Origin of the sequence: Streptomyces sp. NPDC001868 (genome assembly GCF_040297125.1) — a bacterium.
In the GTDB taxonomy this organism is placed as follows: Bacteria; Actinomycetota; Actinomycetes; order Streptomycetales; family Streptomycetaceae; genus Streptomyces.
The window spans coordinates 1-53,068 of record NZ_JBEOYO010000061.1; the positions used below are offsets into that span (position 1 = coordinate 1).

Annotated in this window: 39 protein-coding genes and 6 pseudogenes; 20 read left to right on the forward strand and 25 right to left on the reverse strand. The window is 69.9% G+C overall.

Going from position 1 to position 53,068, the window contains the following annotated elements; all coding sequences use genetic code 11:
* Positions 1–180: 180 nt before the first annotated feature.
* Positions 181–1,005, reverse strand: a pseudogene (locus tag ABT147_RS40060) (IS5 family transposase).
* A 1,007-nt stretch (positions 1,006–2,012) separates the two neighbouring features.
* Here ABT147_RS40060 and ABT147_RS40065 point away from each other — a divergent pair.
* From ABT147_RS40065 to ABT147_RS40075, 3 genes are read left to right on the forward strand one after another with little or no spacing between them, the layout of a single operon-like run.
* Positions 2,013–3,125 carry a bifunctional DNA primase/polymerase gene (locus ABT147_RS40065; RefSeq protein ID WP_351415894.1) on the forward strand — a complete coding sequence of 371 codons (1,113 nt, stop codon included), beginning with the start codon at positions 2,013–2,015 and terminating at the stop codon, positions 3,123–3,125.
* Positions 3,122–4,663 carry a DNA primase family protein gene (locus ABT147_RS40070; protein ID WP_351415896.1) on the forward strand — a complete coding sequence of 514 codons (1,542 nt, stop codon included), beginning with the start codon at positions 3,122–3,124 and terminating at the stop codon, positions 4,661–4,663. Before ABT147_RS40065 ends, ABT147_RS40070 begins: the two co-directional genes overlap by 4 nt.
* The gene (locus tag ABT147_RS40075; protein WP_327349085.1) at positions 4,660–5,061 is read left to right on the forward strand and encodes a DUF6009 family protein; all 402 of its coding nucleotides are present in this window, start codon (positions 4,660–4,662) and stop codon (positions 5,059–5,061) included. The genes ABT147_RS40070 and ABT147_RS40075 overlap by 4 nt, the downstream gene beginning before the upstream one ends.
* A 153-nt stretch (positions 5,062–5,214) precedes the next feature.
* Here ABT147_RS40075 and ABT147_RS40080 read toward each other — a convergent pair.
* From ABT147_RS40080 to ABT147_RS40090, 3 genes and pseudogenes are all read right to left on the reverse strand, one after another.
* A pseudogene (locus ABT147_RS40080) lies at positions 5,215–5,337 on the reverse strand (ISAzo13-like element transposase-related protein); the annotation flags it as partial.
* A 124-nt stretch (positions 5,338–5,461) separates the two neighbouring features.
* Positions 5,462–6,892, reverse strand: coding sequence for a group II intron reverse transcriptase/maturase (gene ltrA, locus ABT147_RS40085; RefSeq protein ID WP_351415899.1), 1,431 nt, complete (start codon positions 6,890–6,892; stop codon positions 5,462–5,464).
* Positions 6,893–7,448: 556 nt separating this feature from the next.
* Positions 7,449–7,571, reverse strand: a pseudogene (locus ABT147_RS40090) (ISAzo13-like element transposase-related protein); the annotation flags it as partial.
* Positions 7,572–7,601: 30 nt separating this feature from the next.
* Between ABT147_RS40090 and ABT147_RS40095 the strand changes: the two are divergent.
* The 5 genes and pseudogenes from ABT147_RS40095 to ABT147_RS40115 all read left to right on the forward strand — a co-directional run.
* Positions 7,602–7,721 (forward strand): annotated as a pseudogene (locus ABT147_RS40095) (IS6 family transposase); the annotation flags it as partial.
* A 482-nt stretch (positions 7,722–8,203) separates the two neighbouring features.
* A complete protein-coding gene (locus ABT147_RS40100; protein WP_327349086.1) occupies positions 8,204–8,557 on the forward strand; it encodes a hypothetical protein in 354 nt (117 codons plus the stop codon).
* A 12-nt stretch (positions 8,558–8,569) separates the two neighbouring features.
* Positions 8,570–9,286 carry a TSUP family transporter gene (locus tag ABT147_RS40105; protein WP_327349087.1) on the forward strand — a complete coding sequence of 239 codons (717 nt, stop codon included), beginning with the start codon at positions 8,570–8,572 and terminating at the stop codon, positions 9,284–9,286.
* Positions 9,287–9,492: 206 nt separating this feature from the next.
* Positions 9,493–9,735: a hypothetical protein gene (locus ABT147_RS40110; RefSeq protein ID WP_351415902.1), complete on the forward strand. Its 243-nt coding sequence runs from the start codon at positions 9,493–9,495 to the stop codon at positions 9,733–9,735.
* A gap of 59 nt (positions 9,736–9,794) precedes the next feature.
* Positions 9,795–11,012, forward strand: coding sequence for a hypothetical protein (locus tag ABT147_RS40115; RefSeq protein WP_351415904.1), 1,218 nt, complete (start codon positions 9,795–9,797; stop codon positions 11,010–11,012).
* Positions 11,013–11,101: 89 nt separating this feature from the next.
* On the opposite strand, the gene ABT147_RS40120 is transcribed toward ABT147_RS40115, so the two are convergent.
* Positions 11,102–12,334 carry an MFS transporter gene (locus tag ABT147_RS40120; RefSeq protein ID WP_351415907.1) on the reverse strand — a complete coding sequence of 411 codons (1,233 nt, stop codon included), beginning with the start codon at positions 12,332–12,334 and terminating at the stop codon, positions 11,102–11,104.
* A gap of 206 nt (positions 12,335–12,540) precedes the next feature.
* Positions 12,541–12,894: an ATP-dependent DNA ligase gene (locus tag ABT147_RS40125; RefSeq protein ID WP_351415962.1), complete on the reverse strand. Its 354-nt coding sequence runs from the start codon at positions 12,892–12,894 to the stop codon at positions 12,541–12,543.
* Positions 12,895–13,007: 113 nt separating this feature from the next.
* Here ABT147_RS40125 and ABT147_RS40130 point away from each other — a divergent pair, with 113 nt between their 5' ends.
* Positions 13,008–13,265: an ATP-dependent DNA ligase gene (locus ABT147_RS40130; RefSeq protein WP_351415908.1), complete on the forward strand. Its 258-nt coding sequence runs from the start codon at positions 13,008–13,010 to the stop codon at positions 13,263–13,265.
* On the opposite strand, the gene ABT147_RS40135 is transcribed toward ABT147_RS40130, so the two are convergent.
* Entirely contained in the window at positions 13,252–14,895 is a 1,644-nt protein-coding gene (locus ABT147_RS40135) for an eCIS core domain-containing protein (RefSeq protein WP_351415910.1), read from the reverse strand. The genes ABT147_RS40130 and ABT147_RS40135 overlap by 14 nt on opposite strands.
* Positions 14,896–15,515: 620 nt before the next feature.
* On the opposite strand from ABT147_RS40135, the gene ABT147_RS40140 reads away from it, so the two are divergent.
* From ABT147_RS40140 to ABT147_RS40165, 6 genes are all read left to right on the forward strand, one after another.
* Positions 15,516–17,066 carry a phage tail sheath family protein gene (locus tag ABT147_RS40140; RefSeq protein ID WP_327349094.1) on the forward strand — a complete coding sequence of 517 codons (1,551 nt, stop codon included), beginning with the start codon at positions 15,516–15,518 and terminating at the stop codon, positions 17,064–17,066.
* Between the two features lie 23 nt (positions 17,067–17,089).
* Positions 17,090–17,611, forward strand: a complete 522-nt coding sequence (locus tag ABT147_RS40145) for a phage tail protein (protein ID WP_327349095.1) — start codon at positions 17,090–17,092, stop codon at positions 17,609–17,611.
* Between the two features lie 13 nt (positions 17,612–17,624).
* Positions 17,625–18,371, forward strand: a complete 747-nt coding sequence (locus ABT147_RS40150) for a hypothetical protein (RefSeq protein ID WP_351415913.1) — start codon at positions 17,625–17,627, stop codon at positions 18,369–18,371.
* Positions 18,372–19,462: 1,091 nt separating this feature from the next.
* Positions 19,463–19,807, forward strand: coding sequence for a hypothetical protein (locus ABT147_RS40155; RefSeq protein ID WP_351415915.1), 345 nt, complete (start codon positions 19,463–19,465; stop codon positions 19,805–19,807).
* The gene (locus tag ABT147_RS40160) at positions 19,804–21,063 is read left to right on the forward strand and encodes a Pvc16 family protein (RefSeq protein WP_351415918.1); all 1,260 of its coding nucleotides are present in this window, start codon (positions 19,804–19,806) and stop codon (positions 21,061–21,063) included. Before ABT147_RS40155 ends, ABT147_RS40160 begins: the two co-directional genes overlap by 4 nt.
* A complete protein-coding gene (locus tag ABT147_RS40165; protein ID WP_351415920.1) occupies positions 21,060–22,970 on the forward strand; it encodes an ATP-binding protein in 1,911 nt (636 codons plus the stop codon). The genes ABT147_RS40160 and ABT147_RS40165 overlap by 4 nt, the downstream gene beginning before the upstream one ends.
* 11 nt (positions 22,971–22,981) lie before the next feature.
* Here the strand turns inward: ABT147_RS40165 and ABT147_RS40170 are convergent, their stop codons facing one another.
* Genes ABT147_RS40170 through ABT147_RS40215 form a run of 10 tightly spaced genes read right to left on the reverse strand, consistent with a single transcriptional unit; the run spans position 22,982 to position 36,637 of the window.
* Positions 22,982–26,089 (reverse strand): DUF6519 domain-containing protein, encoded by a 3,108-nt coding sequence (locus tag ABT147_RS40170; protein ID WP_351415922.1) that lies wholly within the window; start codon positions 26,087–26,089, stop codon positions 22,982–22,984.
* Positions 26,090–26,094: 5 nt separating this feature from the next.
* Positions 26,095–28,314, reverse strand: a complete 2,220-nt coding sequence (locus ABT147_RS40175) for a hypothetical protein (protein ID WP_351415924.1) — start codon at positions 28,312–28,314, stop codon at positions 26,095–26,097.
* Complete coding sequence (locus tag ABT147_RS40180) at positions 28,311–30,761, reverse strand: putative baseplate assembly protein (RefSeq protein ID WP_351415927.1); 2,451 nt, start codon at positions 30,759–30,761, stop codon at positions 28,311–28,313. Before ABT147_RS40180 ends, ABT147_RS40175 begins: the two co-directional genes overlap by 4 nt.
* Positions 30,758–33,325 carry a baseplate J/gp47 family protein gene (locus ABT147_RS40185; RefSeq protein ID WP_351415929.1) on the reverse strand — a complete coding sequence of 856 codons (2,568 nt, stop codon included), beginning with the start codon at positions 33,323–33,325 and terminating at the stop codon, positions 30,758–30,760. Before ABT147_RS40185 ends, ABT147_RS40180 begins: the two co-directional genes overlap by 4 nt.
* A complete protein-coding gene (locus tag ABT147_RS40190; protein WP_327349104.1) occupies positions 33,322–33,699 on the reverse strand; it encodes a GPW/gp25 family protein in 378 nt (125 codons plus the stop codon). The genes ABT147_RS40185 and ABT147_RS40190 overlap by 4 nt, the downstream gene beginning before the upstream one ends.
* On the reverse strand, positions 33,699–34,013 hold the full coding sequence (locus ABT147_RS40195; RefSeq protein ID WP_327349105.1) for a hypothetical protein: 315 nt from the start codon (positions 34,011–34,013) through the stop codon (positions 33,699–33,701). Before ABT147_RS40195 ends, ABT147_RS40190 begins: the two co-directional genes overlap by 1 nt.
* Positions 34,013–34,507, reverse strand: coding sequence for a phage baseplate assembly protein V (locus ABT147_RS40200; RefSeq protein WP_351415932.1), 495 nt, complete (start codon positions 34,505–34,507; stop codon positions 34,013–34,015). Before ABT147_RS40200 ends, ABT147_RS40195 begins: the two co-directional genes overlap by 1 nt.
* Before the next feature lie 37 nt (positions 34,508–34,544).
* Positions 34,545–35,687: a hypothetical protein gene (locus ABT147_RS40205; RefSeq protein ID WP_351415934.1), complete on the reverse strand. Its 1,143-nt coding sequence runs from the start codon at positions 35,685–35,687 to the stop codon at positions 34,545–34,547.
* Positions 35,688–35,691: 4 nt separating this feature from the next.
* Positions 35,692–35,991, reverse strand: coding sequence for a tail protein X (locus tag ABT147_RS40210; protein ID WP_327349108.1), 300 nt, complete (start codon positions 35,989–35,991; stop codon positions 35,692–35,694).
* Position 35,992: 1 nt separating this feature from the next.
* Positions 35,993–36,637, reverse strand: coding sequence for a hypothetical protein (locus ABT147_RS40215; protein ID WP_351415937.1), 645 nt, complete (start codon positions 36,635–36,637; stop codon positions 35,993–35,995).
* Positions 36,638–36,817: 180 nt separating this feature from the next.
* Between ABT147_RS40215 and ABT147_RS40220 the strand changes: the two genes are divergently transcribed.
* Together ABT147_RS40220 and ABT147_RS40225 are read left to right on the forward strand one after the other, a co-directional pair.
* Complete coding sequence (locus tag ABT147_RS40220) at positions 36,818–37,636, forward strand: AfsR/SARP family transcriptional regulator (RefSeq protein ID WP_351415939.1); 819 nt, start codon at positions 36,818–36,820, stop codon at positions 37,634–37,636.
* An 8-nt stretch (positions 37,637–37,644) separates the two neighbouring features.
* Positions 37,645–38,550 carry a hypothetical protein gene (locus ABT147_RS40225; RefSeq protein WP_351415941.1) on the forward strand — a complete coding sequence of 302 codons (906 nt, stop codon included), beginning with the start codon at positions 37,645–37,647 and terminating at the stop codon, positions 38,548–38,550.
* A 94-nt stretch (positions 38,551–38,644) separates the two neighbouring features.
* On the opposite strand, the gene ABT147_RS40230 is transcribed toward ABT147_RS40225, so the two are convergent.
* From ABT147_RS40230 to ABT147_RS40250, 5 genes are all read right to left on the reverse strand, one after another.
* Positions 38,645–38,998, reverse strand: a complete 354-nt coding sequence (locus ABT147_RS40230; RefSeq protein ID WP_351415944.1) for an integrase core domain-containing protein — start codon at positions 38,996–38,998, stop codon at positions 38,645–38,647.
* Between the two features lie 746 nt (positions 38,999–39,744).
* A complete protein-coding gene (locus ABT147_RS40235) occupies positions 39,745–40,110 on the reverse strand; it encodes a hypothetical protein (RefSeq protein WP_327349114.1) in 366 nt (121 codons plus the stop codon).
* A gap of 19 nt (positions 40,111–40,129) precedes the next feature.
* On the reverse strand, positions 40,130–41,623 hold the full coding sequence (locus ABT147_RS40240) for a squalene/phytoene synthase family protein (protein WP_351415947.1): 1,494 nt from the start codon (positions 41,621–41,623) through the stop codon (positions 40,130–40,132).
* Between the two features lie 98 nt (positions 41,624–41,721).
* Positions 41,722–43,923 (reverse strand): endonuclease, encoded by a 2,202-nt coding sequence (locus ABT147_RS40245; RefSeq protein WP_351415949.1) that lies wholly within the window; start codon positions 43,921–43,923, stop codon positions 41,722–41,724.
* Positions 43,924–44,022: 99 nt separating this feature from the next.
* The gene (locus ABT147_RS40250; protein WP_351415952.1) at positions 44,023–44,472 is read right to left on the reverse strand and encodes a carboxypeptidase regulatory-like domain-containing protein; all 450 of its coding nucleotides are present in this window, start codon (positions 44,470–44,472) and stop codon (positions 44,023–44,025) included.
* A gap of 1,453 nt (positions 44,473–45,925) precedes the next feature.
* On the opposite strand from ABT147_RS40250, the gene ABT147_RS40255 reads away from it, so the two are divergent.
* Together ABT147_RS40255 and ABT147_RS40260 are read left to right on the forward strand one after the other, a co-directional pair.
* Complete coding sequence (locus tag ABT147_RS40255; RefSeq protein WP_327349119.1) at positions 45,926–46,126, forward strand: hypothetical protein; 201 nt, start codon at positions 45,926–45,928, stop codon at positions 46,124–46,126.
* Positions 46,127–46,160: 34 nt separating this feature from the next.
* The gene (locus ABT147_RS40260; protein ID WP_351415955.1) at positions 46,161–47,531 is read left to right on the forward strand and encodes an eCIS core domain-containing protein; all 1,371 of its coding nucleotides are present in this window, start codon (positions 46,161–46,163) and stop codon (positions 47,529–47,531) included.
* A gap of 83 nt (positions 47,532–47,614) precedes the next feature.
* Here the strand turns inward: ABT147_RS40260 and ABT147_RS40265 are convergent.
* Both ABT147_RS40265 and ABT147_RS40270 read right to left on the reverse strand, forming a co-directional pair.
* Positions 47,615–47,794, reverse strand: a pseudogene (locus ABT147_RS40265) (IS6 family transposase); the annotation flags it as partial.
* 121 nt (positions 47,795–47,915) lie between these two features.
* Positions 47,916–48,212, reverse strand: coding sequence for a hypothetical protein (locus ABT147_RS40270; protein ID WP_351415957.1), 297 nt, complete (start codon positions 48,210–48,212; stop codon positions 47,916–47,918).
* A 144-nt stretch (positions 48,213–48,356) separates the two neighbouring features.
* Here ABT147_RS40270 and ABT147_RS40275 point away from each other — a divergent pair, with 144 nt between their 5' ends.
* The gene (locus ABT147_RS40275) at positions 48,357–51,395 is read left to right on the forward strand and encodes a HEAT repeat domain-containing protein (RefSeq protein ID WP_351415960.1); all 3,039 of its coding nucleotides are present in this window, start codon (positions 48,357–48,359) and stop codon (positions 51,393–51,395) included.
* A gap of 224 nt (positions 51,396–51,619) precedes the next feature.
* On the opposite strand, the pseudogene ABT147_RS40280 reads toward ABT147_RS40275, so the two are convergent.
* A pseudogene (locus ABT147_RS40280) lies at positions 51,620–52,896 on the reverse strand (IS701 family transposase).
* Positions 52,897–53,068: the final 172 nt, after the last annotated feature.

Here is a 53,068-nt window from a genome sequence, read left to right on the forward strand (position 1 = left end):
TCCGCACCGCTTCCCGACGCCGCCGTGCTCCAGGCGTCAGCCCGCCCCCATCCGCGTATCTCACACGCCACGGACTACCGACAACACCACACCCACATCAGCAAGTTCAGCAAACATCACCCCTAACGAGCCGAGATCAGTAAGTGAGGGTTTGATTCCCGGTTGTCCGTTTCATTTGGCTTAACTGTCGCGCCAGTTCGGGGTGGACTCGTGGGTGAGGCGGCGGGTCATGAGGTTGATGCCGGCCAGTTGGATCATGGCGGCTGAGCGGTGGGGGTGGGTTTCGTAGTCGCGGGCCAGGCGGCGGCGGTGCATGAGCCGGCCGAGGGTCCGTTCGATGACCCAGCGGCGGGGCTGGACGTGGAAGCCGCGGGTTGTGGGGTCGCGCTGGACTATCTCGAGGTCGATGCCGAGCTGGGCGGCGTGTTCCACCGCTTTGGTCTTGTAGCCGTTGTCGGCCCAGGCTTTGGTGATGGTGGGGTGGTGTTCGGCGATCTCGGTGAGGAGTTGGGTGCCGGCGGCGGAGTCGTGGACGCTTGCGGCGGTGACAGCGACGGCAAGGACGAGACCGAGTGTGTCGGTGACGATGTGGCGTTTGCGGCCGATGATCTTCTTGGCCGGGTCGATGCCTTGGCTGGTCAGGGGGACGGTGGCGGAGGTTTTGATGCTCTGGCTGTCGATCAGGCAGGCGCTGGGCTCGCTGGTGCGGCCTTCGGCCTGGCGGACTTTGCCGCGTAACAGTCAGGTCAGTTGGCCGAGGATGCCGTCGGCTTGCCAGTGGGCGAAGTAGCCGTAGACGGTCTGGTGGGGCGGGAAGTCGTGGGGCAGGTAGCGCCAGGGAATGCCGGTGCGGTCGACGTAGAGGATGGCGTTCATCAGCGTGCGCAGGTCGTGGGTGGGTTTGCGGATGCCGTCGCGGGCCTGTCGCCAGGCTTCGAGGGTGGGGCGGATGAGTTCCCAGCGGGCGTCGGACAGGTCGCTGGGGTAGGGCCGGGAAAGCTGCATGGTGCCTGGGTATCGGGGGCTGGCCGGACTGTGCAGGGCGTGTGCGGGAGCGTTGGGTGTACCGGGGCGTGCGTCCTCCCTCTCGGGTGAACCGGTAGGTTTCTGAATGAGACAGGAGCTTTGGTAAGGAACCCGGCGCATAACTGGTCTGCTGATTGCTGCAGAAGCCGCATTTCCGGCGGATCGCTTGGTTCGGCGCTTGCGCCTGGTCGCTGAAAATTGCGATGAACCGCCCAGGCGTATCAAACCCTCACTAAAGCCTGCCTTCGGCAAGCGGCGCCGTAGGTGGCCAATGTGATCCTCCGGACCGGGCTCGTCACGACCCTGCGCGTGCGACGTTGACCGAGTCGCTACTGGCCGGACCCAAGGCACGGTTTCGTCAGCGCTGAGCATGACAAGCTTGACGGCTTGCGACCAGGAGTATCTGGCGCTGGGTCCGAATCGGGCGATCCAGCCAGAGCTGACGGTCTCTGGAGCGACTGAAGCGACCAACAGCTCGAGTCCCCTAACAGCAGCTCCATACCGAAGGGTGTTGTCGGATGCAGAGTCGCTTCAGTCGCTTCAGTCGCTCGGGTCGCTCCTGGCCGCGATGGCACAGCGACTGAAAGAGCAGCTACTCAGCCAGCACACAGTCGCTGAGTAGCTGAAGGACGTTAGCGCAGGTCAACGGGTTGCAACGATGCGTACAGCGACCGAAGCGACTCAAAGTCGGAGTATATGAAGCCGTTGGGGTGTGTGCGTGTGCGTCATATATAGGAAGCTTCAGTCGCTTCAGTCGCTGTTCGGGAGTCCGGATGGCATCTGAACTGGGATCTTCTCAAAGCGGTTGCGCAGCTACCGAACCATCCTCAGTCGCTGCCGGGCGTGTTCGGTAGCTACGGTGCCGTGCTGGGTCGCATCTCGACACGGCATTCGGGTTCCTTCGCTTGTACTCCACAACCGCACGGGCCACATTCGCTACGCTGTGTCCGTCGTTGAGTCGCTTCGGTCGCTGATAGGGGGTGCGTATGCCTGCTGAGCTGCGTCTTTTCGACAGCGACTCACGACAGCCCGCCCCCGAGTCTTCAGCCGCTGTCTCCCTGGCCATCGCCAGCTGGTGCGCCCGCCGCGGCTGGCCCGTGCACCCCCTCGCTGCAAGCCGCAAGACGCCAGCCGCGAACTGCTCCGCATGCCGCTCGACCCCGCACCCGCCCGTCGGGTGCCCGTGCCTTCCCGCAGGGCGCTGGTGCCACGGCTTTCACGCCGCCACCCTCGACCAACGCCGTATCGCCGAATGGTGGGGCGACCACCCAGAATTTGGTGTCGGTGTCGCCTGCGGCCCGGCCAGCCTCGTCGTCATCGACATCGATGCCCACCCCACCCAGCCGCCCACTCGCGACCGGGTACTGCCCGGCATCCCGATCGGCGACCACGTCGACCTCACCGGCCTGGCCAACGGATTCCACACGCTGGCCGTCCTGGCCGCCCTACGCGGCCAGCGCAGCCCCGCAGAGGACGACACCACGCTGCGCGTCCGCACACCCTCAGGGGGCCTCCACGTCTGGTACCGGACCGCGGACAACCGCCGCTGGCGCTGCTCGTCAGGCTCCAGCCAAGGCGCGGCCCTGGCCTGGCAGGTTGATGTCCGGGCCCACGGCGGCTACATCGTCGCCCCGGGCACCACCACCCGCGACGGCACCTACACTCCGCTCGACGACGTTCGTGAACCCGCCGCGCTGCCATCCTGGCTGGCTCAGGAACTCGAACGCACCGGACATCTGCCCGCCCCGAGCATGCACGCCCCTCGACTGGTCCCGCCCCGCGCGCAGCAGGCGGTCCTCGCCGCAGGCGGCGGCCGCGACCGCACCGAGCGCCTGCTCGCCTCCGTTCTTGCCCCTGTCGAGGAGTGCGGCCAAGTCACCGAAGGCGCCGGGTTCTCCGACACGCTCAACCGTGCCGCCTACACCCTGGGAGGCCTCGTCGCCGCAGGCCGGCTCACCGAGGAAGAAGCCGAACTCGCCCTTACTGAGACCGCGGCTGCAGCCCGCCCGGGCCAGGAGCGGCGTGCCGCGCAGATCATCCGCAGCGGCCTGGCCGCCGGCCGCCAACACCCCCTCCACCTGCGAAGGGGTCCCCGATGAACGCACCAGACCACGAGACAGCGGCCCTCTTCGAGTTCGACGCCGAAGCCGTCGCCGCGGAGATCCGCCAGCAGACCCACACCGCCCCAGCCACCACCGTCGCCCTGCCCGCCCAGACAGACGTCTCCCGCGCGGCAGCCGGAGAAGCAACCTCGGCAGGCCTGTTGCCCGACACCCTGACCGATCGCGGCAACGCCAAGCTGTTCGTCAAGCTGTACGCCAACGACTACCGGCACGTCCCCGGGATGGGCTGGTACCGGTGGGACACCACCCGATGGCAGATCGACGAGGACGACACTGTCCTGTGGGCCGCCGGAGACCTCGCCGAGGCCATCGCCGGCCACGACCCGCGCGGCCTGTTCACCGCCCAGTCATTGCACGCCCACCGACGGCGCGCACTGTCCACCACGGGCATGAACGCCATGCTCTCGCAGGCCAAGTCCGCTCCCGGAATGGTTCTCAACGCCGCCCTGCTGGACGCCGACCCCTACGCGCTGTGCACCCCCGACGGCATCGTCGACCTGCGCACCGGCCTGGTGAAGACCCCGGATCCGAACAAGGACTTCCACTCCCGCTCCACCACCGTCGGCCCCAAAACCATGCCCACCCCCCGCTGGGAACGCTTCCTGACCGACACCTTCGGCGCAGACCCGGAAGACCAGCAGATGATCAGGTACCTGCAGCTGCTGCTCGGCTACTCCGTCACCGGCGACGTCGGCGGCCAGGTCCTGCCCTTCCTGTTCGGCTCCGGCAAGAACGGCAAGTCTGTCCTACTGGACGTCCTGATGAAACTCCTCGGCGACTACGCGGACGCGGCCCCGCCCGGCTTCCTGATGGCCCGCCCCTTCGAAGGCCACCCCACCGACCTGGCCGAACTCCACGGCCGACGCGTCATCGTCTGCTCCGAGGTCAAGCCAGGAGACAAATTCGACGAGGGCCGCGTCAAGTTGCTCACCGGCGGCGACCGCATCAAGGCCCGCCGCATGCGACAGGACTTCTTCGGCTTCAACCCCACCCACAAGCTCTGGCTGCTGGGCAACCACCGGCCCGAAGTCGGCACCGGCGGCTTCGCGTTCTGGCGCCGTATGCGCCTGATCCCCTTCGAACGCGTCGTCCCCGACCACCGCAAGATCGACAACCTGGCCGACCTCCTCGTCACCGAGGAAGGCCCCGGCATCCTCGCCTGGCTCGTCGACGGCGCCCGCCGCTACCTCGCCGGCGACCGCGACCTCACCGGACCCGAACGCGTCCGCATCGCCACCAGCGCCTACGCGGAGACCGAGGACCACACCGGCCGCTTCTACGAAGAATGCTGCACGCTCGGCACCGACCTGCGCGCCGAGCAGACCGCCCTCTACGCCGCCTACCGGGCCTGGTGCCACACTGAGGGGGCACCAGCCATGTCATCGCGCGCGTTCGCCGCCCGCACCCGCGAACTCGTCGGACTGGCCTCGCCCAAGGAGATGATCCTGTCCAACCAGCGCAAGCACTACCCCGGCATCGGACTGCTCACCGACCAGGAGAGGGACCGCACGTGAGTTCCCTGATCACCGAGGACGAGATCAGCCACGAAGCCGACATCGTGTGGCTGGAGGACATCGAGACCCTCGACTACGTACGCCAGAGCCTGGACCGACTGCCCACCCGCAAAGGCCGGCCCGCCTACCACCGCGACGGACGCATGATCGGCTACGCCCTCCTCGGGCCCACCGCCAAGGCCTCCCGCGCCTCCGGCACCTTCCGCCGCCGCGTCTTCTGGCTCCTGCCCCACGACCGCGACAGCCAGCCCACCGGCCTCTACGCCAAGAGCGCCCCCGCCGAAGGCGTCGACCCCCGCACCCTCGAACCCCGCGTCAAGGGGTACAAGACCGAACGCTCCGAAGGCGGACCGCCTTCAACGGCCATGCAGGAACTGGGGATAACGCTCCCGCTGTAAGTGGTGTCAGCGGTCACGCATTTCGGCTCTGTCGGGGATCTTGTGATGCTCCTTCAACGGCAGGGGTGGCGAGTCACTTCGCAGCCCGTTCTGCCGGCACTGACTCAAGGCGGAGAAGTTCTTCGGCGGAACAGTCGGAATCAGGATCTTCTAGGCCACGATGGTCAGGCCGGTCTTGGTTGTTGTGGTGGCGATGGTCTCGAGGACGACCTGGTAGCTGGTCAGCGGCCGCCCCTGCCAGTTCGCGGTGATGTGACAGAACATCCGGTGGTGAAGTAGGCCCGAAGCGCGGTCTCGTCTCTCGAGCGAGCCGTTTCTTCGGGCCTCTTCCCGCACCCGGCGTGCCACTCTCATGGCACCGGGCGCTCCACAAGTCCCGTCTCACTGCCCCTGTTGATCTTCATCCGGTGGTCAGCCAGGGGGAAGGGATGACCGTTCCCCGGTATCGGTAGCGCGTCGTGCGTACCTTGCCGGGATCGAACAGTGTCCGTTCCTCCCCTGCTGGCCACCATCCCCCACCGCAGTAAAGACGGCGGAGATCCTTCCTGTTGATCCGGAGATGCTTGCGACGCAGCCACTTCATGACCTGGCTCCACGTGTACGAACTCAGGTACTGGAAGGTCGCGCTGGACACTCCGGGGCGGAAGTACATGCACCAGCCGAACAGCATCCGGTTGATCTGGATGAGCAGTTCGTCCAGTGGCAGGCCGGTGGCCGTTCTGCGGCGTATCGCCTTGACCTTGCCCATCGCGGCCGTCAGGGCCTTGCGCGAGGGGTAGGTGTAGACGTAGCTGCGGCTGGATCCGCGTTGGCGGTGGCGCTGGATGCGCCATCCGAGGAAGTCCAGCCCCTCGTCGATGTGGGTGATCAGGGTCTTCTCCACGGACAGGCGCAAGCCCATCGTGGACAACACCTCCGCGATCTCCTCGCGCAGAGATTCGGCGTCGTCCTTGGAGCCCTTGACCATCAGGCACCAGTCGTCCGCGTACCGGGTAAGCCGGTAGTTGGGGAGACCTTGACGACGCCGCTTGGTCCGCGCCCAAGGCGTAGACCTCGGGCCCCCCGGAGACTGGGCGATGTGCTCGTCCAGGACCGAGAGAGCCACGTTACTCATCAACGGCGAGAGAATTGAACCCTGTGGGGTACCGGCGCTGGTCTCTCGAAGTACCCGGTCCTCACCGAGGATGCCCGACTTCAAGAACGCCTTCACCAAGATCAGGACACGTTTGTCTCCGACGCGCTTCCGCACCCGGTCCATCAGGGCGGAGTGTGAAATCTCGTCAAAGCAGGCCTTGATGTCGCCCTCCACGATCCACTCATAAGACTTGGACGTGAAGAACCGCACCTCGGCCACCGCGTCATGAGCCCGGCGGTTCGGACGGAACCCGTAGGAACACGGGAGGAAATCCGTCTCGAAGATCGGCTCCAGCACCAGCTTCAAGGATGCCTGCACCACCCGGTCCGCGATCGTGGCGATCCCCAACCGGCGCAGCTTCCCGCCCGCCTTGGGGATCATCCGCTCCCGCACCGGCAGCGGACGGAAACTACGGTCCTTGATGCTCTCCCGCAGTCCGCCGAGGAACTCCTCGACGCCCGTCCGCTCCGCGATGGACGCTGCGGTGCGGCCATCCACCCCGGCGGTCTTCGCACCCTTGTTACCCCGCACCCGATCCCACGCGACCAGAAGGAACGCGGGATCGGAACAGAGGTTGAACAGGTCATCGAACCTGCGATGAGGATCATCACGGGCCCAACGGTGCAGCTTGGTCTGGATCTCCAGTACCCGTCGCTCCGCCACATACGTGACGGCCTCCAGTTCGTCGGTATTCACCGGCGAGGACCTCCTGGTCTTCCAGTGCTTCGGCCACGGACTTGCTGGCCCCCTTCGCCATGTACGCACCTCTCGTAGGCTCGGACTATTACGGGGCCTCCGCCACGTACTGGAGCCGTCAGTCGACAACGGGCCTGCCCACCGGCTGACTGGATGCCAGCCGGGAAGGGCGGTTCCAGCACGCTTCCCACGTTCACCACTTTCCGGTCGACGAGCGAGCCGTCCAGCTCTACCCCGACAGCATCGCCACGCCTACGCCGCAGGCATTCAACGTGGCCTCCTCGCCAGCATCGAGAGACCGGCTTCGAAGTCGCCGCCCGGCAAGCGGACGGCGTGCGCTGCAACCGGCCCAGATCCTCCAGGTTGGAGCCGGTGGAACACTTACGGGACGTCAGGTACTGGTTCCTCTCGTACGGCGTCTCGTCTTGCTTGCCGGACCCGCGCCGTCTGGAAGTGCCGACGCGCTCCGTCGTTGTCAGGGCTGCTCTTACCTCCCCGTGCGTCTCCACGGATCGGCTGCCCTCAGCTTCGCCGGACTACTGCGACAGTCCGGCGGTAGGGGTCTTGCACCTCTACCCGGTAACAGCGGCGCCTCGTGGCGCACCTCTATCTTGTTCCACTTCGAAGTCCCCGTCGGTAGGTGACAGACCGTGATCTCCAGGCCGCTCTCTCGTGCGAAGGTGGCAGGTCCTTTCGGACCTGCCACCGTCCTCACTTCCGGCCCTGTCGACACCTGATGACCGCTGCCGCCCACCGAGCCGAGATGAGCATCCGCTTCGCAATCTGGGAGCAGATCACCGGCGTCGCCGGCCTCGCCATCGCTGCCTGAGCACAGCCCGGAACCGAGCTGCACCACGCCTCGACGCCATCAGACATCTACCCACCCAACAACGTGACAGCGCCCCCGGTCACCTACCAGATGGAGCAACGGTCTGATCGAGTCCTGTACGTCTGGTGCGCCGCGACCCTGTAACGGGTGTCGTACTGGCGGGGATTCACCCCGGGGGTGTAAGGCAGGCGGTCATGCGCGCTAGGTCAAGGGACGTCCCCGCTGCCTTCGCAGCCGATATGACCTGCCGACTGTGCCGGTATTTCGACTTTCAACTCCCCGTCTGTGTGCGGGGATACCTAGGCGCTGAGCATCCTGCTCGCTGAGATGCGGATTGCTGCGGTGGGACACATGCTGATGGTGTAGCCGGTTATACCCGTGCTCTGGATTCGTCCATCAGACTGCTGCAGCGGTTGACCGCGCTGTTCATCTCTCCAGCCGCTCGTGCGGGGTGTACATACCGCGAGGAAGGTGAGCGAGTCATGACCAAGCCACTGATCCGAGAAGTAGGCAACGCGACCCCGGATGACACGAAAGCGCAAGTTCGTGAGAGCCTCACACAGTCTGGCCTTGACTCCTTCGACGCGATCGTCGAGCGACTGGCCGAATCAGTTCCCCGCACCCTGAATGAAGTTCCCGCGACACTGGTCGGAAATCTGGACGGCGGCGTCGTCACGGAGCCGCCTGAGCATCAGATCCCCGAAATGATGGTGGTGATCGACGGAGAGACCAACGAACCCGAAGTGATCAAGCAATTCGATGGGCAGGCACTGTACTGCAGGCCTGGGCTCGACTCCAAGCGAAACGAGGTCCTTTACTGCTTCATTGCGAGCTGAGGGAGGATACCGATGGATCCGCATCTGCTTCCTCTTGTCTTCGTGGCTGTTGCTGCGGCATTCACACTCTCTGCTTCGGCAGGGTTCGGAGGCAGCCTCATTCTCGTTCCCACGCTGGCGCTTGTGCTCGGCACGAAATCTGGGGTGGCGCTGGCGGCACTCCTTCTTGCCGCGAACAATCTGGTGAAGGTCTTCGCATACCGGAAGACGCTCCCCTATCGGAAAGCCGCCGCAATAATCGTTCTGGTCGCGGTGGGGGCTTTTCTGGGGGCCAAGTTGCTGGTTTCTGCGCCCGATCGGGCGGTGACCATCGCGGTCATTGTCAGCTTTGCTGCGGCGTTTCTGGTCGAATCACTCGATCTTACCCGTTGGCGGCGGGCGAGTTCCCCGGTGCTGGCGTTCGCCGCGGGAGCGACATCCGGATTCAGTGGCACTTCCGGCCCTCTGAAGGGGCTTGCTGTCCGCGGGCTTTCCTTGGACCGACTCCACCTCGTCGGCGCACTTTCCTTGGCATCGCTTGTCGGAGATGCCACAAAAACCGCCGTCTGGACGGATGCCGCACTGCTCGGAGGAGGGGACTATCTCATCGCCCTGGTCTGTCTGCCGCTGATGTTCGCGGCAACGTTCCTTGGTAGACGCTTTAACACCAAAATCGGCGAGCGCGGATACACCGGACTCTTCTGGACGGTGATGGTGGGCTACACCGGGCGCCTACTAGCCGGCTTGTGAGTGGAGAGTAGACAGGCGTGATGCACCCTTCAATTATCAACTCCATAGTTGAACGTTCGCAAAAACCCGGAACGAGCTACAGGCGGAGCTTGTCCGAGGATTTGACGGCAGGTGGTGTGAGAGGCCTAATGAATGTAATGGCGGAATGTGATTGTTTATCTGCCCATAATTTCAGTGGATAGTCCGAATCGAAAGGTGGATGGCGCATGTCGAACGAGATCCGCGGCGATGGCCCCGAGTACACGGCGGAGGACGCTGCCCTGGGACATGCCGGAGAGGCTCAGTCGCTTCCCCAGGGAGAACCGAGGGCGCTGGACGAGTCCGCAGACCAGCCCGAGACGCCGACACCCCACCAGCTTGACGCGCGCGAGAGGAGGTTCACCGGACCCCGCAAGCCGATGGGCCCCGCCCAGGGCCAGGCGCCGGAATCCGTCCCCGAAGAGCCGTGACCGATGGCCCTGCCCCTCACACAGGGCCACGTCCCAGCTCGCTAAGGAGCGCTACTGCCATGGCGAATGTCCAACTCATCAGGAACGTCGGCCTCGACGATGCCGCCACCAGCACCCAGACGAGCACCGTCAACGAGCCCACCGTCGCAGCATCCAACAGCAACGTCTTCTACACCTGCAACTGGTCCGCCGCCAGAAGCACCACCGGCGGCAAGGACTGGGAACACGTCGATCCGTTCACCGCCCTGCCCTCGGCTGCCGACGGATTCTGCTGCGACCAGATCGTCGTCTATGAGCCCAGCCGGGACATCTGGATCTGGATCCTCCAGTACATCGCGGTCCCCGGCGGCAACAACGTCTTCCGGATCGCCGTCGCTCCGGGAGCGAACCCGGGCGCGTGGCACTGGTGGGACTTCAGTCCCAGCAACCTCGACTCCTCCTGGACAGACCTGTGGTTCGACTATCCGGACGCGGCCTTCAGCAGCAACCACCTGTACGTCACCTTCAACGTGTTCAACTCCGCCGACCAGTGGAAGCGCGCGGTGGCCTTCAAGCTCCCCCTCGACCCGCTGCGCTCGGGTTCCGGCCTGACGTACCAGTGGTGGTCGACCACGAAGAACGGTTCGCTTCGCCTCACCCAAGGTGCTGCAGGCAGCATGTTCTTCGCCAGCCACAACGGCGGGACGACGCTGCGGGTCCACGGCTGGCCGGACAGCTCGAACACGATAGGTTCGTTCGACGTCCAGATGAGCCCGTGGAGTTCCGGTCCGTACAGTGCACCGGGACCCGACGGCGCGGAGTGGCTCGACCGGGTCGACTCGCGGATCACGGGCGCCTGGGTGAGCGGTACCCGTGCGGGCTTCCTGTGGACCGCAGCACCTATATCCGGTCGACCGAAACCGTATGTGAAGGGCGCGGTCGTCGACGTCACCACTCACCTGCTGGTGGAGCAACCCGACATCTGGAACGCGGACTCTGCCTTCGCCTATCCCGCGGCCTGTCCGAACGCCCAAGGCGTCGTCGGCGTCTCACTGGCCTTCGGCGGAGGGAGCCGGCACCCCTCGCACGTTGTGGGCTTCCGCGACGGCGGTGAGTGGCGACTGGCCATCACCCGAACCGGCACCAACGGACCGAACGGCGGAGCATGGGGCGACTACGTCTCCTGCCGTCGGCACCACCCGAGTTCATCGCAGTGGGTGGCCTCGGGAGTGACTCTGCAAGGCGGTACCGACCGACGCCACGTCGAGCCCCAGTACGTGCACTTCGGCGTCGGCTGACCGCATACGGCTTCCCCGCCGCTCATCGCGAGGAGATTCCGCCAAGCTCCCGGACTGAGCCTCTGGGAGCTTCGGCGTTCGTCCAGCACTCAGCGCCGAAGCATCCGGGAACTGACCATCAGCCCGGCCAACGCGACGAACATCCAGGCTGTCAGGTAAACGAAAGCGGCGGCGGGCGAGAAAACGGTCCACAGAACGCCGGTAACGGTGGACGCGGCCAGGTTCCCGAAGGACTGGATGGCGGCAAGCATGCCGAAGGCGGAGCCGCGCAGGTTCTCGGGAGCGAGGGCCGCAACCGCCGAGTGCTGTGCGGTCTCGACGGCGCCGATGCCGAGGCCAGCCAGAATGAAGGGGACGGTGAGGAACGCGACGGCGGCTGCGTCGACGATGAACAGCCCGTAGGAGAAGGCGAAGCTGGCGACACCGCAGGCCAAGACGACGACCGGCCCGCGTCGGCCGAGCCTGTCGGAGAGCCGGCCTGCGGGAATGGCTACCAGCGAAGCGGTGATGTTGTACGAGACGTAGAGACCGAGCGCGATCGTGGTCGCGGCCTTCGCGCCGTGCGCTGGTTCAAACTGTTCCGACACCCGCAGGATCAGCAGTGTCACGGCGACATTCCCGACCTCGAAGGCCGCTACTGCAGCCATCAGCCTGCCAAGGTCGCCCTGCAGGACCGGCTTGATCCGGATCTTGAGCGGCACTTTGACCCGGGGCTGGGAGGTGGGAGTGCGGCGGATAGCGTAGACGATCGCGACAGCGGCCAGTAAACCGGGAATGACGGAGAGCCCGATAGCCCAGGTGACGCCAAGCCAGGCAACCAGACCGAGGGCCAGGAGAGGACCGAAGATCGCGCCCAGGTTGTCCATCATCCGCTCAAAGCCGTAGGCGCGTCCGTAGGCCCCGGCAGGAACGATGTCGGCGAGGAGGGCATTGCGTGCGGGGACGCGCAGGCCACGGGCGGTCCAGGCCGCAGCCCGCAACAGGCCGACCTGCCAGACCGTGGTCGCCCCGGCGGTCGCGGCGCCGAGAACGGCAGTGGCCGCATAGCCACCCACGGCGACCTTGCGGCGCCGGGACGGATCATCCGCCAGGACGCCGCCACCGAACCTGGCCGCGCCAGCCAGGGCGTCGGAGACCCCTTCGATCACACCCAAAGCCGCCGCCGGAGCGCCGAGGGACGTAAGCAAAGACGGCAGCAGCGCGGTGGGGATTTCATGGCCGACATCAGCAAGGAAGCTGGCGGAGCCGATGCCTTTGACGCCCGGAGTGAGCCATCGATCCAAGTCGCGGGCGCTGTTGGTAGGCGGCACATTCTCGCTCATATCTGGCAGTCTGCCTGGGCGCCCCGGATGTACCTCGCCCAATGCCCCCGCCGATTGCCTTTGTAACGAGGCATAAGCCGGAAGTGCAGGCGCTGCGTCCGGTCGCTGATTCAGAATGCAGGGGGGACAGCCCCGAGCGGTCGGCGAAAGCACGGGTCGTCCTCAGCCGGGTTGCGCGTCGGCGGGGCCGCCGCGCCCGGCCGCCGTCAGTGCGGCGGTGACGTCAGGCGGGGGATGCCGGCGGGGGAGAGGTCGGGGCGGGCACTGTGCCAGCGTGCGGAGTGTCGCCACCGGCCGGAGGCGTCGCGGGTGAACACGGACTCGAGCGCGGCCCTGTGCCGCCGGTACGGCCAGCGTGTCGTGTCGGTTCCGGACAGCCGCAGCAGATCGAATGCGACGAAGTGGGCCGGCCGCTCGTCAGCCGCCCGGGCCGCCCCGGCGTCGCGCCGCTGAAGCCGGTTCTGCAGCTGCTCGAAGGCGAGCCGGCCTGCGGCGTCCCATACGACCAGCTCGCCGTCCAGCGCGGTCGCGTTCGGCAGCTGCGCGGCCCCGGCCTCGATCTCTGATGGTCTGTGGGGGAGTGTCCGTTGGTCTTCGTCGTCGGAGTGTCAGGCGCACGTGCGGTGACCTGGTGGTTGACACTGATGGGTAGTGCTCACCGTTGCTGGCAGGAGTGACGAAGGGCCATGTCATTCTCACGCCGACCACCAACCGCGCCCAGCTGGCCTGCCGTGGCGACAGCGTGCTGCTGCGCTCGCGGCAGGGCACCGACATGACGGCGGCGTTCCCGGAGATCCGCGCCGCCGCCCTCGCCCAGCTGCCCGAGCAGACCGGTCTGGATGGCGAGCTGGTGGTGTGGGAGTCGGGACGCACTGTGAGCCGTGTTCTTCGCCGCCCCGGCAGTAGGGCCTTTGAGCTCACATTCCTCTGAGCAGGAGCTCCACCTCCTGCGCCGCCTCGGCCTGGATCTCGGCTTCCGTGACGACGGCCTCGGCCGCCAGCATCTTGGCGTCGGCTTCAGCGATCAACGCCGAGATGCGCACGACCAGTTGCTCGGCCGTGGGCGCCTTCTCCGGCGTGAGGAGTTGAGGCGCGACGAAGGCCAGGATTGCCGCGACGGCGAGAACACCGATGGCAACCTGTGCCTCCCGCCCGGCCGGCTCGATGCCCCTTCTCCATGCCACGTAGCGCCGCTGCGCCAGCAAGAACTCCCGGCGGCCCCGGATCAGGCTCTCCGTGGCGCGGCGCAGGTCCCCGGTCCGTACCGAGGAGTCCACCGCCGCGAGCGAGGCGAAGGCGTTGAGCCAGATCGTCTGGGGTGGGACGGGTCCGTTGAAGAGCTGGTTGGTCCAGTAACCCGCGAACCCGGAGAACGATGGCCGCTCGATGAGCTCGGCCTGGATGCGGTGTTCGCCGGAGTAGTGATCGAACTGTCTGCGGAGTTTCCGCGCGCCCTCCGCCAGCGCTGCCAGGGCCTTGGCCTTCGCGTCCGCCTCACGTGAGGGTTGTGGTGCCTCCTGTTCCCGGTTCTTCCGGGTACGCCGGTACACCTGGTAGAGGATCAGCCCTTCCCTGCCCACTGGGTGCTCCGTGGCGGCGGTGCAGAGCACGCAGTCGGGGTTGCCCTCCAGCGGGCCCAGGACATGGGGCGGGAACCACGTGGCGTTCACGCGGTTCCACGGGTGTCCTCCGTGCTTGGTCTGGAGCAGTTCGGCGAGCCGGTACTCCTCACCGAGTTGTCTCTGCCCCTCCTCCGCGTAGCTGGCCGTCTTGATCTCGTAGATCGTCCGGGCGGTGAAGTCCATGATGTCGGGTGCCCGTTGGCGCCGGATTCCGCGCAATTCCGCCAGAAACTCCTGCGCCAACTTCGCGTCCTCCGCTCCCCGCGGGAGGGTGATCCCGTAGTCCGGGTTTCCGCCGTAGAGGAAGTCGGAACCCACCAGGATCTGGTCGCGTGGTCCTGCGTGCGTGGCCCGGTACGTCTTCTCCAGGAGACGGTTCGCCGGGCCGTACACCGTCGCCGGTGCCGCACTCTCCGGCTGCCACTCCGGTGGCTCCGGACACGCCTCGCCGGGGTGGAGTTGTACCGTCCCGGCCTCGGGCGCCTGCCAGGTGTGCGGCAGCGACCCGGCCGTTACGGCCAGGTCGGCGGCCCGGTGGGCTTCCCGCTCGGTGGCGGCGTCGGGACGGCTCACCGACTTCGGCGGTTCGGTGAGTCCGCGCTGCTGTCGTACGTGGGCCAGCTCGTGGGCGAGGAGTCGGCGTCCCGACGCGGTACTGGGTGCGTACCGACCCGGCGCGAAGACGATCGAGGTGCCGGTCGTGAGCGCGGCGGCTCCCAGCGCCCGTGTCGAGACGGGATCGCTGTACACCCGTACGTCCCCGAAGTCGTGACCGAAGCGGCTGTTCGCCCAGGCTCGGGTGACCGGGTCCAGCGCGGTGCCGCCCGTTTTGGCGGCGTGCGCCAGGTTTAGGGCGAGGAAGTCGGCGGGCTGCCGGGCGTCGGCCGCCGGGCGCTGCTGCGCGGCGCAGAGGGCAGCCGACGTGTGGTGCGATCGCACACCCCCATCGTCCCGCCGGCTCGGTGTGGCGGCAACACGGGCGTCAGGGCACTGCCAGGCACGCCAGCATGTCGATCCGCACGCTCTGGTCGCCGTCGTGGCCGACCGACAGCGTGTCCAGGCCGCCCGGCAGGACGGCCCGCACCGCGTCCGCCCCCCCACACCAGCAGGACGCCGTCGACGGTCAGCGGCGGCACGGCCTCCGGCGTCCCCTCGGCGCTGAAGGTGACCGTGGCCGGCTGCCCCGCCTCCGTCCGGGCCCGGACGGCCAGCAGAACCGGATCACCCTTGTCCGGCAGCAGCACCACCTGCTCGTGGTCGCCGGACTGACCGGTCGGAGCGAGCGTCACGGACGTGAAGGTGTAGGACTCCGGATCCAGCACCGTCGACATCGGCAGCGTGGGTCCCTCGGAGACCGCGACGGACGCGCTCACGGACACCTGCACCATGCGAATCCTCCACCTCGGCCATACGGTCCGTACCGGGCTGCAAGCTTCGCACCGCCTCTGTCAGCGCGGCGTCACGCTGCTGTCACGGGGCCTCGCATGTGACGGCGCTGTGACGATGGCTTGACACGGCGCTGGAACGATCCGGCCGAGGTCCTTGCCGAAGGAGTCAGCATGCCCAAACCCTCACTGGGCGCCCCCGGTGTCTATCTGACGGAGGCCCCCAGCGGAAACCGGACCGTCACCGGAGTCACCACCGCTGTCACGGCTTTCGTCGGCCGTGCCCTGCGCGGACCGGTCGACGAAGCCGTGACGCTCACATCGCTGGCCCAGTTCGAGCAGGTCTTCGGCGGCCTGTGGCGAGACAGCGCGTTGGGGTACGCCGTGCGCGACTTCTACCTGAACGGCGGCGGGACGGCACTCGTCGTCCGTCTCGCCGGTGGCGCGACGAGCGCCGAGCTGGACGTGAACGGCCTGCGGTTGATCGCCTCCGGCCCCGGCTCGTGGGCCAACCACCTGACGGCCCGGGTGACCCACCCCGTCGCGCGGGACGCCCGCGAGATCGCCCACGCCGAGACCTTCGACGACGAGGACCTCTTCCACCTGGAGATCCGGGACACTCGCCCCGGCAGCAGCGACGCTCCCGAGGTCTTCCTCAACGTCACGCTGGTCGACGGGCCGCGCCGGGTGGACCGGGTGCTGGCGGAGTCCCGGCTCGTCCGCGTGGACACCATGCCCGAGGGCCTTGCCCGGCCGGGTGAGGGAACGTACGACACGGCCGCCGGCCAGGGGGACGACGGCCGCGACCTCGTCGTGGAGGACTACCTCGGCGGGGAGGGCACCCAGTTCGAGGCCGACGGCCTGGGCCTTCACGCACTCGGCCGCGCCGACCTCTTCAACCTGCTGTGTCTGCCGCCGTCACGCCCGGACGGTGACCTGCCGCCCAGCCTGTGGCCGGCGGCCCTCGGTCTGTGCGCGGCGCGCCGGGCGTTCCTGCTCGTGGACCCGCCCGTCGGCATGCGCCCCGCCGCCTTCCCCCAGTGGGTCGCGGACCTGGGGTTGTCCGGCGAGCCCTCACGCAACGCGGCCGCCTACCTGCCGCGGATCCGGCGCGCCGATCCGCTGCGCGACGGTGCCATCGGCGCGTTCGTGCCCTGCGGGGGGCTCGCCGGGGTCATGGCGCGGACCGACGCGTCACGGGGCGTCTGGAAGGCGCCAGCCGGGCTCGACGCGGGCATCGTCGGCGCCACCGGGCTGGAACATGTCACGGGCGACGGCGAGAGCGCTCTGCTCAATCCACTGGGCATCAACTGCCTGCGCACCTTTCCCCAGGCAGGGGTGGTGGTCTGGGGCGCTCGGACCCTGCGCGGCGCGGACACGCTCGCCGACGACTACAAGTACGTGCCGGTCCGCCGGTTCGCGCTCTACCTGGAGGAGAGCCTGTACCGGGGAACCCAGTGGGTCGTCTTCGAACCCAACGACGAGCCGCTGTGGAGCCAAATCCGTACCTCCCTCGGCTCGTTCATGCAGGATCTCTTCCGCCAGGGCGCCTTCCAGGGGCGGACTCCCCAGGAGGCCTACTTCGTTGCCTGCGACGCCGAGACGACCACGCGGTACGACATCGACCGCGGCGTCGTCAACATCCTGGTCGGGTTCGCACCGCTGAAGCCCGCCGAGTTCGTCGTCATCAGTGTTCAGCAGAAGACTGCCGGCGCGGTGGGCTGACGCACCGGGCCCGAAGGAGCGAGATGGCCGACTTCACGATCAACGCGACACGCTTCGACCCGTACAAGAACTTCAAGTTCAGGGTCAAGTGGGACGGCCGGTACGTGGCCGGTGTCAGCAAGGTGGGCGCCCTGCGGCGGACCACCGAGGTGGTCAAGCACCGGCACGGAGGGGATCCGAGCACCAGCCGGAAGTCTCCCGGGCGCACCGAGTACGAGGCGATCACCCTGGAACGCGGCGTCACCCACGACCCGGACTTCGAGCAGTGGGCGAGCAAGGTGTGGAACTGGGGGACGGGGCTCGGCGCCGAGAGCTCGCTCAAGGACTTCCGCAAGGACGTCATCATCGAGGTCTACAACGAGGCCGGGCAACTGGCGCTCGCCTACACGGTCTACCGGTGCTGGGTCTCCGAGTTCCACGCTCTGCCGGACCTCGACGCCAACGCCAACGCGGTCGCCATCCAGTCGATCAAGCTGGAGAACGAGGGCTGGCAGCGCGACCTCGCTGTGACCGAGCCGACCGAGCCCTCGTTCGCCCCGTCGTGAGAGTCGGCTGAGCGTGCAGGCCGGGAAGACCGCGGTACGCAACCTCGCCGATCCCGCGTACCTATTGACGGCGTGGGAGCAGGCTCTGGCTGTGCCTCCCGTCGCACGCGTGACCGTGCTGCTGCACTTGGCCGGGCTCGTCGACGACCTGGACGAAGCGCTCGACTCCGCGACCGGGCGGTGTTCGGCGCTGGCGGCCGAAGCGCACCGTATCGCCTTCGGGCGGGACGTCGACGGGCTAGTGCACTGTCCGGCGTGCGGCGAACTGCTCGAGGCACGGGTGCGGTTGCCTTCCTCGGCCGACGTGCCGGTCGCCGAGCCGCCGGCGGATCCCGGCGAGGTGCGGGTCGGCGGGTACGCGGTCCGTGCGCCGACCGTGCGGGACCTCCTGGCCGCCGCGGTCGATCCCGGCGAGGCACGCGCCGTGCTGCTGACCCGCTGTGTGCGCAGGCTTGACGGGCGGCCTTTCGACCCGTCCGCGCTGACCTCGGACGAGAAGTCACGGGTGGACGAGGCCGCCGAACGGCTCGCGGGCGATGCGGATGTGGTGCTGTGCGCGGAATGCCCCGCATGCGCGGGCTGTGTGGTGGCGACGCTCGACTTGGGTGCGATGCTGTGGGACCAGGTCGAGGCGGCGGCCCCCGCCCTGATCGCGGAGGTGGCCGCCCTCGCCCGCGCCTTCGGGTGGAGCGAGCGGGCGGTCCTGGCGATGTCACCGACCCGGCGACAGCGCTACCTCACGCAGGCGGCCGCGCTGTGACCGGCTACTTCGACCGGATGGTGGCCCGTGCGCTCGGCCGCGAGCCCCGGCTCGTCCTGCGGCGGCGCTCCCCCTACGAACCGGCCGGCAACGGGACCCGACAAGACCTGACGGACAAGGCCGCCGGGACCGAGGAGTTTGCCCCGGCGCCGCCCGGGGACGGCCCTCCTGCACCCGGCCCGCTCACGCTCGAGACCGTGATCGGCGAGCAGACAGACGGCGCCCACCAGCCTCCGTCGGTGATCGGCGAGCGGTCGGACAGCGCCCGTCGGCCTCCGTCGGTCGAGGCGACCGGGCAGCCGGCGCACCGAGCCACCGGTGCCGAGCGTCGCGCGCTCCGCGAGCCGGGCTCCTCGACGCCGGGGCGGTACGGCCCTGTCCCGGTGGTGCGGCGCGATGACGGCTCGAACACCGACCCCGTGGCGTCGCAGCCCGAACCGTACGACCGGGAGCGGTCTGGCGCGACGGGCACAGCGAATACTGGAGACGTTTCGGTCGTCTCCCGCCCCTGGCCACTCGGTGAGGAGCCGCCCCCGACGCTTCGCGGCGCGGCTGAGAGCGGCCTCGGAGCGCCCATCGGGCCCCTGATGGGGCCGCCTGCCGCTGAGCTCGAACCCGACGCAGCCACGGATGCCCGCCACGGTGTGGCGTCCATGGCGGCGTCGGACGATCTGGCGAACACCGCAGGGAACGCGCTCCCACCGGCCGCCGAGCCCACTCCGCACCCGGTGGCCGACGACCACCGCACATCGCGGCGCGCCCCGCGGCGCACGAGTCCACCCGGGACGGCGGACCGCTCCACGCGGGGCGGTCCGGAGCAACCCTCGGATAGCAGTGGCACGTCCCGTCCCGCGGAACCCGGCCGACCCCCCACCGGGTCGCCCCTGACCGAGGCGCCCCCTCAGCCGCCGCACATCGCCGTCCACCACCCCGTGGCCACCGCCCCGACAGCTCCCACCACCAGCAAGTCACAGCGGCCCGGCAGAGCGCGCCCCAGCACACCGCCAGGCACGGAAGCAACCGCGCCCGCCGCACCTGCCGCTGCCGCAGCCCGGCCGACCACGACCGCCGTCCCGGATCTCCTAGATGTGGTGCACGCGCACGTCGTGCCGGCGCTCGTCGAGCGGGGCCTGATCGCGCCCGGTACACGACCGGCCGTCCACCGGGCGGGCAACGCACCCGCCGGACCGGACATCCCGCCGGACCGACCGACGATCACCGTCGGTCCGCTGCGCATCGCCACGGTCCCGGACGGCCCGTCGTCGTCCGGACCTGGGGCGGGGGACGTCCACGTGCACATCGACCAGATCGACGTGCACCCGCCCCCACCACCGGCGACGCAGCCGCCGGTCTCCGCACCGCAGGCACCGCACCGGGATGTGCCCCCTGTCGATCTGGCCGCCTATCTGGCCGCGCGCCGAGGTGAGCGCCGGTGAGCAACAGCCTGGCGATCGCAGCGTCGACCTCCACACTGCGGTACGTCCTCGACACCGCCCTCGGCAGCAGCCTCCCCGGCTCGGTCGGCGGCGCCCAGGTGACCACCCTGCGGCCGGACCGCATCGGCGCCGACGACCTCGCGCGCGTGCCCGGCATCAACGTGTTCCTGTACCTCGTGACGCGCAACGCCGCCTGGCACGCCCGCAGCCTGCCGCACCGCGGAACCGACGGCGCACCCTCGCAACGTCCCGTCACGGCCCTCGATCTCCACTACCTGATCACCTGCTACGGCCAGGACAGCGCACTCGAGGCGGAGCGGCTGCTCGGCCGAGCGGTCGATGCGCTGGCGGTCACCCCCGTACTGGGCCCGAGCGTCGTGGCAGCGGCCGTGCGCGCCTATGGCGACGCCGACGAGACCGCCTTCCTGAAGCACACGGATCTCGCCGACCAGATCGAGTCGGTGCGGCTCTTCCCCGCCGCGCTCTCCGTCGACGAGCTGTGGAAGATCTGGTCGGTCTTCCCGCAGACGCCCTACCTGCTCTCCATCGGCTACACGGCCGGCGTCGTTCTCCTGACCGGGGAGACCGCCTCCCGGACGCCCCTGCCGGTCGCTCAGCGGGCGATCACCGTCGGCGCGTCGGGCGCGCCGTGCCTGCGCTCCGTCGTCACGGACCCGCCGGACTCGCCCGTGCTGAGCGGCATGATGCTCACCCTGCACGGGGAACGGCTGCTGGGGCCGACGACGCAGGTCCGGATCGGCCCGGCGCGTCCGGCTGTGCGACCAGGGGCGACGTCGACCCGGTTGACGGTGACCGTCGACGCACAGGTCCCGGCGGGCACGCACGCCGTCCAAGTGCTGCACCTAACACCGTCCGTGGCGCCGGATCCGCCGTCTGCCCGGGTCACGGCTGCCTCGAACTCCTTGCCCGTCGTGGTGCGTCCGGCCGTCGCGGAGGTGACGGCGGGGCCCACCGACATCGTCCTCGCGCTGGACCCGCCCCTGTTCCCGGGCCAGCACGCGACGGTCTTACTGCTCCGCCTGGACGAGGACACCCACGACGCCCGTGGTGAACTCTGCTTCGTCCTGCCGCCGATCGGACCCGACGCTCCGGCGCAGCCGTCCGTCACGGTCCCGCGCGCCGCCGTCACGGACGGCAGGTGGCTGGTCCGCATCCAGGTCGACGGCGTCGACAGTCTTCCCCACCGGGTCGACGGCGTGTACCAGGCCCCCGCGATCACCCTCCCGGCACCATGACCGGGGGCCAGAGCGGGCTCGTCGACTGGGAGCAGGCCAATCGTGACCACCTGATGGCCGAACTTGCCTTGCTGCGCCTTTTGTTGACGGAATCCGGACGGAACGACGGGGCGGAGCACCGGCGCGCCGAGGCCGAGCAGGCCGAGATCGCGGCCCGGCACAGGCTCCCCGCCGACAGCGCGCTCGACCGGCTGGCGCACGGGTTCGGGCTGACCGGCTTCGAGCGCTCCCTGCTCCTGCTGACCGCCGGCCCCGAACTGGCCGCGGCGTTCGCCGCTGAACTGCGGACCGCGTGCGGCTCCCCCTGGCCCAGCTTCGGCATCGCGCTCGCCCTGCTGCCCGGAGCGCACTGGAGCGCGACCACCCCGGACGCCCCGCTGCGACGATGGAGCCTGCTGCGCCTGCTCGACACCTCGTCACCGATCAACAGTCCGCTGACCGTGGACGAGCGGGTGCTCCACCACCTGACCGGCGCCGGCTACCTCGACAGCGAACTGGCCACGATCGCCCGCCCCCTCCCGGTGCGCACACAGGTGCCCGCCCCGCTGCACCGCGCGGCCGAATCGGTGGCACACGCCTGGAGTCATCACCGGGCCGTGCTCCTGTCCGGCCCGCAGGCGGCGAACCTGCAGCTGGTCGCCGCGGCGGCGGGAGCCGCCCATGGACGTCAGGTCCTGCTCGTCTCGGTCGACGACCTGCCCACCGACGCGACGGCACGCCGGCGAACGACCCGTCTCATAGAGCGGGAGACGGTCCTGTCCGGGCACGCCTGGGCACTCTCCCTCGACGGTGCGGATCCGGCCGAGCGCGCAGCCGTGCCCCGGGCGATCGCGGACCTGGACGTCCCGCTGGCTGTCCTCTGCGACGAGGACACAGCCGTGTCCTCCGACGCGTTCGTCCGCGTGCCGGTGGACCGCCTGTCCGCCGCCGACCGCGTGGCGCTGCTCCGGTCCGCGCTGCGGCGGGCCGGAGCACCGGAGCAGCACGCCGAGGAGGCGGCCGGAACGTTCGACCTCACGGCGGCCGACGCCGAGGAGGCGGCCCGGGACACCGCCCTCGGCACCCCGCTCTGGCAGGCCTGCCGGGAGCGGGCGAGGCCCTCCCTGTCGGGGCTCGCCCAAGTGCTGCGACCTGCGGCCCGGTGGAGCGACCTGGTGGTCCCCGAGGCCCAGGCCGCCCAGCTCCGTGCCCTGGTGGCGTCCGTGCGTCACCGCACCACGGTGCTGGACGACTGGGGATTCGCGGACCGTACGGCCGCGGAACCGGGTGCCACGGCACTGTTCGTCGGGCCGAGCGGGACGGGCAAGTCCTTCGCCGCGCAGGTGGTCGCCGGCGAGCTCGGGCTGGACCTGGTGCAGGTGGACCTCAGCCAGGTCACAAGCAAGTACATCGGCGAGACCCAGAAGAACCTCCGCCGGGTGTTCGCCGCGGCCGAGGACAGTGCGGCGGTCCTGCTGTTCGACGAGGCCGACGCGCTCTTCGGCCGACGCTCGGAAGTCCACGACAGCCACGACCGGTACGCGAACCTGGAGACCGCCTATCTGCTCCAGCGCCTGGAGAGGTTCCGGGGACTGGCGGTCCTCACGACGAACGCCCGCTCCGCCCTGGACCGGGCCTTCACCCGTCGGCTCCGCACGGTGGTCAACTTCCCGCACCCCGACCCGGCGATGCGCGAGGCGCTGTGGCGACGGGCCTTTCCTCCCGGCACTCCCGTCGATGGCCTGGACCCGGCCGAGTTGGCCCACCTGGACCTGGCCGGCGGTGAGATCGCCTCGGTCGCGCTCGCCGCGGCCTACCTCGCTGCGGCCGACCGCGGTCCGGTCGCCCACCACCACGTGGTGACCGCGGCGCGGTGGGAACTGGCGAAGTCCGGCAGGTCGGCCGTGGCGAAGCGGGTTGCGGGCTGACGGCGCGCCGGTCAGGGCAGGGTCTTGTCGAGGAAGAACGTCAGGGCGAAGCGGCCGCCGATCACGGCGTCGTCCGTGGGGAGCTGAATGCGGGTCACACCGTCGGCGTCGAGGCGGAACGGGGCGTGGCAGTTGACGCGCAGAGCGGGGTCCGCCCCGATGATCGCCGAGCCCTCGACGACGAAGCGTCCGACGATCGGTCTGACCGACGCCGGAAGTGCGCCCAGCTGGGACGGCAGTTGGTTGTCGAGCCACTGCGTCGTTGTGTCCTGGGCGAACCACTGCACGAAGCGGGAACCCGGGTCGAAGGGCTTGGACGGCAGCTTGACCGTGCGCACCCCGATGCGGGGCCCGCCCCAGGGCGAGGTCTCACCGTCGAGCGGCCACGGCAGGTCGAGTTCGACGTAACACACTCCCTTGCCCTTGACGCTGCGCTGGTCGATGTCCTGATCGACCTGTGCGAAGATGCCGCGGCGCAGGATGGCCGGCGTGAGCGGGTCACTGTTGATCAGTTTCAGGGGAGTCTCCCCGTTGACCTTCACGTCGGTGATGTGGATGCCCCGTCTCGGGGCCTGTGCGGTGACGGTCAGCGGGGCGCCCGGGCTGTTCTGCAGGACCAGCCGGAGCGTGTCGCTGGGGATTCCGGGTGCGGGCTGCCACCAGAAGGCGACGGACCCGTCCGCAGCCGTCGGGGCCGTCGCCGATGCCTGCCCGCCCGCTGTCGACAGATCCGCCGGGGGCTGTGCACCCGTCGCCTTCAGCACTAGGCCACCCGTTGTCGCCGTCGCCACCACCTGCTTGTTGGCGACGGGGCCGCAGATGCTGTCCGCCACGACCCGCACCGGCTGCGGAAGCACCTTGCCCTGAGCCTGGAGGTGCTGCCCGTCACCGCCGAGCAGTCGCAGCTCAGCGCGGTCCACGATTTTGCGCAGGGCGGTCTCAACGCTCTCCGAGGCGCCGAAGACCCCACAGTTCGCCGGTGGAGCGAAGGAGACCTCGGCGGCCGTGACGCGTTCCTTCGGTAGCGCCTGCGCGGTGACGGCCAGTGGGGCGCCTGGGGCGTTCAGCAGCGCCAGCCGGAGCACATCGGTCGCGGCTGCGTCCGCGGGCTGCCACCACAGCGCCGCCGACCCGTCCGCGCTCGTGGTCACCGTCGCCGTGCCCTGCCCGCCCGCCGTCGAGAGGTCCGCGGGAGGCTGAGCGCCCGTCGCCTTCAGCACCAGGCCGCCCGTTCCCGCCGTGGCCACCACCTGGGCACCGCTCACCGGCCCGCAGGCGCTGTCCACGACCAGTCGCACCGGCTGAGGAAGGACCTTGTCCTGGGGCCGGAGGTGTTGGCCGTCACCCCCCAGCAGTCGCAGCGTCCTGCGGCCGGCCACTTTCTCCAGGGCGCTCTGCACGGTCTCCGATGCGGCGAACACCCCGCAGCCGGACGGCGCGGTGAAGGAGATCCGGTCGGCGGTGCTGTGCCGGCCGGTCAGCGTCACGGACCGGCCGTCCTCGTGGTCCAGGAGTTCGGCGGTGACCGTCTGTGTCGCCGGACCGGGGGCGTCCAGCGTCCAGGTGACCTGGGCGACGCCGTGGGAGTCGCACAGCGCGATGCGCTCGGTGTCGGTGCCCTCGCCCCCTTCGAGCCGGCCGCCCTGGGTGCGGAACCGGACGCGGGCGCCTGTCAGCGGCAGTCCCCCGTTGCGGGCGGCCACCCGAAGCGGCTGGGGCAGTGCCCTGCCGGGCGGGGCCTCCTGGCCGTCGCCACCCGCCGGGTCCAGTGTGACGAGGTGGATCAGCGCCGGGAAGAGCCGGCGGCAGTCCGCTTCGAGCGTCCAGCCGTCGTTCTGCCTGTGCAGGATCGCGAGCGCCGTGGTCTGCCGGACGGGGCCGGAGGGGGGCAGTGCCTCGCCCTGTCCGTTGGGTCCGGCCGGCCAGTCGATGGAGCCAGCGGTGGCCGTCTGGCCGTAGAGCAGACGTACCGTGCGGGCCGGGACGAGCCAGTGGTCGCCGGTCGCCCGGGTCCCGCTGTCGTGGGGGAACCGGACCTGGATGCCGTCCTCCAAGTCAAGCGGCCCGGTGTCCAGGGGGCGGGCCGGGCCCTCCCAGCGGCGGACCAGTGGTGTGCGGCCGAGGGCGGCGAGGGAGGCCGGTGCGGCGCCGGTCCAGTGCACGGTCAGCCGCGTGCCGCGCTGTGCGGTGACGGTGGCGAGGAATCCGGCCCGGCCGCGCAGTTGCAGGTCGACGCCCGTCACCTCGACGGTGTCACCCGGCCGGATGGACAGGTCCTTGTCGGGTCCTTCCCGGTCGAGGGTCAGTTCGGCGCTGTCCCCGTCGACCGCCGCCGTGACGGCCAGCAGCGAGGCGACGACACTGCCGTTTTCCCGGGACCACACGAACTCCGTACCACCTGCTTCAGTGTCGCGGATCTCCACGCGGTAGAGCTGGTTCTCCAGTCGTGTGTAGCCGCCGGAACTCGTCGTGAGACGGCAGGGATCGACTGGGGCGTCGGGTCTGCTGAGCAGCGCGGCCATGGTCCCCCGGGTGGTGGTGAAAAAGCCGGGCGCCCGCAGTGCGGCCATGTCCTGGCCTGCCGTCAGGGACATCAGCCGGACGCGCCAGACCGTCTGCGCGCGGGTGGTGGTGTCGGGGCCGCCGAGGGCCGGTTCCAGCAGCGCGGCCCGCTCGTCGGCGGTGACGTGATGGGTCCAGACGTCCAGCAGCACCGCGTAACGGCCGTTCGTGGCGGGTTCCGTGACGGCCGGTACGCCGTCGACCTCGCGAACGTACGGCTGGTCGGCGAACGGCCATCCGACCGTCTCGGGAGCGGTCGGGGCGGGCGCCTCGACCAGAGTGCCCGCGACGTAGTACCGCCCGGGGGTGATGCGCAGGTCGCTCCAGGGGGTCGCGGCGGGTCGTTCTGCGGCAGCGGTGACGACGGCGAACCCGGCGCCGTCCGTCGGGCCGCCGTCCGGGCCGACGACGTCGCCGGTCCTGACCTCGTCGTGGTGCGCGGTGATCGCGGCCTGTTCGTTCCAGTCCGCGTCGAGCAGCACACGCCCTTGCTGGAGGAGGACGGCCCGGTAGGCCTGCTGCGGTTGGAACGTCCAGCGGGTGAAGTCTCCGTGCATGCGTGTCAGCTCCCGATGATGCCGATCTCCAGCCCGGCCGGTACGTAGGCGGCAAGGTGCTCGCGCACCGCCCTCACGCGCAGCGGCCGGTGCAAATGGTGGTGGACGCCCATCTCCGTGCCGCCTGCCCCGCCGTGGGTGATCTCGGCGGGGCAGGCCGGTGCGAGCGCCAGGTAGTACGGCGAGCCCGGGTCCATCGAGACGTACACGGGCTCCAGCGGGGCCCGGTCGTCGGCGGGCACGCAGTGGAAGCGTCGGGGCAGGCGTGAGCCGGGCCGGGCGTAGCAGTGGCGCAGACAGCCCGTCTGCCGTTGCTCGGCGACCGCGATGCCGTCGATCAGGCTGTCGGCGCCGTCGATAGTCCGGACGGCCACGGTGCCCCGTACGGTGCTGCCGTCGATCGAGAGTGCGGCGCCCGGTGCCGTGACGGCGCTCGGGCCGGGCCGGTCGTCGTTCGGCGCGGCGGCTCGGGCGTCGATCACGGACTCGGTGACGGTGAGCACGGGGACGCGCTCCGGCAGCTCGACGGCGTGGACGACGCTGCGCACGACCTCCACCCGCAAACGGCCGTTGTCGCCCTCGTCACCCGAGGTCACCGTGATCCGCCCGGCCAGCGTGCTCTGGGCAACCGCCAGACGGCTCAGCTGCCCCGGGAGGACGGTCAGATCGCCGTCCAGGAGGAAGCCGTCGAGGACGATGCCGCTGTCTGTTCCTCCCTCGACGGCCAGCGGGCCGGCGAGGTGCGGTCGCAGTCCGTCGGGCCGGTAGAAGTGGGCCGCAGCCGCCGGGTGGCCGGGGGCCGGACAGGCCGCGGCGACCAGGACGAGCCGGGCTCCGGCAGGCACCGTGGCGGTCAGGTTACCGGGGTGGCTCGCGTTGTCCCCGACCGCCACGACCACGGTCGTTCCGGCGGTGGCGGAACCGGCTGCCTCCCACAGCCCGTGAGCGAGCACGAGCCCGTCGGCCAGTGAGGTGGCCACCGTCCCGGAGGGTTCGGCGTCGGCGCGGACGGTGATGACGCCCAGCACGTTCCCGTAGCGGTGACCGTCGGCCGCGAGCACCTGGGTGTGGATCCGGCCACGGTCGTGGGTGCCCGCGCCGACGTCGGCGAGGGCCGCGTAGTGGTAGCGGACGAACAGGTCCAGCGGCGGGGCCGGTTGACCGTCCTGGTAGGCCGTGAGCTGCCCAGTGACGGTGTCCACGCTCACCTGGGTGCCTTCGACCGGGGCAAGGTCCTCGAGGCCGCAGACCCGGAGTCGCTGCGGCTCCAGCTCGGTGGGCTGCTCGACGGTGGCCGGACCCGGTCGGGCGACGCGGACCCGGACGGGCAGCAGGTCCGGGGCGACTTCGCCGCGCCGGGCGGCCGTGAGAAGGGCCAGCAGGCGCCGGGGCCGCAGCGGGACGGGCAGGTCCTCCTCGCGCGCGAGCCGGTCGGTGTCCGTGCGGCTCCGGCCGCTCGAGAAGAGCGGGGTGGTGCGGCCGAGCGGGTCGACCCGGTATCCGCCGTCGACGGCGCGTACCGCGGACCACCGGTCGCCGAGGGGCTGTTCGGCCGAGTCGGGCCCCACCAGGCGAGTGCGGAGCGGGAAGAGGACTACGCCGACGGAGGGGAGATTGTGGCGGCCCCGCCCTCGCCCGACACTGCGCACGTCGGCCGAGCGGGCGAGCGGGTCGAAGGCGCCCCGCGCGGGATCGGTCAGGTCGGGCGGTACCGAGCGGTCCGCGCGGCGGTCGTGACCGCGGCCGAGGTGGTCCAGGCGTTCCGCGTGGCGCAGCGAGGCCACGGCGGGGCGGTCCGGACGGGGGTGCCGGACGTGGGTCGAGACGGCCAGCAGCCGGAAATACTCGACGGCCCGCGCCTGCCACCCCGTGACTTCACCGGCGAGCTGTTCGAGGACCGTCGCGGTGCCCTTGCGGCGCCGGTGGGAGAGGGTGTTGGCGACGACGGTGCGCCAGCTGACCCCGTCGCCGAGGTCGGGCAGGGGCTCGGCGAGGCCGATCAGATCGGCGACATACGGCAGCAGCCACTCCTCGCAGGTCTCCACGAACCAGCCGTCGTACAGGTCCCCCAAGTCCCCTTCCAGCACGGCCAGTTCCTCGGCGACCGCAGACAGCAGGGCCTGCAGGGTCCCCTCCGACTGGTCGTCGAGGGCCCACAGGTGGGCGGGAAGCAGGGCGCGGAAGCGGTCCGCCCCGCCGGGTGCTCCCATGGTGGTCACGGTCATGGCGTCATCCTTCGGATGTCGGAGCGGTCCGCCGCCAGTGCGAGCACTGCCGCGGGCCGGATCGTGCCCGCCGCCGAGCGGGCCGGTGACGGGCCGATGACCCGTTCGGCCGCCGTGTCCGGGGGGAGGGCCGTGGATCCAGGAGACAGCCGCAGCAGGCGCGGCAGGGTGCAGGAGGCGACGCCGGGGACGCCCCGGGCCACTGCCAGCACGGCGGAGTCGGTCACCGGGGGCCCGAACGGCCGTCGGTGCGCGGCGAACTCCTGGCGCAGTGTCTCCGTGACGCGTCTGCGCACGGCGGACCACTCGGACCCCGGCTCGGGATCGACCTCCATCCGCAGTCCGTACCAGAGCGTCCCGGCCGTCAGGACCAGCAACGGGACGCGCGGGTCGCGGACGGCGGCGAGGGCCGCGTCGAGACCGGCCAGCAGGGCGTCCTCGAGGGGCGCGGAGCCCAGTCCGGTGACCGAGACCACGACCGTGCGCCGGTGACCGCTCCAGACCGTTTCGGCCCGCGCGGCTCCGACACCGGCGAGGCCGCGGACGAAGTCCTCGTGGTCGGCCACGGACACGACGCGGTCCAGCGTGCGCAGGCGCAGCGGGATATCGGGCCGGGTGTCCGCCAAGGCCGCGGGTGGCACCCAGCCACGGGTGGCGGTGGGATTCGTGACGGCGCTGATACCGAGGGGACGGCTGAGCGGCAGGGTCAGCTGTCCGGGCTCGAGGTCGCCGTCCCTTCCGGTTCCGACCCGGTAGTCCGCGGTGATGTTCTCGGTGCCGGTGGGCAGCCGCGCGCCGTACTGCCCGTCGCCGAAGACGACCTCGACGGTGCCGTCCTCCGCGCTACGGACGGCGAACACCGGATCGTGCGGTCCGGCGGCGGCCAGGGACGGCACCTCGCGCCAGGGAGCCCCGTCGACGCTGATCCGCAGCGTGCTCGCCGGTTCCGCGGTCGCCTGCGTTCGTCGGTAGCTGAGCGGTCCGCGCCGGGTGCGCAGGCGGTGGAAGGTACGGGCGCCGTCGCCGCTGCCGAGCACCTGGTGGACCGGCTCCCCGTGGGTGGCCCCCACCACGTTGCCCAGGACGGTGACGGTATGAGGAAGGTAGGAGTGCTCCAGGGGGCGGTCCAGGGTGACGGTCATGACGGTGCCCGTGTCGTCGATCGTGCTGGTCAGCACCATCGCCCGTTCCGCCGCAGGGGTCCCGTCGACGGTGGTGCCGCGGACGATGACAGCCCGCTCCGGGGGCAACGGGTCCGTGGTGGCCACGAGTTCCAGCTCGGAGCCCGCCACCGGGCGGGTCCGCGGCATCACCGAAGCCGGCAGCTCGGCCGACTGGCAGTGCACGAGCGTGGTCCGGACGTCGAACAGCGCCGGATCGACGGCGTCATCGATCCGGACCTGCGTGGTCCGGCCGCTGAGCCCGTTGTGCGCCTTGCCCGAGGGCGTCACCTGTCGTGCCGTCAAGGGCAGGCAGGTGGCGCCGACCTGCACGACCAGCCAGGAGCCGGGCAGGATGCGCGGGTGGTCGCCGTCCAGGGTGAGGTACCTGTCGGTGCCGCTGGCGGGTGCCTCGGTCGCGGACCCGGACGGCCGGCCGGTGAGTGCGAGGAGAGCGGCATCGGGAGCGTTCCAGCCGAAGAGGTTGGCGCGTGCGGCGAAGGTGTGGACACTGCCGCCCGGTCCGTGCGGCCGGTCGCCCGTGAGGAGGTTGCCGGTCGTGACGGGCTCGAGGTCGAGCAGCGTCCAGGACGGGTGCCCCGGGGGTGCGGCCGTCACGCCGGTCACCCGCAGGACGGCCGGGGTGGGTGCGTCCCGCTCCGGGCCCGGGTCCGGGCCGACCGCCAACAGGGTGTCACCGGGGCGCAGCACATGTGCGGTGCCGGTCAGCCAGAGCTGCCGCGTCGCCTCGTCACAGACCTGCGGGTCGGTGGTGACGGCGGCGAGGGCGTTCCAGGCGGCCCGCGCGTCGAGGTCGTCGTCGGTCTCGAACACCTGCGGTGCCTGGTGTTGGCCCGGCACGCTCTGCACCAGGGAACCCTTCGGCACGATGGCGGCCGTGGGCGCGCCGACCGCCTCCTCCACGGTGAACGCCAGATCGGCTGCGGCCGCGACTCCGGGACCGAGTTCCTGGCCGAGGCTGCGAGCCAGTTCACGAACCGAGCGCAGTTCGGTGGCGGTCCGCAGGTAGCCCTCCTGGGCGATCCGCTCGGTGTAGAAGGAGACGATGTCGGCGACCACGGCCCATCCGTCCAGCAGGGCGATGGCCGGTTCGTCGGCGGGGCGCCGGGCCAGCGCCCGGACGGCCGCCGGCTGTGCCTGGTGCTGGAGGGTGGCCCGCATGGCGGTCATCGCCCGGGCATGAGTGGAGATCCGGCGGCTGAGGGAGGGGTGGCCCGGCGGGTTGGCGGTGGACCGCTCGGCACGGCCTGCCTCGGGACGGGTCACGGGCCGCTCCGCTCGACGATCTCGATCTGTCCGAACCGGGGGCGACGGGGGTCGCTGTCGCAGCGCAGCGTCTCGCGCTCCGACGCCCGGATCCGTCCGGCGGCCAGGTTGGCCCGGTGCTCCGCCTCGCCCGCGCCCAGCCGGGCGAAGCGCTGCACTTCCACCAGGGCCGTTCCGACCACGGCCATCGCCACGCCGACCAGGTCGCTCAGCAGGAGGGGCCGACCCAGGGCGAGCCGGTCCGGGTGGAAGAAGCCTAGGCCGCCGGCGGGGAGCACGGCTGCCGACAGCGCCGTGCGCAGTTGGCGTGCGACCATCTCGGCGAGGTGTCCCGGGCCCGGGCAGAAGGCGATCCGCAGGTCCAGTGGGACGACGACCGCGCGGGCGAGCTCCACTTCAACTCCGGCCGTTCGCCGGGTGTCGAGCAGGCCGGCGAGGCCGGGGGCGAACGGGTCCGCGCCGTCCTCGACGTCCACGACGACCTGCTGGACGTGCCAGGAGCCGGCCCACCGTGACCGGGAGGCGGCCCTGCGGACGCCCTGGGCGCCGAGGGCGACGGCGGTGTAGTCGGCGGCGGTGACGGCCCGTCGGCGCAGGTGGAAGGTGTTCGGGGCCAGTTCCCTGACCTCGGGCAGCGGCTGCGGATCGGTGCCGCCGGAGGCGGCCAGCGGGTTGGTGACGGCGATCCCGTTGAGCAGCGTGCCGTCGGGCAGGGGCAGCAGGGTGGTGAGCGTGTCCGGTCCGGTGTTGCCCGCCGTGCCGCCGCCGAGCCGGTAGCGGGCGGTCAGCACCGCGCCGGGCCCGGGCCGCCGTCCGGTGGTGCCGTCGCCGAAACGTAGCCGGACCGTGCGGTCGGCTTCCGGCTCGGCGACGAACAGCGCTGCCCCGCAGCCGCTGCCGATCAGGTCCGGGCTGGCCGTCCAGCGCAGGGTGCCGTCGTCGAGCAGGAGTTGGGCGACGGCCTCGCGTGGATCAGGGCGCAGGGCCTCCGTCGCGCTGCGCCAGCCACGGCCGGTTGCCGTGTCGCCGACCGTGGCCGGGTCGGCGGGCTCTGCCCAGGCGAGGCCCGGCCGGCGAAGCACGGGGCGGTAGGCGCCGTCGGCGACCGACGGCGGATCGAGGTGTTGTCCGGTGAGCGAGGCGCCGTGGTCGGCGAGGACGACGTTGGCGAACGCCACGGTCGTCGGCCGTGGGTCGGTCGGGTCAGGGGTGGAAACCCTCAGCTCCACCGGCAGCGCGTCGCCTTCGTGCCAGTGCAGTTCGAGGACGCGCCGGGTGGCCAGGAGCGTGTCGACGCGTTCGGCCGGGGCGCGGTCCAGGCGCACCGCGCAGCGGCGGGCCGGATCGCCGTCGGCTGTCCCGCCCGAGGCGCCGACGTCGACCAGGAGCAGGACGTCACCCGCTCGCAGACCGGGGTCGGCGTCCGCCGGCACCGCCACGAAGGCCGACGTGGCGCCGACCGGCAGGGTGACCTCCCGGGCGCCCCAGGCGTGCAGTGGGAGACGGTTGCGGTCGCGGCTGAGCCGGGCAGCGGCGCAGGTTTCGAACACGACGGCGCCGGCACCGGCCGCCTCCGCCACCGGGGGCGGCCGTCGACCGGGCGCGGACCCACAGTCGGCGACCGCGCTGCCGCGCGGCAGGTCTGTCGTCGTCGGGGTGTCGAACGCCAGCCAGGTACGGGCCGAACAACCCTCGTGCATCCGGTGGTCGAGGAGTCGGGCGTGTCGGCGGACGGATGTCCGCAGGCGGGCAGTGCTCAGGTAGGCCTCGGTGGCGATGGCGTCCTGACGGTAGGCCAGCCGGTCGCCAAGGTAGGCGAACAGTTCGATGAGGGTGACCCCGATGTCGGCCGGCGAGCGGTCCGTCCAGTCCGGCAGCAGCACGCTCAACCGGTCCAGCAGTCGGGTGCGCAGGCCCTCGTAGTCCCGGGCGAGGTAGTCGAGGACGGGGGAGGCGGCGGTCCCGGGCGCGTCGTCGGGCGTTCGGCAGTCCAGCTCGACGGGGCAGTCCGCACCGAAGTCCAGCGGGATCTGTGCGAGCGGTCCGTCGATTCCCTGGGGCGTGCCCGTGCCGTCCTCGCCGACCAGAGCGAGTGTGTGGACCGACCGGCCGCCGCCTTCGGTCCGCACGACGAGGACGCGGCTGCGGACCCCGGCCGGGACGGCGTCGTCCACCTGCCGTCGGTCGTCCCGTGTCACGCCCGGCAACGGGGCCGGGCCGGTCACTTCCTCCGCCGAGTAAGCCCAGAGCACCCGGGCCGGGTCGGCCATCGGGTCGTTGCCGGTGCCGGCCAGGACGATCCGGTCCCGGGCGGCACCTCCGGTGAGCCAGGCGGGCACCGGTCCTTGGACGAGGTGTACGGCCAGGGTCCGCTGCTGCGAGGTGCCGGGGCGGCCGGGCTCGGCGGGCCGACCGGGCAGCACCTCGACGAAGTCGATCCCGTCGAGGCCTCGGGCTGCCGCGATTAGGGCCTTCCGGGCGTCCCGGTCGAGGCCCGCGACCGGCGAGAAGCCGACGGGCTGCCCGGCTGCCCGCGCCTGGGGACGTTCGTGGGCGTCGGTCACGGGGCACCACTCCCCCCGCTCACCCGCAGCACCTTGCTCTCCCCCGACGGGCTGCCGGGGCTCAGCGCGGTGTACACCACGGTGACCGACAGCACGGCGTCCTGTGCCTCCACGGTGATGTCGTCGAGTCTGAGCAAGTCGCCGAGCCACTGCTGGACCGCGGCCTGGACGAGGGCCTGCGTGCCGCGGGCGAGTTCGTCGTTGCCCGGGGCGAAGACCATCCGGTCGACCCCGGCGCCGAAGTCCGGGCGGTTCACCCGCTCACCGGGCCGGGTGAACAGCACCGCCTCGATCAGCCCGCGCAGATACTCCTCGTCGTCGACCAGCGCGAGGCGGCCCCGGGTGTCCAGGCGCAGCGGGAATCCCAGGTGCATCACACCCCCCGTACTCGGGCCTGGACGGTGGTGACGAGCAGGGGTCCGCCCGTGGGGACGCAGACGGCCGTGCCGCCCTGGATCACCAGCGGCAGGCCGAGCGACCGGATGCGGCTGGTGCTCGCCGTCCACTGCCCGGTCGCGCACGGCAGGGTGCCCGGGGCCGGGGCGCACCCCGCGACCGCCCACGGCGGTCCCACCACGACGGTGGCGCGCCCCGAGACCTTGACGCGCGGGTTCAGGACGGTGGGGGTGGCCCGGCCGGCGTGCAGGCAGATCGTGACGGCGCCGTCATGGGCCAGGTATCCAGGCATCAGGTCACCTCCAGAGCGCCGTTGTTCACCGAGACGGTGGGCCCGCTGAGCTTCACATCGGCCGGTCCCGCCGACAGCTCCAGTCCCTCACTGGTGCAGGAGATCCGCACGGGAACGGCCGCGGCCGGTGGGCCGACCTCGATGGTGAACCCGCCGCCCGGGAGGTCGCTGAGCGTGACCGTCACGGCTTCTGTCTTCCACATCTTGACCCCGGGCAGGGCCGGGGCGGCGGGCGCCTCGCCGGTGCCCCAGAAGCATCCGGCCAGGATCGGCCGGTCCGGATCACCTGCCTCGAACTCGACCCACACGTTGGCGCCGGTCGGCGGTACGGCGAACAGACCCACACCGGGGCCGGCGTACGGCACGCAGGGCTCGGCCCAGGAGAGCCGGCCGGTGCCGAGCACGGCAGGGACGCTGACCTGCACCCGCCCCCGCATCAGGGGATCCGTGTTCGCGGTGACCTTCCCCCGGTACTTCCCGTAGAACCTGGTCACACTCGCCTCCTCCGGTCGCCGCCCGGCCCGCCCGTCGTCATGGCAGCACCGCCGGAACCGTCGAACCGTGGCCGTCCCGGGCCAGGACGAAACGCTGGGTGTAGGACCCGGGTTCGAGGGCGTGCTCGACGCTGCGGACGTACCACAGGCCGTCGTGCGACCAGCCGGCCCCGCGCACGCCGACCAGGGCTCGCGGGCGGAGCACGTCGCCGTAGCGCTCGCCGTCGGCCTCGCCCTCGGCCACCACGGCGTCGGCGGACCGGTCCACCCGCGCTCGCGCCCGGGAGAACGCGCCGATCACGTCCACGCCGCTGTCGCGGACATCGCGCCGCCGCCGGACGTCCGCCTGGTGCCGCAGCCAGAGCGGAACGACGGCCAGGGGTTCGAGGAGGCTGCCGGACACCGCCACCGGGACCTGGGCTCCGGTCCTCGGGTCCTGGACGGCGCCGTCGACGAGGACCGGAGCGAGCGCGTCGGTGCGAAAGCGGATCTGGCGGACGTTGGTATCCGGGCCGAGACTCACCGACAGGCAGCGTTGCGGCGCGCCCGTGCGCACCGGGGGTCCCCAGTAGAAGCGGCTCGTCCCGGGTGTCGGGCCGGGGATCACACAGGTGACGAAGCCGTGCCGCCGGGCTAGTTCGGTCAGGTGACCCAGGTCGGTGGCGTGCTGGGTGGGGACGCGTTCCAGCGGCAGGGCGGGCTCGGTGTCCGCGGGCCGGACGGCCATGGGGATGATCCCGTCGGCTGCGTACGGGGCGAGGATCGCGAGGGCCTGCTGGTGGTCGTCGAGGGCCGGGTACTCCGCGTCGACCTCGACGCGGTCCAGCAGATAGGAGACGTCCTCGCCGGTGACGGTGAGGGAGGCCGTCCCCGGCCCGTCCCCTGGAGCCAGTTCCACGGCGGTGATGACGCCGTCGAACAGGACCTTTGGCACCGCGCCGACGGCGAGGACGAGGACCACCCGGGCGAACGGCGTGATCGGCCCCGCCGCCAGAACCGGCGTGTCGCGCAGGTCGGGAAGCCCCGAACGGCCCGCGTCGAAGGTGAGCGTGAACGCCGACCGCTGCGCGTCACTCTCGAGCACCCGGACGGACCGCAGCCGCTGCGTGAGATCGGCGGGCAACGGCACCGGGATCGTCGCCCCCACCAGGACGGTCAGGCGCAGGCTGGACAGTGACACCCGATCAGACCTCCGGGGTGGAAATCTGCAGCAGGATGCCCTCCGGCGCGGCGCCGATCAGGTCGTGCAGGGCGAGTCCCGGATTGGCGTCGGCCACCCACCAGTAGGCGAGCGGGTCGCCGAGATAGCGGGCGGTCACCGTGTCGAGCCGGTCACCCGCGATGACCAGATGGGTCGCGAGCGGCCGTCCGGGCGCGGGCGCCGCCGGCCGGTCCTGGCGCAGGTAACGCACCTGCCGCTCGGTACCGTCGGCGTCGCGCACCGTGGCCACCGCGACCCCGGCACCGTCGTACCTGCCCGCCACGTCAGCCTGCCACGGTGCCGGTCACGGCCGAGACCGTCCCGGAGACACCGGCCACCACGGCCATCGCCTCCTTCATCACCTGGTGCACTAGGAAGAGCGCGTACCCGGGGCTGCCCACCGGCAGGTCGTCGTAGGAGAGGACCTGCGCCGACAGGTCCACGGAGGCACGGGTGGGAAAGAGGTCTGGGGTGAAGGCGTGTTCGGTGATGCCGAGACTCTGGATCCGCACCGGAACCGCGCGGCCCGGCCCCCAGACCAGCACGGCGAGAGGGCTCTCCGGCGGCAGGATCTCCAGGGTGCCGACCGCGAGCAGCGCGGCGTTCGCGACCACTTGTGCGGTACTCGGGTACAACAGCATCTCCAGCGCGGCGAGCTGGGGTGCGATACCGACGGCCGCCACTGGGTCGCCCTGCTCCATTTGATCGGCGGCGTCGACCTCGACGGTCATGGTCACCGTCTCCACGGGCGCTCCCGTCGTGCGACGGGCGTCGGAGGCCCTGCCGGACGCGGCCGCACGCGGCTGCAGACTGCGCGTCATCCGGTCGGGGTTGTACTGGAAGACGACGAGACGGGAGAGCGGGCTGTCGGGATCCACCTGGACGATGGCCCCGGACAAGACCCTCGGACTGCCCGGAAAGCTCCTCATGGGCGTCACCTTCAGTCCTCGCCGTCACCCCGGCGTCACGCACGCGTCACAGCACCGGCGGCTCGCTGCGGAGCCGAGGCGATCGCAAGCGACCCGCCGACGGACTCTTTTGACAGAAAGTAATCATACCGCCACAATTTGCGAGAAGGCGGGCCGCCTCGTGGAGAGGGAGAAGACGGCATGCCACGCAACTCGACCGCCCAGGCCACCGCACCCGGTCCTCCCGACGCCGCACGCTGCCGCCTCGTCACCGCACAGCCGACCGAGCACGTGGCACTCACCCTGCTGGGCTCGTTCCGCCTGCAGATCGGGCAGATGGAGGTCTGCCTGCCCGTCAGCGCGCAGCGGCTGATGGTGATCCTTGCCCTGCGCGGGCGGCAGAGCCGCAGCCGGGTCGCCGGCACCCTGTGGCCCGAAAGCCCCGAGAGCAAAGCACTGGGCAATCTCCGTACCGGGATCTGGCGCGTCAACCAGACCGCTCCCGGGATGGTGACGGGCATCAGCGGAGCCATCGACCTCGCCGCGCACGTCACCGTGGACGTACGCGTCCTCGTCGAACAGACGAAGGCCCTCCTCCGGGAAGCGCCGCCCGGCGCCTCGGCCGTGCCGGAAGCCGTCGGCGACGGCGGAGAACTCCTTCCGGACTGGGACGACGAGTGGCTCGCCCATGAGCGCGAACGGCTGCGCCAGTTACACCTCCACCTCCAGGAGACGTTCGCCGAACAGCTCGCCGAGCAGGGGAAGTTCGGGCTCGCTCTGGACGTGGCTCTCGGCGCGCTGCGCCTGGACAACCTGCGGGAGAGCGCACACCGCTCGGTCATCCGCATCCACCTCCAGGAGGGCAACCTCAGCGAGGCACGCCGCGCCTACGCGACCTGCCGGCAAGTACTGGAGCAGGAGCTCGGCGTCTCCCCGGCGCCCGAGACCACCCGGATACTCGACCGTACCGACGATCACTTCGAACCCACGCGCATCCGCCGGAAAGTGGTGCAGAGATGAACACGCCTTTGTCTGAAAGCTCATGGCGGATCACGCCGTCGCCCACGTCGCTCGATCCGTTCGCCAACCCGGCCACCGTGGTGTCGTTCGCGATCACGAACAACGCGGCAACTCCCTCGCAACGGAGGGGCACCATCGAGGTGCAACCGGGCGCGGGGATGGACCTGTCCTGGTTCTCGCTGCACCGGGAGACCCGCACGTTCGCCCCGGGCGCCACCCAGACCGTCGACATCAAGGTGGCTCCGCCCGCCGGTGCGGTCGCGGGTGAGTTCAGCTTCACGTGCCTCGTCTTCGACGCCGACAATCCCGCCCTGGAAACGACCGTGGAGAGCGCGCCCGTCCTCCTGGGCGCCGGAGTCACACGCGCGAGCGTGGAGGTGCGCGCTCCCGACATCAACCGGATCTTCGATCCCACGGGTGTCCTTGTGGTGATCGAGGACCTGGCTCCGCCCATCCAGCTCGCCAGCACCACCGGAGAGGGGTTCCTTCAGTCGCGTCTGACGCCGCCCGGTGTCGCGGGGACCATCGGCGCGGGCAAGTTCCCCTACGAATACCGCGTCGACATGACCTCGGTCTCCGGGCCGCTGCCAGCGTCCGCCGTGCGCACGCTTAGCCTCGACTTCGGGCCCATCACGCCACTCAACTACAACGGAGCCGGCCCGTCGGACGTCTTCGTCATCACCCAAGGGGCATTGGGGAACGTCAGGCCCGCGTCCATCACCCAGTGGAAGAACCGGCTCACCATCGACTTCGGCATCCCGGGTGTCGCGGCCGGAAGCAACCCGGACGAGGGCAGGACCAGCTTCTTCATGGGCATCTCGTCGGACCACCCACCGCGTGACACCACGGCCCAGATCACGGACGGAGCCGGGAACGTGTACACGATCGCCGCCAAGGCGCCGGCCTTCCCCTAAAGTCCGGCGCCGGAAGTGGTGGTCGGCGCGGCTGGATGCCTTGGTCATGAATGTGGACTGGTGAAGTTTCCCCGTGATGCTGGACACTCGATGCTTACGCTGCGAGGGCGTGTTCTTGCTCGTGTCGCTGCCGGGTCTCCAGCGGGGTGAGGTAGCCCCAGACTGAACGCCTCCGCAGCCGCTTGCGGTTGTAGAAGGTCTCGATGAAGGCGAAGATCTCAGCGCGGGCAGTGGTCCGGTCGGGCCAGCGGCGGGTGCCGATCTCCGCTTTGAGCAGCGCGAAGAAGCTCTCGGCGGCGGCATTGTCGTAGCACGAGCCGGTTCGGCCCATGCTCTGCCGCAGGCCCAACCTGCTTATTTCCCGGCGGAGTTCGTCAGAGGTGTACTCGGCTCCGCGGTCCGAGTGCACGATGCAGCCGGTCTGGAGCCGACCACGTCCGGCGGCCATTCCGTCTCCGTCACGACCTCGATGTCCACCAGACCTGGAATGGCTTGGTGGCAGTAGAAGTCTGAGATCGCGGCGGGAACGGTAGCAGCTGATGTCACGGTGAGTAACGTTCCGTATCGTGCAGTAACGGGCAGCAGCGTACGTCGCGGGCTCCATCAGCGGAGGGTGGACCGGCAGTGCGGGACAGAAAGGGTGTCCATGGATCAAGGACTCGCGGCCTTTCCGCCGACATGGCACCCGACGGCCCGGCTACTTGATCAAGGAATTCGCGATAATGATCACCAGGCCGATCAGCATGTCCAGGCCCCCTGCCCGGCACGAGGACAGCCATCCGTGCCCGGCGGTGCGAGCGGCCCAGGCGCCCCAGAGAAGTACTACGCCGAGCAGGCGACGACCGAACCAACGAACCTGAACAACCGTCAACCCCTGCCGACCAGCTGATCAGCGGCTCCCGCATGACGGGGGAACCTCAACTGGCGGCCTCACGCTGGCCATGGCGCGACGGTTGGGTCCGGGGGGCGTCCATCTTGAGGCATCCGCTCCTTACTGATGACGCGTTCGCCGCTTTTGCCGGTGAAGGAGCCGCGCCCGGCTTGGCTCGTACAACGGTCACTGACCGGCCGTGCACAAGCAGCTATGGAGGCCAGGAAACAGCGAACCGACTGATCGCCCCGATGCACTTGTGGGCCTGCCCCGCCCGAGCCCTGCCCCGGGCGCAGTGGGGGCGGGGTGGGCCGGCGTGCCGGTCAGGTCAGGTTGCCGTCCGGCCACTGGGACAGCGGGGCGAGGTCGCCGGCCACGCGGGTGACGGTGGTGCCGGGCGGCATGAAGGAGTCGAAGTCGATCCGCGGGTCGCCGATGTCGACGGTGGCCAGCAGCAGGTACTGGTTCAGCTGGGACCACACGTTCCCGCCGAGCAGTTCCACCTTCGAGACGTTGCCCGAACGGAGGGGCGGCTGCGTCGGCAGAGCAGCGAGATGGGGCGAAACGGTGTCCAGGAAGGCCTGCCGGGCTTCCTTCTCCTGCGCCATCTCCTCGTCGGTGGGACTGCTTCCGTCGCCCGTGACCTCGATACCGGTGGGGGGCGCGACGATGCGAAACACGGTCACCATCAGTGGGAACTCCGGATCTTCAGGGATCGGCCGCTGCACGGGACGTGACCCGCGGGCGCTCCGGTCCGCGAGCGGACGACAGCGGACCGGGCAGCATCGGGCACGCCGCCGGGCCTGTCCGGCAATGCTGGCGCAACCCAGCCCGTCGCGCCGGGGCGGCGCGCCCAGCGGCCTGTTGAGTTGCCCCAAGGGACCACGGAGCCGCTTGGGGCTGGTCCCTCTGTGACTCCGTGACGACCCGACAGTTGCGAGACCCGCTGGGCCCGAACCGTCGGCGTGGTGAACATCCGCTCGCCCGGCGCCCGCAGTGCAGCTCGTCGGCCGACCGCAAGCAGCACTGTTCCGCCACCATCGCGTGCGTAGAGGCCACGCTCAGCACCCGATCTCGTACGGCCCGCGACGGCCGCCGAGAATACCTTCCGCGGCCCGGCCACTCGCGGTCGGCAATCACACAAGCGGAGCACGCGCTCCGCCGCAGTCCCGAGGACAACGCCTGGATCACCGACCCGCGCCCAGGGATCGCCTGGCTTGACGGATCACCAGTGAACGGACGGGCTGCCTGCTCCAAGCGGTGGACCCGGCCGGATGAGTCAGGGTGTGCTGCCCCACCCTCGCTGGACGGCGAACTACCGTCGACAGCGCACCGGGAGCAGGGCATCACGGCTACGCTGGCCACCGCCGCATGACAACCGGTGTCCACGATCACGGGGAAGGCCCCGCAGGAGCACAAGCACGCGGCAGTCCGCCAGCGCGGCCTCGGCACGATCGGCCTCGGATCAGGCGCTCCAGCGCGGGCACACACGCCTCCGACTTGCTCCCCGACCTGGCCGAGGACGCCGAGCAGGGCCGCACCGGCATTCCGCGGGAGGAGCTGACCCGGCACGACATGCAGGTCGAGGACCTGCGGAGCAAGTCGCTGCGCTGCCCCCCCTTCGATCAGCGCGCGGCATCCCTTGACGAACGGCTCGTCCGCTCCGGCGTCGGGAACGGGCGCGATCAGTGACGCGGTGAGCATCAGGCCGGGCAGGGAGTAGCTGTCCACATAGGCCTGGAAGTCGGCCTCCGTGTCGAAGCCGGTCCAACCGGCCTCGACCGGAGCGCCGTCGAGGAGGGCACGGACCCGTGTCGCCAGGTGCGGGTGTCGGCGCGTCGTGTCCCAGAGAGCCGCGAGGGTGCCCCGGGCGGGCGGTTCACTGCACTCAAGGGCTGCTGTGGTCTCGGCGTCCCAGGAACGAAGGGCCGCTTGGCGGGCGCCTGCCTCGCTGGCGTCGATCAACTCGTCGGTCGCGTGCATGTACGCCACTGCGGCGATGACGGGCGGGTGAAGGTGCGTCGGCAGCAACAGCCGAACCGCGACGTGCTCGTGAAGGGCGAACCTCCGCACGAACCCGCGCTGGGTGTCGTACGTCCGCCGCAGACGCGGATCAGTGATTCCGGCCGTCGTCAGAGCGGCAGACCAACGGATCACGACTCCCCCTGGCTTCGATCGCTCGGCACCGGTTCTCAGCGGCATGGCACCTTGATCGAAGACTAGGGAGTCGACGGCCCACGCCGTGCGGGGCCCTGGCGCTGATCAGGGCCCCGAACCGGCGACGAACAGGGCAGCGCCTGTCACGACCAGGCGTGGGCGAAGTCGATGGCGCGGGCCCATTCCTGGTGGTCGACGAGCGGGTTGCGGTTGCCCTGGATCTCCGCGATGGCGAAGTTGCGGTGCTGCTCGTACAGGCCGACCGGGTCCGCTTCATGCCAGTCCACCAGGGTGGCGAGTTGATCCGGCTGCAGTTCGGCGTCGGCGTCCCCGACCAGTCCCGGGTAGCGAAGGATGAAGTACAGGGTCGCCCGGGCGACGGGGCCCTTGCCCGCCGACGGCTCGAAGCCCTGGCGCTCACGCCGTCCGCAGGAACCTCGGCTGACCTCTTCGGGGTCGGTGAAGTCGAAGTAGGGGATGTTGCTGCGGAAGCTGTTGCACGTGGTCTCACAGGCGAAGAGGTGGTGCAGGTCTCCCCGCATGGGTTCACGCTTGGCGAACCAGGACTGCGGCACCACATGCTCGCAGTTGAACGCCAGGGCCGCTTCGAGGGCCTCCATCTCTGCGGCGAGTGCCTCCCCGCCCAGGAAGGCCTCACTGAAGGCCAGTTCCTGCCAGCGCTGGATGCGGGCGGTTTCCACGGCGGCGTCGGCCCGTATGAATTCCTCGGGAGCGAACACCTGGCCGGAATATATGCTGCGCAGCTGCTTGTCGGGGTGCAGGTCCACCCACGGATACAGCATGCGCATCGGCTTGTAGGCAGGCTTGCGTTCGTGGGTGCGTTCGAGCAGATCGGTGAGGGCGGGGCCCAACTCGGCGCGGCCGGCACCGTCGAGCCCCGCGTAGTAGGCCTCGCGTGCGACCCGGTCGGCGTCGGCGTCGAAGTACAGACGCTCCCGGCCGACGTCCAGGTTGGTCAGCCCCGCCCTCAGGTCCGCTTCGGCGGGAGAGACATGACCATTCACCGGGATGACGGTCGCCGCCGGCGGAGCGCCGGGAGTGACACCGACGCCCACCGGGGCGGCCGTAGGCGGTGCCGAAGCGGCGGTACGGGGTTGGACGGTGACGACGACATCGACCGGCACCGTCACCCGCGACGCCCCGTCGGCCTCGACGGCCCCGACGGCCCCGACGGTCGCGGTGGAGCCGGCCCTTCCGTTGGTGGAAGGCGGCGGAGTCTCGGGGGCGACGCCGACGCCCACGGTGGCGGCCGGAGCAGCGGCGACGCCTTCGAAGAGGCCAGCCCGAAGTTCGCCAGCGGGGCCGGACACGGCGGCCTGCCGCACCGCTTGCAGCACACGGCTGATCCGCACTCCCTCGTTCGCCTTCCACGCCAGCCGGCTCTCACCCATCTCGGGCCGCCACAGGCTGCCGTCCACGGAGAGGAAGCGGCCGTCGGCGTCCTTGAGCGGGACGCCGGCATGGTGCAGGGCCACCACTTCCCACTGGTCGTTGTAGACGGGGGAGCCCGAGGAACCCGGCGCGGTGTCGGTCGAGTAGTGGACGAAGTCCTCCAGGAGGTCCACCACCTCGTTCTCGCGCAGCGCGAGCTGCTTGGGCTCACCGTTGGGGTGCTGGATGATATTGACCATCTCGCCCAGGATCACCTTGCCCTGGGCCTCGCTCAGCGGCAGCCAGGAGATGTCCTTCAGGCTCTCGCCGCCCCGGCCTCGGTCGGCCACCGCGACCAACGTGAAGTCCAGGTCCCGGTCGGTGACGAAGAACCGGCCGGGTTCCAGGTCGAAGACGATGGGCGTCATCGTGCGCCCGTCGACGCCGGCCTGGTAGTTGAACTCGATGACCCCGCGTTCGGCCTCCTGGGGGTCGGCCAGGACGTGGTTGTTGGTCAGCATCAGGGACGGGGACGTCAGGAAACCGGTTCCGACATGCGCCTCGGGGCCGCAGACGACGACCCGGCCCACGGAGCGAGCGGCCAGGTAGCCGCTCTCGAGGAACCTGACATCGATCAGGTCGTTGCGTCCCATCAGCCGTTCCAGGCCCAGCATGTCGGTGCCGAAGTTCTCCGGGGCCAGCCCGGAGAGGCTGCTCCCGGTGGTGGGCAGACGCGGAGTGGCTTCCATGGCGGTGGCCTGTGACCAGTCCGCTCCCAGGCGTGCCAGCCGCGTGGTGACCCGTTCCGGCGTGTCCGCGTACAGCACCCCCTGGCCGTGGAGCACTTGCCGGGTCCGCTCACGGTCCTCGGCGCGTTCCTCGTACCGGGTGCTGGCCCGCTCTATCTGCTCCCGCAGTTGGTCCGTGCGACGTTGATATGCCGTGGTGGTCATGGTGGTTCGCCTCCTTGCCGCGCACACCGTCCGGCGCCTGTTCCGGCAGCCCGTCCTCGGCGCGCGATTCCGTTGTGGCTGAACGCTCAGAGAGGGCGCCTACGCGGACGCCCGGAAGTGCTGGAGGAGCCGCAGCTGTACTTCCTGAAGCACCCGGCTGGTCAGCTTGAGGCCAGCCAGCCGGGAGGCTGCCGTTCGGGCGTATGCGGCATTCCGCTCGGCTTGGGCCCACAGGCCGGCGGCGAAGAGATATCCGCTCAGCGCGTCCACCGCCGAGGCCTCGGTGGCGCCATGGCCGACGGGGAGCAGATACCGGTCCAGGGGAACCTTGTCGCTCGCCACCACGTTCGCCGCCACCGACGGATGCCAGTCCTCGGCGTTGTTCAGCGTTTCATGGGTGTCGAACCGTACGGTCACCGTGTCGCCGGCGGGGACCGCCAGGTCGTACCGCCCCTCGGTGTCCGTGTAGGTGTGTTCGACCACAGTCGCGTCGTGCTGGACACTGACCTCGATCATGGGGACCGGCTGCCGGTCGGTGATGCTTCGCACGTGCCCATACACGAGATCTCCTCCGACTGCGCCACGGGGACGAGGCGTGCCGCGGACGTGTCCGCGGCACGATGTGGTGGCGTTCGAGAGCCGTTCGGACGGACGGAACGTCGTCGGACGGCCGTCGGTCCACATCAGGACACCCGTGGGGAGAGCTTCCCGCTCGGCCGATGCGCCAGGCATATTCCGCCGCCCGCACCATTCAGTCTGTGCCAGGCAGCGGCTGACTGCCACTCGGGGAGAGGCGCGTTGATCCTGGTACGCCGAGGGGGGCGGCTCGGCGCCGACCGGTCGGCGAGGGTCGGTCAACTCCCGTGCCGGTGCGTCGGGTCGGTCCACTTGAAGCGTGAACCATTGGTGGTGAGGACGCAATTCGGGGCTCCGCGGCAGCGGGTGCTCTCGAAGGCGATCTCCGCATCCTGCCGAACGCGACCGCCCGTCCCGTGAGTTGAAGTCCGCGATCCGCCCGGCGGCCGAGCGCGCCGTCGTCGTCCCGGACCGGCGGTCTCCGGCGCCGGGCCGTGCGTTCGGCGAGTGACCTGCCGTCGAGTCCTGAGATGCCGCGGCGCCTCGATCGGCTTACCGTGGAAGCAGATCTCTCCTTCGGAGAGCTCCTGCAACGCGCCCCCTGGAAGTTCTTTCCGGACGGGTCCCGTATGAGCAGTACCCCGCTGCGGGATTCGAGGCGTGTGCTCGCGTCCCCTCCGGGCGGCATGCCGTCGTCCGATTCCGTGCCCTGTGTCTGGAATCGCCATGTCCGGATTCCCCGACAAGATGATGGTCCGCTACCCGGATCCGGTCCAGGTCGGCCAACTCTTGCAACCTGCGGACGACCCGGACGGTACAGGGCTGCGAACTCTCCTGGCTGCCGTCTACGAACCGAGCCGACTGGAGGTCCGCTCCGTCGACTCGGTCACCGTCACGGCGAAGGACTTTCAGGTCCCGGTGAGCGCCCCCCTGAAGATGCAAGGGAGCTGGGAGAAGCTGCTGCCGGACGTCGCCCAGTCCCGAGCAGTCGTTGAGATGCCCTCCGTCACCGCGCCGCACTGGATCGACCTCGCACTGGACACGGTCGTCACGGCGCGCGTCGCCCTCACCGAGGGTGCGCTGGAATCCCGCCACCACCCGTTACGAGGAGACCAGCGAACGGCGCCGGCTGACGCGCCAGCAACTCAAGGCCGTGGTCCCCTTTCCCGACTCGCCCGAAGCACTCGCCGACCGCGCCGCCCGCATGCTTGAGCGGCAGGCAGGTCCTGAACCGCGTGCTCGAAACCCTTCCCGGCACCGGCGAAATCGTCCTGGTCAGCCACAGCCTGGGCACGATCGTCGGCATGGACCTCCTTCGACTGCAGCCTGGTGTCGAGGCCGTCCTCCCAACCACCGCAGGCAGCCCGCTCTGCATGGACAGCCGTACAGTCGGCTGCTCTGCGGCGGACCACGGGACCCGGAGAAGGTGACGGACTGGCTCAACGTGTGGTGCCCGCCCGACGCGGTGGCCATCGGATGCCCGCTGACCGACGACTGGGGATTTAGGCCGACGGTCGCACTCACCAACCTGGCCGTCCTCAACGCCCGCGAACGGTCCCGCACCATCACCGAACACCTCGTCCACGTCCACGCGACCCGCTCCATCGGCAGCCGCCTCGCCTCCTGAGCACCGATGATCCCGGAACCAGAAAGTTGCCGTGATGAACACTTTCCTTCGCACGCACCGTGAAGAGCGCCCCGGTCAAGCCCAGCAGACCGCGCCACCCCCGCGCACCCAGGCCGTCACCGGGCGTGGCAGCCCAGTCGAGCAGGCGGCCGACATGCTCGCCGACCGCGCCCTGGCCGTCGCCGACCGGCTCGGTGCAGCAGGCTGGAGGCAACCGGCCGAGCGCTCAGCCCGGCACCCTGAGGAACGCCCCTCCTCCGCGGCCGGAGTCGTGCCAGAAAGCCCCGGGCGGCCCCTGCCCGCACCAATACGCGTGGAGATGGAATCGGCCTTCGGCCACGACTTCCGCGGCGTACGCCTGCACTGCGGACAGGAGGCCGCCCGGATGGCGCGGGCCCTGGGTGCGCGCGCCTACACCTATGGGCGGGACGTCGTCGTCGGCCGAGGGGAACCTGTGCACGGCCCGGTCGGCCGGCAGTTGCTGGCTCACGAGCTCGCCCATGTTGTGCAGCACGACGCCTCCGGCCATTCCGTCGTCGCACGCCAGGAGAAGCCCGGGCCGGACGGCCGGACCGACTCCGAGATTCGCAGCGAGCTCGAACGACTGACCGGCAAAAGCTTCGCTGAACTCGTCCTCCGTCTCGGCCGCGGTCCCATCGTCATCACGCCCCGCGAGCTGGAGGCGGAGCTCGCGAAAAACGGCATGCTGCCCGAAATGGACACGTCAGAGCCTGTCGTCATCGACGAGGTGCCTGTCGCCCATCCCTACAGGGACGCCTTCGTCACCGAGGGCCGGGTCGGCCGTGCGTCCCACGTGGACCGGGCGAAGAAAGCCGGCCAACAGGCCGTGAGAGACGCTTTCCTCTCCGGAATGGCCGGAGGGCTGTCCGGCACCCGGGCGGGCGCGGCCTCCCAAGGCCTCGTGAAATCGGCTCCCGTGACCCGCCGCTACGAGCCCCGGCCGCCCACCACGTACACCACGAAACCAGGAACATCGGGTCCGAGGGCCCCGCTGCCCGCGGCGACCGGGACCCCTCCGGTCAAGGCCACCGGCACCCCCGGGTCCGGATCCGGGAGCGGTAGGCCCGCACCGCCGCGGCAGCTCACCGACGACGAGAAGTGGCAGCAGGCACAGGACGCCCTCCGAAAACAGCAGGCAGCAGCAACCACGACTCCGCGAAACACGCTGGCGGAGCTGTATCCCACACCCGAGGCGGCGATCGGCCAGGTCGAAGGGCGGGCCCAAGTGGTCGGTAAGGTGGAGACCGAGAATCCGGCTCTGCGCGCTCAGGGGTTCACCAAGACCTGGTACGTGGTGGACAGCGCGGGCGTCCAGTGGACGGTGCACCACAACCCGCGCACCGGCCGCTTCACAGGCGCGCACCACTCCGGATCGAATTATTGAGGGTCGCCGAGAACGGCACGGTGTTGTCACGTTGTTGGGTGCGTGACCGTCCGATGGTGCATCAGGGCAGGGTGGGCCTGCGGTCAGGACCTGCGTTCAGGCCGTGGTGGCGAGTTGGCAGCGCCAGTGACCTGGCCCCAGATGGCGAAGCGGATGGTCAACTCGGCTCGATTATCGAGGGCGGTCATCAGGTGCCAGTGAGGCCGGAAGCGCGGGGAGATGCCGCTGAACGCGGACAGTAACCGCTGGGCCCCGCCGGTACTGCCACCGACCAGGCGCTGCGCTACCTCCTCATGCCGATCCGCCTCACCGGCTGACCCACCACCTCACCCACGCGCGCCGCGCCCGCTCCCACAGCGGACGCGGCGCCCTCCCGGGGCCGGGCTACTTCGGAGTGGAGCGTGCCCTCCCGGCCTGGTGGGAGCACTCCCCGTTCTTCAGTAGCTGGCGGTGATGCTTGTCAGCGTGCTCGGTGCGCCAGTCACGATGCGCGTCGAGAAGGTCGGCGCGCTGCTCAGGGTCCGAGTCCCGCAGCACCATGCGCAGGGTGATCAGATCGCGCAGAACGCGGGTGCGGTCAGCCAGGGCACGGCGGGGGCGGCGCAGGAGCCGGGTGAGTAGGCCGAGGACGAGCGGGGCGGCGATCATGACGAGCAGGGTCCAGTCGTGTTGGTGGCCCATAGGTCGACTCCTCGCGGATCGGGTGTCAGTTTGGACAAGGGCCGGCCGGGCCTTGATGTATCTGAATAGCCTCGATTGGCGTTCACAGGGTTGATGTGAACAACGGCGAACGGTGAGGTCAGGTGATTGCTGGTGGGAGATGCCGTGGACGGGGGCAAGGCAGGGCACGGCGGTGCGCACATGATGTTGGTCGCGGAACTTCGCAAGGCCATGGCCGGTCATCCGCAGATCGCAAAGCAGGGCGACCTGGCTCGAGCGGCCGGTATCTCTCCGGCAACGGTCAGCAACGTCTTCACCATGACAAAGGTGCCAAGCGGGGAGACGCTTGGTTTACTCGCCCGCGCCCTGGGCATCACTGGGCCGGCATTGGTGGAGCTGCGTCGACTGCGCGACCGCGCGGATCAGCGCACGCGTCGGTTGAATGACTACCTGGTCGCCGCTCAACGCGCTGCCCGCGATCACCCGTACCCGGGCGTGCTTCCCGGCACCACTCCTCCCCTCACGACCATCTACCTGAGCCAACAAGCCCGCATCGGCAGTGACGAGTCCGAAGCAAACCCGGTATCGCGTGGTCCCGCGACCGGCTCGCTGTCGGCCGAAGATGTGCTGGCCGATACTCAGACGTGTGTGGTGCTGGCCGGGCCGGGGGGCGGCAAGTCCAGCCTGCTGCGCACGTACCTTGCCACGGAGGTCGAGAGGTGGATTCAGGGCCGCGGTAAGCAGACGGTGCCGGTCCTGATCTCGGCCGCTGCCCTGGCCGACCGCCCCTTGGCGCAAGCTCTCTCCGAGGCCGTAAGCACAGACCTTGCGTCCTACGGCCTGCTTGATGAGCTTCCTTCGGCGTTCTTCGCCACCGTTCCGCAGCCGGACGTGGGTTGGCTCGTACTGGTCGACGGCCTAGACGAGGTCACCGACCCTGCCACCCGACAACGGATCTTGCGCACACTTGCTGCCATCGCCGCTGGCGAGCACGCCGGCCTGTACCGCTTCGTCGTAGCCACCCGCCCGCTGCCCCTCGATGAACTTCGCGTCTTGGACTCCGGCGTACCGCACTACTACCTGCAGCCCTTCAGCCTCAGCGATGTCGAGCACGTTGCCCTCAGTTGGTTTCGAAAGCTCCAACTGCCTGATCACCGATCCGCTGCAAAGCGGTTCGTCCAGGCCGTGTACCGAACCCGGCTGGACGACCTGGCCCGCGTCCCACTGATGACGTCCATGCTCTGCCAGCTCTATGCTGCCGCTCCCGATCAGCCGCTGCCAGTTGGCCGCAGTCACATCTACGAGGCCTTTATCGCCTTGCTGCACCAACGGCAGTACACGTCCCGCCCGTCCACAGTCTCGTCCCCGACCCATGCTGGCCTCGCGCGCTATGGGCCTGGAGCTCTCGACCGGGCGGAGTACACGATGGAGCACCTGCCGGAGCTCATCACTCGGCTCGCAGCCGAGCGGCACAGCGGTAGCGCCCTGCCCACGATCACCCTCATGGAATCGCAGCCTGAAGCTCAGCGGCCACCGCGCGTGCCCATCGAGTCATGGCGGGCGTTCCTTCACATGTGCTTGTGCAGCAGCGGCCTGCTCACCGACCGCGCGGGTGAACTCGTCTTCCTCCACCAGACCTTGTTGGAGTACCTCGCCGCCCGGCACGCCACACACAACGCACGAGCCGCAGCCCGCGCGCTTCATCAGATTTTCCACCGGCCTGCACGGTACTGGCTTTTCAGCGATGCGCCAGGCGTCACGCGCCGCTTGTGGGGAAGCAGGTACTGGAAGCCCCCGGAGGAAGACGCCTCCGACGTCGGCTTTCTCATTGACGCCTCGCAGCAACACAACCCCGACGCCTGCACCCGGCATCTGGCCCGCCTCGCATCCTCCCGCGCTGGCCTTCGCGGTTGCGAGTTCATCGCCAAACAGGCTCTCCTGGGCACCCGTCTCCCCCGTAATGTCATCGGCTCTGCGGCAGACCTGTGCGTAGCTCTGGCCTCCGACCCGGCCTTCCACTACAACTCGCCCTTGTCGCTGTGGGACGACTGGGCGTACGCCTCCCTGTCGTCGATGAGCCCTGAAATCACCCGCCATTCCCGTGTCAAGGCCGCGGAAGTCCTGGCACAACTCGGTGACTCGCGCGCCGCCGATGTGCTGTTCTCACTCGCCACCGACCCCTCTCTCGACGGACTTTCCCAGGTGGAGGCAGCGCGGGCACTGTCCGATCTCCATGACCCCCGTGCCGCCGATCTGCTGGGCTCGCTGGCCACCACCAGTATTCGTGGATGGTCTCGCGTGCGAGCGGCGCGGGCACTGTGCGATCTCGGCGACCCCCGTGCCGCTGACCTACTCCACTCCCTTGCTCTCGCTTCCAGAATGTCGCTCAGCGGTGAGGACCGGTTGAACGCAGCGCGGGCACTGTCCGATCTCGATGCTCCCCGTGCCGCCGATCTGCTGTACTCGCTGGCCAGCAGCCCCGCACGGGTCGATCGGGTCCAGGCAGCACGAATATTGACCGACCTGTCTGACCCTCGCGGCTTCGATCTGGCGTACTCTCTCGCCGCCGACCCTACGTTCCAATTTCGCGTCCTTCCGGCGCGGCTCCTCGCCGAGTTGGGTGACCCTCGCGGCGCCGACCTGTTGTATTCCCTCGCCACCGACCCCGCCCTCAAGATCGGAGCTCGTGTGGAAGCAGCGCAGGCGTTGGCTGATCTGCAGGATCCCCGCGCCCACAAACTGCTGTACTCCCTGGCTATCGATCCCGCTGCCGCCACAGAGAGCGTCTTCGGCATGGGAGCGGCTGCCTGTGCGGCACAGGCATTGGCGAAAGCCGGTGATCATCGTGGCACCGATCTGCTGTACTCCCTCGCCACCGAACCGACCTCACACAACCGTGTACATGTGGCGTACGAGTTGGCCGACTTGGGAGATCCTCGTGGAAGGGATCTGCTGTGCTCCCTCGCCATGGACGCCACCGTCGACGATTCGGGTCGCGCGTACATGGCCGACGCTTTGATCGAGCTGGGTGATCCACGCGCCGATGACGTGCTGTACTCGCAGGCCACCGACCCCGCCTTCAAATCAGCCAAGAAGGCGGCCGAGCTGTTGGCTGAACGCCGCGATCCTCGGGCTGCCAGCGTGTCTGTCAGATTTGTCTGGGTCCACCGATTGCTCAGGGCCGTTTGCAGACGACTTACCTAGCGTCCGTGAGCGAGTTCCACCCACGCCTGTCCCTCCCCGTTCCTGCTGAGCAGACGGGCCGTGCGCGCCCACCCCGGCGATTCTGAGGCCCCAACCCTGTTACGGACAGCCCCTCACCAAGATCTTCATCAGCCTTCTAGTAGGACTCCGTTAGGTCTGCCTCGATCTTGGGGTTCTGCTGGGTAGGGGTTGGTGGCAAGTGGTGCAGATGCCGGTCCAGCAGTTCAGCAGGTCTTGGAGGGTGTCAAGGATCTGGTAGAGGGTGAGTTGGGTGTGTCGGCTTTTGGGGCCAGCCGCTGCTCGGTGAGGAAGGCATGGGCGGCGGTGACCAGGGTGGCGTGGTGGTGCCAGCCCGGCCAGGAGCGGCCTTCGAAGTGGTCCAGGCCCAGGCCGTGCTTGAGTTCGCGGTAGTCGTGCTCGATGCGCCAGCGGATCTTTGCCAGGCGGACCAGTTCGGTGATCGGGGTGTCGTCGGGCAGGTCGGACAGCCAGAAACGGGTCGGTTTGTCCTCACCATGGGGCCATTCGGCCAGCAGTCGCACGTGGGGCAGGACGCCGTCCCACCGGCCGTGCTCGGCCACCGCGGCTGCCTGGGCCAGCCGACGCGGGCGCACCCCAGCCGGCCGGACCCTCATGCGAGGAAGCGGGAGGTCATCGGACCGCGAGAGCCTTCCCGCCAGGTCACTTCCCGGAAGGCTTCCCGTCCGGCGGCCGCAGCGAGTTGCGCCACCGTCAGCGGTGGCTGCCGGTAGCGGGGCACCGGCGGGCGTCCGGTGCCGGAGAACGCCGGGGCGGCGGGGTGCGCGTCATGAGGCTGGACGGTCAGATCACCGCGGATGCCGACCACATACGGGATCTCCCGCTCGGCCAGGGCGGCACGGAAGTCGGCGTTCTGGCCGTAGCCGGCATCCGCCACCACGACCGGCGGCACCAGGTGCCATGCGGCCAGTTCATCCAGGGCGTCCAGCGCCAGCCGCCACTTCTCCCGGTGCCCGACGTCTTCTGGGACGCCGGTGCGTCGGCGTCGGACGGTGTCTGTGGCCCACTCCTTGGGCAGGAACAGCCGCCAGTTCAGCGGGCACGAGGCCGCATCGGAGACCGTGTGCACGCTGACCGCGACCTGGCAGTTGGCCTGCTTGCCCAAAGCGCCGCAGTACTGGTGGGCAACACCGACCGACATCCTGCCGTCCTTGGGAAAGGACACGTCATCGACCGCCCAGGCGTCCGGGCCGATCCGCGGCACCAGCCGCTCAGCGATCCGCCGGCGCACCGGCACCGGATCCCAGGTGGACTGGTTCACGAACTGCTGCAGGTTCTGCTCGTTGCCGTCGGGCAGCCGCGAGGCCATGGCCTGGATGGACTTGCGGCGGCCGTCCATCATCAGTCCCCGCAGACAGCAGTCGCTCTTGGCCCGCTGGTCCTTGCGCGGTATCGAGGCGAACACATCCGCCACGATTAACGCCAACGTCGCTCGAACACGGTTCACTTCATGTGCGTCCACACACTCCTCATGCCCCTGAACACGACCAACAGACAGACCTAACGGAGTCCTACTAGTGTCCTGCGCCAGTAGTTGACCGTTAGTTGGTGTGTGACTTCTACTGCTGGTGCGTCAGTTCCTCGTCGGGGCCCGAAACTGGTGCCGTTGCTGCTGTCCGATGACGAGCGGGCGG

Coding starts and splice junctions, on each gene's coding strand:
- ABT147_RS40110 (WP_351415902.1), top strand. CDS start 9,493: ATGTCGAACGAGATCCGCGGCGATGGCCCCGAGTACACGGCGGAGGAC.
- ABT147_RS40260 (WP_351415955.1), top strand. CDS start 46,161: ATGAACACTTTCCTTCGCACGCACCGTGAAGAGCGCCCCGGTCAAGCC.
- ABT147_RS40235 (WP_327349114.1), bottom strand. CDS start 40,110: ATGGTGACCGTGTTTCGCATCGTCGCGCCCCCCACCGGTATCGAGGTC.
- ABT147_RS40120 (WP_351415907.1), bottom strand. CDS start 12,334: ATGAGCGAGAATGTGCCGCCTACCAACAGCGCCCGCGACTTGGATCGA.
- ABT147_RS40115 (WP_351415904.1), top strand. CDS start 9,795: ATGGCGAATGTCCAACTCATCAGGAACGTCGGCCTCGACGATGCCGCC.
- ABT147_RS40190 (WP_327349104.1), bottom strand. CDS start 33,699: ATGCACCTGGGATTCCCGCTGCGCCTGGACACCCGGGGCCGCCTCGCG.
- ABT147_RS40170 (WP_351415922.1), bottom strand. CDS start 26,089: ATGCACGGAGACTTCACCCGCTGGACGTTCCAACCGCAGCAGGCCTAC.
- ABT147_RS40270 (WP_351415957.1), bottom strand. CDS start 48,212: ATGGGCCACCAACACGACTGGACCCTGCTCGTCATGATCGCCGCCCCG.
- ABT147_RS40230 (WP_351415944.1), bottom strand. CDS start 38,998: ATGGCCGCCGGACGTGGTCGGCTCCAGACCGGCTGCATCGTGCACTCG.
- ABT147_RS40215 (WP_351415937.1), bottom strand. CDS start 36,637: ATGAGGAGCTTTCCGGGCAGTCCGAGGGTCTTGTCCGGGGCCATCGTC.
- ABT147_RS40100 (WP_327349086.1), top strand. CDS start 8,204: ATGACCAAGCCACTGATCCGAGAAGTAGGCAACGCGACCCCGGATGAC.
- ABT147_RS40245 (WP_351415949.1), bottom strand. CDS start 43,923: ATGACCACCACGGCATATCAACGTCGCACGGACCAACTGCGGGAGCAG.
- ABT147_RS40165 (WP_351415920.1), top strand. CDS start 21,060: ATGACCGGGGGCCAGAGCGGGCTCGTCGACTGGGAGCAGGCCAATCGT.
- ABT147_RS40105 (WP_327349087.1), top strand. CDS start 8,570: ATGGATCCGCATCTGCTTCCTCTTGTCTTCGTGGCTGTTGCTGCGGCA.
- ABT147_RS40240 (WP_351415947.1), bottom strand. CDS start 41,623: ATGCCGCTGAGAACCGGTGCCGAGCGATCGAAGCCAGGGGGAGTCGTG.
- ABT147_RS40140 (WP_327349094.1), top strand. CDS start 15,516: ATGCCCAAACCCTCACTGGGCGCCCCCGGTGTCTATCTGACGGAGGCC.
- ABT147_RS40175 (WP_351415924.1), bottom strand. CDS start 28,314: ATGACCGTGACCACCATGGGAGCACCCGGCGGGGCGGACCGCTTCCGC.
- ABT147_RS40145 (WP_327349095.1), top strand. CDS start 17,090: ATGGCCGACTTCACGATCAACGCGACACGCTTCGACCCGTACAAGAAC.
- ABT147_RS40220 (WP_351415939.1), top strand. CDS start 36,818: ATGCCACGCAACTCGACCGCCCAGGCCACCGCACCCGGTCCTCCCGAC.
- ABT147_RS40195 (WP_327349105.1), bottom strand. CDS start 34,013: ATGCCTGGATACCTGGCCCATGACGGCGCCGTCACGATCTGCCTGCAC.
- ABT147_RS40065 (WP_351415894.1), top strand. CDS start 2,013: ATGCCTGCTGAGCTGCGTCTTTTCGACAGCGACTCACGACAGCCCGCC.
- ABT147_RS40070 (WP_351415896.1), top strand. CDS start 3,122: ATGAACGCACCAGACCACGAGACAGCGGCCCTCTTCGAGTTCGACGCC.